We start from the raw sequence: 52,916 nt of genomic DNA on the forward strand, positions 1-52,916 counted from the left end.
GGTGGCACCGGCATATGCAAATTGGCGCGATGTGCTGATGTCGAACGCCACCGGCTATTACATCACCCAGGAGATTGCAGCGGATGAGTTGGCAGTACCAGCGAAACCCTATGGGTTTGTGGATGGTGGCTTGCACCGCAGGATGCACGAGCATAAATGGACACCCGAACAGGCGCATTGCCAGGATCTCTGGACAAAGACCTATGCAGGGGTAACGAACTGCAACCGGGTGATATACCAGATTGAATCGGGTGCTATTCCAACCGACGAGGCAACGAAGACGAGCATCCTCGCTGAACTAAAGGTATTAAGGGCATCTTACTACTTTGTCCTTTGCGACAATTTTGGGAACGTGCCCATTGTAGACCGGTTTGACGTGCCAGAAGGATTTCTTCCCGACCAGAACACACGCAAGGAGGTTTACGATTTTATTGTAGCGGAGATTACATCATCCATTCCTGCTTTATCTGAGAACAGCGATGTTAGCACTTACGCAAGGTTCAATAACAAATGGTCGGCTAATGCGCTGCTGGCCAAGGTCTATCTGAACGCAGAAGTGTACAGCGGTCAAGCTGAGTGGCAGAAGTGTATCCAGGCATGTGATGCGGTAATCAGTTCAGGGAAGTTCAGCCTGGAGGCTGTTCAGAAAGATGTATTTAAAGCGCAGAATCAAAATTCAAAGGAGATCATCTGGGCGGTGCCGCATGATGAGGTGTATGCCGGCGGGTTTTATCTGGCCGCCTGGACGATGTCGCCACAAAATCAATTCACTTATGGAGCGAAGTCAGGTGGGTATGGCGGGTTGAATGCTATTCCGCAGTTTATTGATACGTTCCATCCTGAAGATAAGAGGCTGACAGAGGGCTGGATGATGGGTCAGCAGTATGCAGCTAACGGGGAGCCTTTGAAGTGTGCTTATGGAGTACTCATTGGACAACCTTTGGTATATGTGAATGAGTGCCCGGGGATTGACTCCACACAGGAGATCCATAGCTACCGGATTAATAAGTTTGAGATTGCTCAGAACTCGTCTCCCAATAATATGAATAATGACTTTCCTCTCCTGCGTTATGCCGACATCCTGATGATGAAGGCAGAGAGTTTACTTCGGACGGGAGATGCGAACGGTGCCGCTGCGCTGGTTACTCAGGTACGTCAGCGAAGTTTCACGTCTAATCCGGCTTTAGCTACGGTTACCGGTGCACAGCTGCAGGGAACTACCTCTTACAAGTACGGATTGAAAAATCATTTTACAACCACGAATGAGCCGGTGGGTGATATTCGCTACGGCAGGTTCCTGGACGAGCTTGGGTGGGAATTTGCTGCAGAGGCGCATAGGAGACAGGACATGATCCGCTTTGGGGTCTTTACCAAAAAGTCCTGGCTTTCGCATTCGCCAAATGGAGACAACAGGAGCATCTTTCCCATTCCGTTGCAGGAGCTGAATAAAAACCCTAAGCTCAAGCAAAATCCTTAAACCTATTTCTGATCTTCCGGCGCTTTATTATATTGCGCCGGAGCCCTAAAAGAACACTATGAAATTTTCATTCGTATTTATATTCAGCCTTCTTTGTGCTTCTGTGTCTATGGCGCAAAGTACGAAAGGGCTTACCGGGAAGCCGGATACTTCTTATTCTACCTATTCAGCCTTTCGAAGCACAGCGAAGCAGTATCCTGACATCAGGATAGTTAGAGAAAAGAAATTTCCTTCTGTCAAAGAAAGCCGTGGGCTGGTTTATTGCCGTGTGGGGAAGCGAGACCTCCGAATCGACGCCTTCCAACCTGCAAAGAAGCGTTCATCCGGGTACCCGGCCGTGTTGATTGTTCACGGCGGTGGATGGCGGTCGGGAAACAGGACACAACACATACCACTCGCACAGCATCTTGCTGACGCCGGGTTTGCAAGCTTTACTGTAGAATACCGCCTTTCGACCGAAGCGCTCTATCCGGCAGCTGTTCATGACGTGAAGGCAGCATTGCGGTGGATGCGAGCGAATGCTAAAAAGTTCAATATAGACAGCTCGAAAATAGCTATAACGGGTTTTTCTGCAGGGGGGGAGTTGGCCGCTTTTGTGGGCACAACAAGTGGAATGGCCAGGTTTGAGGTTGGGGAGTGCAATCGGTCTCAATCTTCAGACGTTCAGGCTATTGTAGACATTGATGGCACCCTGTCGTTTGTGCACCCTGAGTCAGGCGAAGGAGATGACAGGAAGTCTACCTCTGCGGCAACGTACTGGTTTGGCTATGGGAAAGCTGAAAATCCGGATCTTTGGAAAGATGCCTCCCCTCTGACGCATGCTGCTAACAATAAGGCTCCTGTTCTGTTTCTAAACAGCTCAGTAGAGCGCATGCATGCTGGTCGGGATGATTTCAGAAAGGTGCTAAATGCAAACGGTGTTTACTCGGAGGTATTCACTTTTGAAAATTCTCCTCACTCATTCTGCTTGTTTGAACCTTGGTTTGATCCGACGGTTCAACACATCACCCGATTCCTGAACCAGGTATTTGCAAAGAAGTAAAAAAAGGCAGGTTTATTGAAACTGCCTTTTTTTATATCGCCGCCATATTTGATACCATTTCTTATTGTTCGGGTAGCTACGGTGCGAGGTCATGTTGTTGAAAAGGAGTGCTACCAGCAAGAGCACGAGAACTCCGGACAAGATCGGGCTCAACACATACCAGTATCCCAGCGCGAGGATCTTTTCTGAACCGATATTGGCGATCAGCGCGGTGGCTCCCCCCGGAGGATGAAGCGTCTTGGTTATTTGCATCAGCACAATGGATGATGAGACGGCGAGGGCAGAGGCGAGCCAGACATCATGAGGACAGATCTTGTGAACAGTTACGCCGACAAGTGCACACAAAACATGTCCCCCAATGAGATTCCGGGGTTGTGCAAGCGGGCTGTTGATAATTCCAAAGACCAGCACGGCTGAAGCGCCAAAGGAGCCTACCAGAAAGAGATTGTCGCTTGGACTAAAAGACTTATCGTGCAGGAGTCCGATAAGGGCAATCCCTGCAAAAGATCCGAGGAAGGTCCACAAGTGCTCTTTGTAGTTGACAAGGGTTTCTTTATAGAAGATGTACCGGGCTCTTCTTACATGTTTTCTAATGTGTTTCTTCATTAAAACAGTATGTCTGTGGCCTTAACGAACCGACCATAGCTATGCTCTACTGCATTTATGGAAATGCTGATAATCGTTCAGAAGGCGCATTGTTTGTTGATGTGGCAAAAATGCTTTTTTTTCTCTTAAAAAGTGAGGATCATATATTTATATTTACATAAAACCGATTATGAACAAGCACCTTAACCTCATCGGCATTTTGCTGGGATTATGTACGCTCACGTCTTTCCAACCGAAGGATGAATGGCGAACCTTATTTGATGGTACCCTGAATGGCTGGGAGACATACCAAAGTTACCGGCATACGACATCTTATAATGGACAGGTTCCCAAGGATCAGTCAGGAAAGCCTATAGCGCCAATCGGATACGGTCGGAATGAAGCAAATGTCTTTTCAGTAGTACGGCAGGAGGGGGTTCCGGTGCTCAGGATCAGCGGAGAGATCTATGGCTGCCTTTTCACGAAAGAGGAATTTCAAAACTATCATCTGAAGCTCAAGGTTAAGTGGGGAACTAAGAAGTGGGTGCCGCGTCTGCATGAGCCGATGGATTCAGGTATTTTGTATCATTCTCAGGGTGAATGTGGTGTGGACTACTTCCGTTCATGGATGCTCTCTCAGGAGTTTCAAGTGATAGAGAGGAGCCATGGCGATTTCTGGTGCATAGCCAATTCACAGGCCAGCATCCGCGCAGCCATGCCGCAAGGAAAAGACACGCTGGTGTACAATCGCCGGGCTCCGGAGCTTCGCATGGGTTCTGTTAAAGAAGGTAACCACCATTTTTGCCAGGCAAGCGGTAACTATGAGCGGTCGATGAACGAATGGAACGAGCTTGAACTCATCTGCTTTGGAGATAAAAGTCTGCATATTGTGAACGGTCAGGTGGTTATGGCACTTTCCAAGTCATCATACAGCGATGGTGAAATCAGCAAACCACTTGTAAAGGGAAAAATTCAGCTTCAGAGTGAGGCTGCGGAGGTATTCTATAAAGACATCATGATTAAGAATATCGATAAACTACCCGCAGCTTACGCGTCTTATTTCGAGTAGTCGTTGCGTATTCTGTTCCAGACGAGCACCTGCACATTCTCCGCATAGTGCATGATCCTCATGTCATTCTGGTTTAACTTGAGGGTTTCAAAGTTGCAGTGCAATTGTCCCTCGACAGTGATATTCTTTAGCGGCCATTCCCGGTGTTGAATAGGGTAGCTGTATGTTGTTGTGCGCTCTATGATAAATCTGATGTGTGGCTGCTTTGTTTGTGAATGTTCTGATCTGGTGCCCCGATGCCGCTTAAATGAGACTCACCCGCCTGGAAAATTGTGTTTGTGCAAACCTGCGCTTTATGATTTTGTTAGATAAGAAAACATTCATCTATGGAACGATTTGTGATAAATTTCAACATGGCGGGGACGGAAGAAAAGCTTTTTGTTGAGCAAATGGACGCCGACAATCATCGATTTTCTGTCGAACGCGATAATGAAGAGCGCAAGCTCTATGATAGTGATCCCATCATACTCGAAAAAACGGGGTCCGGAGGCTGGGCTCTGGCTACTGAAAACAGCTGGCCGTTGGACGATTCACAAATTCTTGAAATTGGTGCGCTGATTGAGCGGCATCGTCCAGGAAGTGAAGGATTTGAAACCGGCGTAAACGCGAAATAGAATAAAATACGTACTACCTATTTAATTTGAAAGCTATGAGTGACAATAAGAATATTCGAGATGGGCGCGATGCCAGTAAAGTTTCCAGAGAGGAAAGTTATGAACTTTCTTATCTGGAGGAGAAATTCGGAGTAAGCCGCGAAACCGTGAGAGAAGCGATCAGGCAAGCTGGTAACAGCCGTGAGGCTGTTGAAGCTTATCTAAAGCGCCAGAAAGGCTAGTGCTTCTATAAACACCAACAAGGCCCGGAGAGAGACATCTTCGGGCTTTATTGTTTGGGATGGTCTTCGGATTATGCGAAGACCGGCAATACATGTCTGCCAAACTCTTGGATGAAGAATTCCTGACTACGGTTTACATTGTGAAGAATAATCTTTTCGAAGCCTAGCGCCTGATACTGACGGATCCACTCGATATGCTTGTTCAGGTCAGAGGAAATGTTTACTTTATCGAAGAGTTGTTCAGGTTTCACCAGCTCTGCGGCAGCATCAAACTCTTCAACAGAGCGAAGGTTGGCAAGCACGCTTCCCTGAAAGACGTTGGTGCGCCATTGATCATATGCGCCAGCTAGTGCTTCTTCCTCGTTTTCAGCATAGGACAGCTGAACTTTCAGGTACATTGGCTTACCTTCTCCTCCGTCTTCACGGAATCTGTTCACCACCTCAGTAAGTTCATGGATTGGCCTGGAAACGGTTATCATTCCGTCAGCCCAACTACCTACCCAGCCGGCAGTTTCTTCTGACACTGCGGCTCCGAGTAAAAGGGGTTTAATTTCGGGTAAGGTGTAGAGCTTCGCATTTTCTACAGTGACGAGGCCCTTATGGAACACCGTCTCGCCGTCGAGCAGCGACCTGATGAGGAGTGCTGACTCCAGCAGTCGTGCATTTCTATCGGTTTTGGAAGGCCATTTTTCACCGGTGATGATCTCATTAAGCGCCTCGCCGCTACCCAGGGAAACCCAGAAGCGTCCGGGGAACATTTCAGAAAGGGTTGCTGCTGCCTGCGCAACAATGGCAGGATTGTAGCGCTGCCCGGGCGCGCATACGACGCCGAAGGGGAGAGATGTAGCCTGCATCGCTGCTCCGAGCCATGCAAATGCAAATCCGCTTTCGCCCTGCCGCTCGCTCAAGGGAAAGAAATGATCCGAGGAGTTTACAGCCTTGAAGCCCGCCTGTTCAGCCATTTGGACGTAACGGAGGAGCTCCCCCGGTTTGAACTGTTCATGTGAAGCGTGGTATCCGATCTCTGCCATGGTTTGGTTTTCGAGATTAAACAAACGGAGGTTTGCTTGGTTCTCGAAATCTGTCGAATGTACGTCTCACCGTAGCCTTCGGCTCTTTGCCTTTGTACCTGCTTTGTAGTCAGTCCGCCTGGGGGGGTAGACGGATTGCACCCAGCTGGTATTTAGGTGGTGCGACAAACCATTGTAGGGCTGATCTTGTTAGAAATATAGAATCTACTACTATGAGCCTGGAAAAATATGCCCAGAAGCGGGACTTTAACAAGACGGCTGAACCCAAAGCCGGAAAGAGTAAAGACAAGAATAAACTACGCTTTGTTATACAGAAACATGATGCATCGCGACTTCACTATGACTTCCGTCTGGAGATGGAAGGTGTTTTGAAAAGCTGGGCTGTTCCCAAGGGGCCTTCTACGGATCCTAAGGTAAAGCGCCTAGCGATGATGGTGGAAGACCATCCTTATGATTACCGGACTTTTGAAGGGATTATTCCGAAGGGCGAATATGGAGGAGGTACCGTTATAGTGTGGGATGAGGGAACGTATGAGCCTCTCGAAGAAATCTCGGGTAAAAAGGCGCAGGAGAAGCATTTACTGCAGCAGCTGAAGGAAGGCTCTTTGAAGGTTAAGTTGAACGGAGAGAAGCTGCAAGGGGAATTTGCGCTTGTCAAGACGCATGGGATGGGAGAAAATGCCTGGCTGCTGATTAAGCACAATGACGACTTCGCATCGAAGAAGGACATTACGAAGCTGGACAAATCGGTATTATCAGGAAAGACAATAGATAATATGGCTGAGACGAGCGATAAGGTCTGGAAAAATGGTCAGGAGGAGAAGTTTAGCACGGCAAAGAAAACAAAGAAGAAAAAGGAAGCCGCTCAACCAGCAGAAGAGGTTTCCATGCGGGGTGGCACTGATCTCAATACAGAGGAAGTAGACGCGCAGAAGATCTTGAAAAAGCTTCCGCAGGCGGATATGCCAAAGGACGTCAAGCCCATGCTGGCCTCGCTGGTAGATGAGCCTTTTGATGCGCCCGGCTGGCAGTATGAGGTGAAATGGGACGGGTACCGGGCTGTTGCCTATGTTGAAGATGGTGAAGTGGAGTTGCAGTCGCGAAATAACAAGTCTTTCAGTGAGCGCTTCTATCCCATATACCGGATATTAAAGGACTGGAAGATTAATGCGGTGCTCGATGGCGAAATTCTTGTATTGAATGAGAAGGGTGTTTCCAACTTCGGAGACTTGCAGAACTGGCGAAGCGAGGCGGATGGAGAACTCGCTTACTACGTCTTTGATCTGCTTTGGTATGATGGAAAGGATCTCAGGGGTTTACCGCTGAGCCACCGGCAGGCAATCCTTGCTGAGATCATGCCAACAGACGACGACCGGATTCGACTCAGTAAAGTGTTTAAAGCTAACGGTCTGGAGTTCTTCCAGGCGGCGGAGCGGATGGGACTGGAGGGCATCATTGCTAAGAAATCAGGCAGTACCTATGTGACAGATGTTCGGTCAAAAGAATGGCTGAAGGTGAAGGTGCATAAAAGACAGGAGGTGATTATCGCCGGATTTACGAAAAACGAGGGAACGGCCAAGCAATTTTCTTCGCTACTGCTTGGAGTCTACGAAGAAAGAGTATTGCAGTATGTAGGGAAGGTGGGGACAGGATTTTCAGACAAGTTACAGAAGGAAATGATGGATCAGATGAAGCCACTGATCACAGATGAATCGCCTTTTAAGGAGCTGCCTGACGTGAATAAACCTTCTCGGTTCCGTCCGAATCCACCGGGGGCAAAGGCCACATGGCTAAAGCCGGAGCTGGTTTGTGAAGTGGCCTTCAGCGAAGTAACAAGCGACGGCGTGTTCAGACATCCCTCATTTCAGGGAATGCGGATAGATAAAAAAGCTAAAGATGTGGTAAGGGAGACCACTATCCACACTCCCGAAATTGTTGAAGAGCTGGAGATAAAGGAAGATGATTTTAAGGCGCTTAAGCCTCCAAAGGAAAAAGAAAGGAAGACCCTGTTGAATCCGAAGGATGAAACGCAGGTGAGAAAGATCTGCGGACACGATCTGAAGTTCACGAACCTGAGTAAGATTTACTGGCCTGAGGATAAGGTGACGAAGCGGGATATGTTTAATTACTACTATCAGGTAGCTGAGTTTATCCTTCCGTATCTGAAAGATCGTCCCATGTCTTTGAACCGCTTCCCCGGGGGAATTCATGGGTCGAGCTTCTATCAGAAGGATGTTAAGGGAAAAGCGCCAGACTGGGCTAAGACCTTTCCTTATACCACTAGTGACGGTGAAGACAAGGAGTATCTGGTGGGAACAGACGAGGCGAGTTTGCTATGGATGGCCACCCTCGGCTGTATTGAGATGAATCCCTGGTTCAGCAGAGTGCAATCGCCAGACAATCCGGATTATTGCGTGATCGATCTGGATCCCGATAAGAATACCTTTGATCAGGTAATAGAAGCAGCTCAGGAGGTCAGGAAAGTGCTGGACGCAATCGGCGTGCCTTCTTACTGCAAGACCTCGGGATCAACAGGAATGCACATCTATATTCCGCTGGAAGCTAAATACAGCTATGATCAGTCGCAGATGTTTGCCCGTCTACTGGTGAATATGGTTCACAAGCAGATTCCGGACTACACCAGTCTGGAGCGTATGGTGGCGAACAGGAAGGGAAAGATGTATCTCGACTTTCTGCAGAACCGCCCGGGCGCAACCATTGCTGGTCCGTACTCTCTGAGGCCTAAAGTGGGTGCAACTGTGTCGATGCCTCTGCATTGGGATGAAGTGAAACCGGGTTTGAAGATGCGTGATTTTACAATCTTTAATGCTGTAGACCGGTTAAAGGTAGAAGGAGATCTGTTCAAAGGGGCTCTGGGAAAAGGTATAGACCTGGAGAAGACGCTGAAAAAGATGAAAAGTATTTTTGGTTAATGGAGGGAAACGATTTGACAGATTCGAGAGGTCGGTTCTATTCAGGAACGAGCAATGTTGTTCTTCCAGTGCCTAATAAGCTGCATTTTCCTCCGGCGTATCAGGATAAAAGCAGGCTTTGCTATTATGGCTCCTTGTTTACAAGCGTGGAGATTAACAGTTCTTTTTACAAGCTTCCGATGGCATCGACAGTTGGCAAATGGGCAGATATGGTACCGGAAGATTTCCGGTTTACCTTTAAGCTCTGGAAGGAGATTACGCACAACAAAGGATTGATATTTGAACCTGACAATGTTTTCAAGTTCTTTGATGTGATCAACCGGGCGGAAGGCAGGAGAGGATGCGTATTGATTCAATTCCCACCCAGCCTGGGCGTAGATCATATTAGGCAGTTCCAGTCTCTTCTTGTGAACCTGAAAGATGCGACTGCGCAACTGCCCTGGCGGGTAGCAGTCGAATTTAGAAATGCATCTTGGTATAAACAGGACGTGTATGACCTCTTGTACGATTGGGATGTGGGCATGGTAATGCATGATATGATCGGTTCGGCGGCTCCATTCAGGGAACCGGAGCAGGATTTTGTGTATTTGCGGTTTCATGGCCCGGAAAGAGGCTATCGAGGGAGCTATGCGGACGAATATCTAGAGGAATATGCCGAGTATATAAACGGGTGGCTTGACGACGGAAAAGATGTGTTCACCTATTTCAATAATACGATGGGTGATGCAGTGAGGAATTTAATTGGTCTAAATGAGCGAGTTGTGACATAGAATTGTGTAGTTGCTTCATATGTCAGGCCATCGGATTGGCATGCAATTTGAAACAGCATATCTAAACCTATGTTAAACTTAATACTATCGCAATGAAATTTATCACCAGAAAAACCCATGCTGTATTGGATTACATCATGGGTGTATTGTTAATTGCGTCGCCATGGATCTTAGGATTTGCAGATATTGAGGCAGCAAAATGGTCTGCGGTAGCTGTAGGTGCTTTGATGCTCCTTATGTCGCTAATGACCGATTATGAAGGTGGCGCCATGAAAACCATATCTATGGGTACGCACCTGACGACGGATCTACTCGCCGGTCTCTTCCTTGCGGCCTCTCCGTGGTTGCTCGGGTTCAATGATCAGGTTTACCTTCCACATCTCATCCTTGGGATTATGGAAATAGGAGCTGCGCTGTGCACCCAAAGAACTTCACAGCATGGGTTCGGACATGGAGAGATGCGACATGCTTAGTTAATACTTATTTTATTTAGTTTAAAGGGCCGAAAGGCCCTTTTTTGTTTCTTTTTATTTAGGTGGACTGCCCTCGTTATCAGTTATATGAATAATTCTTGTGAATAATTTACTCTCAGAATTATACAATTGCTACTCATTAGTTAGTCAACCGTGATTTCGATATGATCATGTTTGAATAATCAGCTATCTTCGTCTACCAATTAGTCAAACCTGAATCTTCTGTATGAGTCAATCTAAAGTTATCGTATTTGGAACAGGAAAGTTAGCGGAATACATTTGTTATGTTCTTAGGCATGACACCTCTTACGAGGTAGCAGCGCTTACCATTCAGAGGCAGTATAGGCCTGATAGGCAAACGCTTTGGAACTTGGATATTTTAGATTTCGAGACACTTGAAAAGCATTATCCTCCATCAGCTTGCAAACTTTTTATCGCGGTTGGAAATAATACTAACCGGGCGCGTATCTACCAGGAAGCTAGTGAACGCGGTTACCAGTTTGCCAGCTATATATCCAGTAAAGCGATTGTTTGGGAGGATCTTAAGTATGGTGACAACGTTATTGTATCTGAAGGGACGGTAATCGGCCCCTTTGTTGAGATTGGGGAAGGTTCGTTTCTTTTAGGACCGAGGGTCGCACATCATTGCAAAATCGGGCAGCATACGCTCCTCTCTGGATGCTACCTTGGAGGGGACTCGAAAGTCGGAGACAATTCCTTTTTGGGAATGAATTCAACTGTCAATCAAAATGTCACCGTCGGACGTGCGAACATTATTGGGGTAGGTTCGAACATTTGTGCGCATACTAATGATCATGAGGTGTTTACTAATAGCAGAACAGTTAAGAGAACGGTAACTGCTGAGTTGATCAAGAATAAATATCTAAGTTAATGGTTTTTTGTTAGAGCATCCATTTTATATCAACTTCTCATCTGTTGACTAAATCATCTCACTTGTTAAGTAAAATATCTCAGTCCGGGAATTAATTATGTAAAAAGGACAGATGACTATACAAATATGTAAACTTAGTCTTCATTATACAAGTAAAGCCTATCTTTAATTAATTGAATCACTCATAACATAACGGCAAGAATGAATAAACTCTACTCTATATCTGCTTTACTCTTACTGCTCCTTTCTTCTTGTGGTTCACGGCGGAATCTCGTTTATTTCAGTGACCTCTCTAATAAGGCGGAAATAAACGATCGTATTGTGAATCAGGTAGAACCACGCATTCAGGTGGCAGATATATTAGATATAGCCGTCAATACACCGAGTGCAGAATCAAATGCACTGTTTACAGCCAATCCGAACAGACAAGGGTCCATTACTAGTTTTCAGGACCGGGATGGTTATAAAGTTGACAATAGCGGATTTATTAATTTTCCGGTGACGGGATCAGTTAAACTAGCTGGACTGACCTTGGATGAAGCTCAGAAAGTACTTGCCAAGGAAATTAATAAGTATGTCAAGGATCCTATTGTGAATATCAGATATCTTAATTTCAGAATCACGGTTATCGGGGAAGTCAACCGACCGGAAACCTTTTCTATAACCAATGAACGTATTAATTTACTGGAAGCGCTGGGAAGGGCTGGTGATATGACGCCCTACGGGAAAAGAGAGAATGTGTTAGTCATACGCGAAAATGGTTCGGAGCGCACCATGGTCAGAATGAACCTCAATAAGAAGGATATATTGAATTCACCATATTTCTATTTAAAACAGAATGATGTTGTGTATGTGGAAGCCGATAAAGCCAAAGAAAAGGTATTTAGTAACAGCAACAGATTGATGCCCGTTTGGCTGACGGCGATATCGTCTATAACTGTTATTGTAACGGCGATGATCTTTAATAATTAAGCGGTGTTGGCTATACGTTGCAAGCCGGTTCATTTAACCTGATACAAATGAATATTTTAAAAGAAGCTATGAAGTACATCCGATATTGGTATGTATTTCTTATCACGGTCTCAGTGAGCCTTATTGCTGCCTTTATCTATATACAGTGCACAGTCCCCTCTTATAAAATCAGTAGTACATTACTCATCAAGGAGAGTATTGGAACGAACAACCGGGTCAAAGAATCTGCGTTCAGCGATCTGGATATGTTTCATAGTTTCAGTACAGTTCAGAATGAAATCGAGGTGCTGCGTTCGAGAGATCTGCTTTATAAGGTTCTTAAAGGCCTTTCTCTGGAAACCAGTTACAGTGTCGATGGGCTATTCGCCAAAAAGGAACTCTATGGCAAGTCTTTGCCTATCGTGATAACAACGTATAAGCTTGGTGATAAAGCTTATAGCAAGAAGGAGCTCTCGATTGATATCATCGATGCCGAAAGATTCTATCTGGTTGACAGTACCAGTAAGGCGAGCTACAGGTTTGGACAAACAATCAGTAAGCCGGAATATACAATCGCTGTAGGAAAGGGCCCAGCCTTTTCGATATCCCATAAGCCCGTATTAGTTGAGTTTAAGGATCTGAATGCCATGGCTGAGGCCTATAGCTTGGGGAGGTTAGTCATTTTTCCGGTAGTTAAAGATGCAAATACCATTGTATTGAATTTGGAAGATGCAGTTCCTCAACGGGGTGTAGACGTGATGTCTAAGCTGATCGAAACGTATAATCTGGATAATGTTCAGAATAAAGGCTTAATTGCAAGAAGTACAATTAGTTTCATTGATAACCGCTTAAAATATTTGTCAGAAGATTTAAGTGGTGTTGGGCAGGATGTAGAAAGCTACAAACGCCAGAATTTGGTTACGAACCTGAGCTCTGATGCTCAAATGAGTGTTCAGAATTCAGGAGCTTACAGTCAACAACTATCATCTCTGGAAGTACAGATAGCTGTAATTCGTTCAATCGAAAGATATCTCAAACAGACGGATGCTCAGGCCGGGTTGGTACCGAGTGTGTTAACTCTTCAGGATCAAACGTTGACAGCTTTGACCGGAAAATATAATGACCTCCAGATCGAGAAGCAAAGGCTGTTGAACACGGTGAGGCCCGACAATCCCCTTATCGTCGGGATCAATGAACAGCTCGCAGGGCTAAGGGCCAGTATGAATGAGGCTCTTGCGAATGTGAAGAAAGGATTAACTCTCCAGAGGAATAGCTTAATGGCAAACACCAATAAGTACACTGAAGAAATAAAGAAAATGCCTGCTTTGGAACGGGGTCTTTTGGAAAGAAGCCGTGCTCAGTCGGTTAAGGAGGGCTTGTTCCATTATTTGTTACAGAAGAGGGAAGAAACTGCCTTGTCGCTTTCTTCGACTGTTCCTAATTCAGAAGTTATTGACAAGCCCGCTTATAATTCCAACCCGGTAAGCCCTAAATCGTCCTTGATCTATCTGTGTTCATTCTTGGCAGGCTGCATCTTACCGGTTTGTTTTATTTATGGTAAGGATCTTTTAAATAGCAAGGTGCAGGACGTGTCTGATGTGAAGAGCATCGAAGGCGTCCGTATTCTGGGAGAGCTTTGCCATAGGAACAAGCAGGAGGCCCTGATTATGCAACAGGACAGCCGTACAACGATGTCTGAATTGTTCAGGTATATCAGGATGAACCTAAATTTTCTAAATACAGATGGTCGCAGCCAGGTCTTCATCATAACATCCAGCATGATGGGCGAGGGGAAGACGTTTTTCAGTATCAATCTCGGCATGTCTCTGTCCTTCATAAACAAGAAGGTGGTGCTGCTGGAGTTTGACTTGCGTAAACCGGATTTATTGGAATACCTGAGTTTGGGTAAAGAGGTCGGTTTAAGCGACTATCTGGAATCTGACACTCTCACTCTAGATGACATTCTGGTGCCTTCAGGGAAGTCACCTCATTTATCTGTAATCGGTTCAGGCAAGAACCCGGTGAATCCGGCGGAATTACTGATGAGTTACAAGATACCGGAACTGTTCAAAGAGCTTCGGAAGAGATTTGATTATATCATTGTCGATACTTCGCCCGTGGGGCAGGTCGCTGATGCTTTTAGTCTTGCTCCTTTTTCTGACGCAAGTATTTACCTGGTTCGATACAATTTTACTAATACATACCAGTTGGAGATCCTCCGGGACATTGTCAGCAATAGCAAACTGAAGAATGTACAGGTGGTATTCAACGATGCAAAGTTGGAGAACGGCAATTCATACGGATATGGACGATACGGGTATGAGGTAAACAAAAAGGGTAGAAAAGAGCTGGCAAGCTAGGCTTACAGATCCCCTCTACCCGGCTTGATCCCGGTATCTGGTTGATTTCATTACTGTTGTTCTCTGCATTTACTGTCCCTGAAAGCTCATGTAAGTGAGGTAGCGAAGCTGCGCTTGCCTGCATGAAACGTACTCCTTTCACATTTCCATTAGTGATAATGGATGCTCTTCAAAATCTATTTTCCAAACTCAGCGTGTAAGTGGAAGTAGCGAAGCTATGCCCAAAAAACTAAAATTCATTTTTAACCTGATTCCTATAACTGATTGCATAAAACCTTATGGACGCGCAGACATTAGAAAGTACTAAGATTGGTATTATTGGGCTAGGCTATGTAGGTCTGCCTCTCGCAGTTGAGTTTGCGAAAAAATATAAGGTCATTGGATTTGACATTAATCCGGATCGTGTAGACCAGCTAAAGTCGGGTCATGATCATACCAGAGAGGTTACCCGCCAGGGCTTACAAGGGGTGCTGACCTTTGATTGTTCTACAAAAAAAGGGCTCTATTGTACCTGTGAGCCAGAGCTTCTGAAAACATGTGGCATCTTCATTATAACGGTACCTACGCCGGTTGATAAAAATAAGCGCCCCGATCTTAGTCCTCTTCTGCAGGCTAGCGCTCTGGTAGGCAGCAATCTCAAAAAGGGTGACATCGTAGTCTATGAGTCGACCGTCTATCCAGGAGTAACCGAAGACGAGTGTGTGCCTGTCCTGGAGAAGTATTCCGGTTTGACTTTCAATGTGGATTTCTTCGCCGGATATTCTCCGGAACGGATCAATCCCGGAGACAAGGAGCACACAGTCGCTTTGATAAAGAAGATCACATCGGGATCGACCGAGCAGTCGGCGGTGATAATTGATAAGCTGTACAATTCCGTGATTACTGCGGGAACATACAAGGCAGCCTCCATCCGGGTTGCTGAAGCAGCGAAGGTGATTGAAAATTCCCAGCGGGACATCAATATTGCTTTCGTTAACGAGCTTGCGATGATTTTCAATAGGCTGGGTATAGACACCCAGCAGGTTCTAGATGCAGCTGGCACGAAATGGAACTTCCTGAATTTCAAACCGGGCTTAGTTGGTGGGCATTGCATAGGTGTTGATCCTTATTATCTGGCTCAGAAAGCGCAGGAGATAGGCTATCACCCGGAGATTATCTTAGCTGGTCGACGGGTTAATGACGGAATGGGCGCTTATGTGGCTGACCAGCTTGTCAAGAAAATGCTTGCCAAAGGAATAAGCATGGCTAACAGTCAGGTGCTGGTACTCGGCTTTACGTTCAAAGAAAACTGTCCCGATGTACGCAATACCAAGGTTATAGACATCGTCACGCGGCTTCGGGAATACCAGATACAGGTATGCATTCATGATCCGCTGGCAGACTCCAGACAGGTGATGCATGAGTATGGGGTTATCTGTGAGAATGGGGAGTCCAAGGAGCGTCAATACGACGCCGTTCTTCTTGCTGTGGCGCATAAAGAATTTGAATGCTTGAATATCAGAAGCTTGTGTAAGGACAATGCGGTTATTTACGATATCAAATCGATGCTTCCCGATAATCTGGTGGACGCCCGATTATAGTTGGGTCTTTCATCAAAATCTTAAATTATGGAATTACAAAACGGCGCCGACAAAGAGAGCCTGTCAGGCTCGAGCTTTCTGGTGACTGGTGGGGCAGGCTTCATAGGCTCCAGTCTTGTTGCTTACCTGCTAAATAATGGTGCCCGCAGGGTGCGTGTGCTGGATAACTTTTCGACAGGCTTCAGAAGTAACCTGGATGAGTTCTCATCTCATCCGGGCTTTGAACTTATCGAAGGAGATATCAGAGATCTGCAGACATGCAGAGATGCTGCCAAGGGAATGCGCTTTGTTTTTCATGAGGCTGCATTAGGATCTGTACCACGGTCTATCCATGATCCTGTTACAACCAATGAAGTTAATATAAGCGGCTTCCTGAATATGCTGGTTGCGGCGCGGGACGAAGGTGTGAAGCGGATGGTATATGCCGCTTCCTCATCAACTTATGGTGATAGCGTAGAGCTTCCTAAGGTTGAAGATCGAATAGGCCGCCCTCTTTCCCCTTATGCCGTGACAAAGTATGTGAATGAGCTGTATGCCGACGTATTTGCCCGTACCTACGGTATGGAACTAATTGGTTTGCGATACTTCAATGTTTTCGGACCTAAGCAGAATCCTGCGGGGGCTTATGCAGCAGTGATCCCAAAATTCATTGAAGCCCTGATGAATCATGAGAGCCCCGTAATTAATGGAGACGGAGAATATTCACGCGATTTTACCTATATCGATAACGTCATTCAGATGAATATGCGGGCAGTATTTACCGATTTTGCGCCGGCTGTTAATCAGACGTACAATGTCGCTTTTGGGCAACAAACCAGCCTGAATGAGTTGACCAGCTACTTGAAGAGGTATTTGTGTGACTATGATCCACTCATTGCGAACGTTCCGATTGAGTACGGCCAACAACGCCTGGGAGACATACCTCACTCACTGGCTTCTATTGACAAGGCACAACAAATGTTGGATTACAGTCCCCGCTTCAGTGTGGAAACCGGACTTCAGGAAACAGTAAGGTGGTTTGTCAAAAAGAAGGAATTGGCCACTATACAGCAAGCTGTTTAACGATAGCCTTAAGAACAGGAAATGGGCTTCAGGGAAAAAGTAGTAAGCGGGATTTTATGGTCTTTTGGTCAGCAGTTCGGAGCGAAGATCGTCAGCCTGTTGATCAGTATCGTTCTGGCGCGCATATTGGCCCCCGCCGAGTTTGGTCAGCTGGCGATGATATATGTCTTCATTTCCATTGGTAGTTCTTTGATGGATAGCGGTCTCACATCGTCTTTGATCAGGACAAATGATGCGGATCAGAAAGATTATTCAACCGTGTTTTTCTTTAATCTGGCGGGTAGTTTAGTGGTATACGCGATCTTGTTTGTTGCGGCCCCCTGGCTGGCTATATTCTACAAAGAGCCGGCACTGACAAATATCATCCGGGTGATCGGTGTGACGTTTATTATCAACGCCTTCTTTGGAGTGCAGAACGCCAGGTTTATTAAGGAGATGAATTTCAAAGTGCCGACAATGATCCAGATTCCGTCGGTACTGGGCGGAGGGATTCTGGGAATAGTACTTGCGAAGTCGGGTTATGGCGTGTGGAGCCTGGTTTGGATGAGCATTTGCAGTTCAACACTTCTGGCCGTTATGAACTGGATCTTCTCGGGTTGGCGTCCCTCGTTCGCTTTTGACAGAGAGCGGTTTAAAAAGCATTTCCACTTCGGCTATAAGATGACTCTATCGGGGCTGCTGGACACATTTTATCAAAATATCTATGTGATAATCATTGGTAAGTATTATTCAGCGACTCAGTTGGGCTACTATTCCAGGGCAGATTCAATGAGTCAGTTCCCGATAAACAACATATCAGTCGCGATGAGCAAGGTAACTTATCCGATGTTTGCCTCCATCTCAGATGATAACATCAAATTGAAAGTGATTTATCAGCGTGTTTTGAAACAGGTAGTCTTCTGGAACGCGCCTATACTGATCTTCCTGTGTATTATAGCCGATCCTTTGTTTCGGATGTTGCTCACAGAAAAGTGGCTGCCCGCAGTTCCTTATTTCCGGATACTGTGTATAGCAGGAATCATGTACCCGCTACATTCATATAACCTGAACATATTAAAGGTAAAAGGCAGAAGTGACCTGTTCCTCAAACTGGAAGTTATAAAGAAGCTCACGTGTGTGGTGGGGATCATGAGCGTAATTCCTTTCGGAATCTATGGCTTGCTTTATTTTCAGCTTGGATATAGCTTTTTCGGCTACTACGTGAATACTATTTATAGCGGGAAAATCATCGACTATTCGATCGTTGAGCAAATACAGGACTTGCTGCCCTCCGTTTGCTTATCGGTCATCGTTGGTGGTGTTTGCTATTTTATTGACAGTTTCCTGATCAGGCACTTCAATGTTACGGATCTGGAGCGAATTATTTTCACCGGGTTTTTCTATTCACTGTTCTATTTTATCAGCGCGAGTCTATTCAAGCTGACTGCAGTAAGCGACTTCAAACAACTAATCCTAAAAAGATGATACCAGTTACAAAACCCTACCTGCCTCAGGTAAAAGAGTACCATGACTACGTTAGCAGCATTTGGGAGCGGCAGTGGCTGACCAACAACGGTCCGTTAGTGAACGAATTGGAGATCAAACTAAAAAACTACCTTGATCTTCCTCATTTGTTGTATGTTTCAAATGGTACGATTGCCCTACAAATTGCGATCAGAGCGCTCGAACTAGAAGGAGAGATCATTACGACACCTTTTTCCTATGTGGCAACAACCAGTAGTATTGTCTGGGAGGGTTGTAAACCGGTGTTTGTGGATATAGAACCGGACACGTTCAACATAGATCCTTCAAAGATTGAAGATGCTATTACGCCGGAAACTTCGGCAATCCTTGCGACACATGTTTTTGGACGTCCCTGCGATATTGACGCCATTCAGGATATCGCGGAACGCTATAATTTGAAGGTGATTTATGACGCGGCGCACTGTTTTGGAGCTAAATACAAAAACAGGTCGGTCTTTGAATATGGAGATGTGAGTACTACGAGCTTTCATGCCACGAAACTTTTCCACACGATTGAAGGAGGAGCTGTTTTTACTCAAAACTCCGATCTATTGAAGAAAATGGCCTTTATGAGGAATTTCGGTCACAATGGAACGGAAGAGTTTGCAGAGCTAGGCATCAACGGTAAGAACAGTGAGTTTCATGCCGCTATGGGCCTGTGTAATATTAACCATATTGATGAGATCCTGGCCAAGAGAAAAGAGCTTTCCCTGCATTATAAGGAGATGCTTAGTAATTTGAACGTAAGCTTTCAGCAGATAGGTGATGAAGAGGGTTATAATTATGCGTATCTGCCGGTTCTGTTTGATTCAGAGGATCTCATGCTTGCATGTATGGAGGCTTTAAGTAATGAGAAAGTGTATTGCAGAAGATATTTTTATCCGTCGCTGGCTACTTTACCCTATGTTTCGAAAACCAGTTTACCGGTCTGCGAATCTATTGTAAAGCGCATTATTTGTTTGCCGCTTTATCATACTCTGACCTTTTCGGATTTGGATATGATCGCCAGGATTATGCTCAGGGTGCAACACTATGGCCTTCCTTCCACAGTTAGTCTCTCTCATGAAATAAAAGTTCTGGAAAAGGAAATCGAGACGATCCTTAGCACAACTAAAGTTGACGTATAACCATGGATCAACTGGATACAGAGGCATTGGTGAGCGTATGTTGTATCACGTATAACCAGGAGAAGTATATCGCTCAGGCGATGGAAGGATTTGTGATGCAGAAAACATCCTTCAAGTATGAGATCATTATAGGTGAGGACTGCTCAACGGACAGAACCCGGGAAATCGTGGAAGACTATGCAAGAAGACATCCGCAGCTAGTCATTCTAATTACTTCCCCCGAAAACGTTGGTCCGGTACATAACGTGGTCAGAATATTAAAGAAAGCAAGAGGGAAATACATAGCCTTCTGCGATGGTGATGATTACTGGACTGATCCGAACAAGCTTCAGAAGCAGGTTGACTTCCTTCAGAATAATTCGCAGTATGTCATGTGCGCCCACTATATGCGACAAATTGAGTTTGACGGGCAGATCTCTTATCTGGATCCAAAGCCGGTACGGCTGGAGTATAGCTATAACAAGCTGATCGTTAATAAACAGCAACAGACACCGACGGCGTCGATGTTGGTGGAGCGCAAGTATGTTGAAGAGCTATATAGTTCAGACTGGTACCCGATGTGTCATGCAGGAGACAAGTTTGTAAAGCTGTTTGCTACCTTCCGGTCCGGCAAAAAAATCTATGTGATACCCGAAGTAATGAGCTGTTACCGGCGTCACTCGGGAGGTATCTGGAGCATGACACATTCCAATGTGCTCAAAGAGCGGCAATTTAGTGACTTCAGTATCATCATCAGGAAGTTTAAACATAACTCTCTTCAGAAGATGATCTTGCTGAGGTTCTATATGAAACGGTACATGTCCTTCGAAATTAAAACATACAGTCTGAGCAGTGCGCTGCAAACGATCCGAACTATTCTTTAAATACAATACCATGGTTATTCCTTTTTCTCCGCCTTACATTGATCAGGAAACGATAGACGAGGTGACAGATACGCTCCGCTCTAACTGGATTACTTCAGGTCCAAAGGTGAAAGCTCTGGAAGAAGAGATTACGACGCTGACAGCTTCCCGGGCCGTAGTTTGTGTAAACTCATGGACATCAGGTGCAATCTTGATGCTGAAGTGGTTTGGTGTCAAAGAAGGAGACGAAGTTATCGTCCCCGCTTACACGTATTGTGCAACTGCACTCTGTGTTATGGAGTGTGGAGCGAGGCCTGTTATGGTAGACGTGGGTGAGGACATGACGATGGATTCTTTGCAGTTGAGGCAGGCTATCTCCTGCAGAACAAAGGCGATTATTCCGGTGGACTTTGCAGGATGGCCATGTGACTATGATGCAATCCTGAATATCATAAAGGATCCTGAGATCGTGAGAGATTTCATTCCCGAGACCTTGAATCAAGAGAAACTAGGCCGTATTCTATTGCTTTCAGATGCTGCGCACTCCATTGGGGCGATGTATAATGGGGAGCCGGCCGCCAAGAAGGCCGATGTTACGGTGCTGTCATTTCACGCGGTGAAAAATATTACCACTGCTGAGGGGGGCGGTATTTGTTTAAACCTGCCTGCGCCGTTTAATAATGATGAGGTTTATGCCTATCTCAAGATTTACTCCCTGAACGGACAGAATAAAGACTCGCTTGCAAAGTCTAAAAGCGCAAACTGGAAGTATGACGTTCTTTTCCACGGAAAGAAGGTGAATATGCCAGACATCTGCGCGGCTGTAGGTCTCTCTCAGATCAGAAAGTATAATTCAAATCTACTTCCTCGGAGGAAGGCCATAGCGCTTGAATATCTCGACGGGTTTAATCCGTATGCGTGGTTTGTCGCTCCTCCCTTAGATAATGGTTACAGAGAATCAAGCTATCACCTCTTTCCATTGCGGATAAAAGGTATCGCGGAGTGGGAGAGAGACGAGATCATCACTCGATTGAATGATTTGGGAGTTAGCGTAAATGTGCATTTTATTCCAATGCCCATGCTGACTTTGTTTTCAAACCTTGGTTACCGGATAGACGACTACCCGAATTCGTACAATCATTTTAAATGTGAGATCTCTTTGCCTATCTACCCGCAGCTGACTGACGTACAGACGGAGTATATTATAAAGTCTGTGGCGGAGCAGGTTGAACGATGTTTGGCCAATAGAATGAATCCTGTTCAGAGCGACAGTGTCAGCTTGAGCAGCATTTAGTTAAACCCAGCATCCCATGACCAAACGTATATTCGACGTTCTTTTCTCCTTTATCAGCATCCTTGCACTTTTGCCTCTGCTGATAGTTATCGCTCTTGTTGTGTCTTTTAGCTCAAAGGGGCCTTTACTATATATCCAGTCGCGGGTGGGCCGAGATAATAATGATTTCGGTTTATGGAAATTCAGGACCATGTATGTGAATGGACGGTCCGGAGGATTACTAACTCTTGGAGACCGCGATCCCAGAATCACTAAGGTGGGCTATTGGCTTCGAAAGTATAAGATAGACGAATTGCCGCAGTTATTCAACGTGCTGAAGGGAGACATGAGTGTGGTGGGGCCGCGACCTGAAGTCAGGAAGTACGTAGAAATGTATGATAGTACCCAGCAAAGGGTCTTAAGCGTGAAGCCGGGGATTACTGACTGGGCGTCAATTCAGTTTCGGGACGAGAGTGAGTTACTGGGTAGTGCAGAAGATCCGGAACACTTTTACATCACGGAGATTATACCCGTAAAGTTGCAGAGCAATCTTGAATATATCGATCATCATGACTTATTCGTAGATCTGCGGATTATTGTATTTACCATCAGAAAAGTATTGTTGGGCAGACATACGTCGAATTAGCAGCGATTTGTTATGGTTAGAAAGGTTTTGATGGCAATGTTCGTGTTGCTTTATCTTTACTCAGTGGCGTACGGGATATTTATGACAAGCCTGTTTAGGATTCCCGCACCGTTTATCTTTGGTATTCCCCTGTTGCTCTTTTTTAAAGAAGAGGTTCAGGGCTTTGCGTATAAGTCTGAAGTTCTTGTTCTTGTCACGGCTGTCCTCATATACTATGGGTTTGCTCAAAGCGATATTAAGAATGCGATAGCCAACAGCATAGTGATCACGTTTTGCGCCGCTTACTTTAATTACTTCGTGGGTTCTAACTACAGGAGGTACAGTATTTCGATCTTTATATTCTTCGGTCTGCTATTCTTTTCCTGCATGGTAATGGTGTTCAACCACTTCTTTTTGTATCCGGCTATACAGCTAAGGACGCTGCTTATGGGAGAACAGATACAGCAAACTCCTTCAGGGGTTTCGTTAACGATCTTTACGTTCGGCTATCAGCTGGCTGCTTTAGTATCATTTCTTCCGGTGTACACAGTTGTGTTTAAGAAAAGTTTGTTGCTGAAGGCAATTGCCTTATCGGCTTGTCTGGCATTTGTTTATTTGGGGATGAATCGCTCCGTGTTGGTCACTTTCGTTGTGTCGAACTTCTTGTTTCTGATGTGCTACTACAATTACAAAGCCATTCTGATTGTTGGAGTAGCGGCCCTTGCAGGCTTTTTCCTTTATTCTTATGTTATAACAAAAAGTGCTGAAAGCACAGATAATATCATCACCAAGAACGCTGGATCCGATACCAGATACAGCAGATCAGGTCTTGTCGCAGAAAACCTGAACATCTATGCTGATTATCCTTATGGATTGATCTTTTACGGAAAGAATTGGGACGATGTCATATATCGTAATCAGGTTTTTGGTTCGGGGATTACCTCACACAATGCTTACCTCATGTTTTTTACCTACTTGGGTCCGTTTATTGGCCTCGGTCTTCTATTTTTGATTTACCGCAAAATGGTCGGTCCATTGAAATATGCTATCCGTAACATCAGGTCGCCGGATCATGCTCTTCTTGTGTGCTTATTCTTTGCCTTTGTCGGCGTTTCGATGAATGCATTGTCTCATAACGGTTGGTTAGTGGGAGCAGATGGTCCGACTTTCTTTTTATACTTCAGCCTGCTTCACTTTAAACGACTGAACGTCCCGGATACAAGCAAAAAGCAAATGATCACCCACAAAGTTAAGCTCGAAACGTCTCCGGTATGAAAGACAGACTATTGTTACTGATGACGCCCAACATGAGCCTTCAAAAATGGCATGAGCTGGGTCAGCTATCGAGAGAATTGAACTATTATACTGCTTTGTGCAGGAGCTCCGGACTGAAGCTGCTCGTCTTTAGTTATGGCCGGGACGACGATGAATATCTGAAGGGACATGCCGATATGGAAGTATTGTGTATTCCCGGTTGGATTTCCAGGAAAATACCCTTCAAGCTTCAAAACCTGCTGTATCATATATGGGCATTGATGTTCTTTCGTGAACAATTTAGACGCGTTGTTCTTTCCAAGACTAATCAATATAGCGCGTCGGGCTTTGGCCTCATTTTAAAAGCCGTATTTGGTATACCACTGGTGGTCAGGATGGGCTATTACTATTCTCACTTTTTAGGGCTCGGTTTTGTAAAACGAATAAAAGAACGGATTGCTTTTCGTCTGTGTGACCTGATCATCGTGACGTCTAACGAAGCATCCGCCTTCATTAAAAAGAACTATGGCATCCGGCATGAAAAGATATTGAGTATGTATAATGCCATAGATCTTGACCTGTTCAAACCATCCGGCACGCAAAAGGAGTATGACTTCATATTTATCGGGCGGTTCGAAAAGCAAAAGAATATTGAGCTGCTCATCCAGGTGCTGTGTGGGCTGAATATGAAGTCTTTAATTATAGGAAGAGGATCATTATCACACGTGGTTCTTGAAGCAGTTCGTAGGACACCATCTATCGAATGGAAGGAGTCGGTAGACAATTCAGAGCTCCCCCTGTACTATAACAAAGCCAGAAGTGTGATTCTTTTGTCGGAATATGAGGGTAGTCCGAAGGTGCTCTTAGAAGGCATGGCCTGCGGCACACCTGGAATCGGGACCTCCGTTCCGGGTACGCGAGAGTGTATTGATCACGGTGTCAATGGCGTATTGGTAGGGAACGGCGAAGCTGATATCAGGAAGGATATCCTGAGCTGGTTTAACAATTTAAATGAGCTGGAAGAGATGGGTCGCAAGGCCTCCGACTGGGTACGTCTCCATTGCGACATGACAAAGAATATTAAAGGAGAGATTGAATTTTATGGCGCGCTTCCACTATTTCGGTCTTTTACAATGCAAATCAACCAAAAAGTTCCATCATGCTAGTTACCGTTTTAATGTCTGTCTACAACTCGGGACTATATGTCGAAAAGGCTATTCATTCCATTTTAGCCCAGACCTATACAGACTTCGAATTCATCATTATCGATGACGGGTCTACCGACAATTCAAAGCAGATATGCAGAGGCTTTATGAGTATAGACCCCCGAATTCTTTTCATTGAAAATGAAAAGAATTTGGGTTTGGCTGCCTCATTAAACAAGGGGATACTCCAGGCGAAGGGCAAGTATATAGCCAGGCAAGATGCCGACGATTTCTCTGCACCCGATAGACTGGAAAAGCAAGTCTTTTTTGCTTTAGAAAATGAACACATCGACCTGATCGGATCCAACTGCTATGTAGTGGATCTGTATGGCGAGATTGTCTGGAAAGACGATACTTTCTCGAAGAGAGACAGTTCTGAGAATGAAATTTTTGAGCAAAAAGCACTATTCCCGCATGGGAGTGCATTTTTGAAGAAAAGTAAATTGATTGAAGCAGGATTATACGATTCTCGCTTCTACTACGTGCAGGACGGCGAATTCTGGAAGAGACTGATCGCGAATGGTGCTCAGGTGGCTGTGCTGGATGATCCGCTTTACTACTATCGAGCTACGCCTGTCGCCTGTCCAAAGCGCGGGCAGGCAAAACGTCTCTACAATAATGTACTGAAATTAACCTATGTAGAACGAAAGTCAGCTGAGGTTATCGACAGGGAGCTCGATTCCATCCGTAATTACTTAGCGGAGGAAGTCAGTAAACCACAGGCGTATTATATGGCCAATTATTGGAAAAGCCTGGGAAATACCGCCTATATTAATAATCGGGGAACCAGGATCTGCTTCAACTATATCAAGAAAGCAATCAAGGAAACAAACCCTTTGACCAACTATATCCGGTATATGTTCCTCTTGATGGTGTATATGATACCTCCTGAACGCGTGCAATACCTGTTAAAATTTAAGCCGAAGACCTGAGATTTTCCAACGGATACTTTTATGAAGAAAAAGATATTTTTTGTGATTACTTCCCTTGGTGCCGGCGGGTCAGAGAAGGTTTTCTGGACTTTATCGCAAGGCTTTGACAAACTGTTCTACGACGTTACTGTGGTTCTTTTTGATTCCAGCGATAACTGTTTTTCCATGAACGTAGATGGTGTTCGCTTCCTTGACCTGAAGAGCCAGAGAGCATCGCGCTCTTTTTTCAAGCTCTGTAAACTGTTTAGGGAAGAAAAGCCTGACGCGGTGTTTTCGACGACTGATCATATCAACATACTTATATCGTTAGTATCGCGCTTTGTTCATGTCCCCGTATTAATTGCGAGGGCCTCTAATATTCCTGATCATATGCGCTTATTTTCCGATAGAAGAGACAAAGCGCTGAACATGCTTACAAAGAGCTCCTACAAACGATTTGATACCATAGTCTGCCAATCGGATGAAATGAAGCAATCACTATTAAGAGAGTTCAAGATTGATTCGCAAAAGCTGATAGTCATCCCGAATCCCGTCAATTATACATCTGTCATAAAACGGGAGCTGGTATCTGCAACTGAGAAGAAGCTGATCATTGTGGCACGACTCGCTAGAGAGAAGGGGTTCGACAGGCTGTTGGACATTATTGCAGGACTCCCTAAAGAGTATACATTAACGATTGTTGGAACCGGTGTATTGAAAGAGGAGATTGATCAGAAGGTGGAGTCTATGAATCTGAAAAGCCGGATTACTTTCTTGAGTCAGAGCACTCATATCACTCAAACAATTGCCAAGCATGACGTCTTCGTTCTGACATCATTTACAGAGGGATTTCCGAATGCCGTCTTGGATGCACTGTCAGTCGGTGTACCAGTAGTTAGCTTTCGTGTCGGTGGAATATCCAATCTCATAAGAGATGGTTTTAACGGTTATATTGTTGAGCAAGGAGATCTCAAAGGGTTCAAAAGTAAAGTAATTGTCGCTTGCGAAAATGAGTGGGATGCTGTGGCAATAAAAGAGCATGTATATCAGAGATGTGCCATCGACAAGGTCTCAGAACAATATCAATGCCTTGTTGGCTAGTTTCCTATCATCTTTTTGTACTTAATAATTTTAAAATTTTCGATATGTGTGGTATTTACGGATCGACTGTTCAGTATGGTGACGAGGTGATTGGCGCCAAGTTGAATACTATTAAATTCAGAGGACCCGATTACTCGGGAGTTCAGCGCTGTGAAGACGTGGTGTTAGGTCATAACCGTCTTGCGATCTTAGATCTAGACAATCGTTCGAATCAGCCATTTTCTTATCGGCATCTATGGATCGTGTTCAATGGAGAGATTTACAACTACCTTGATCTGAAAAAGGACCTGGAAGCTAAAGGATATGGGTTCCGTACCACCTCAGACACTGAGGTTATATGTGCATCTTATCTGGAGTACGGATCGGCCTGTGTCAATAAACTTAACGGGATGTTCGCTTTCGTGATCTACGATTCACGAAGCAGGACGCTGTTTGGGGCGAGAGACAGATTTGGAAAAAAGCCGTTTTACTATTTACACCGCGAAAAAGAATTTGAATTTGCCAGCCAACCCTCATCCATAGGTTTGTACCGCGATCTGACACTAAATCAAAGTGCTGTTCATGAATATCTGATCTGGGGCTATATTCCCGAGCCAGACTCCATTTGGGAAGAAGTGAAAAAAGTGCCTGCCGGGTACTACTTCGTTTTTCATTTGTCGAGCGGAAACCTGAAGCTTGAGAAATATTGGGATCTCGACTACTCAGCGGACGGCCGCTTTACAGGTAGCTACGAAGAAGCGAAATCTCATTTGGATGAACTAATCTCCGACGCTGTTAAAATCAGACTTCAGTCAGACGTTCCACTCGGAGTGTTCCTTTCAGGAGGGATTGATTCTTCTCTTGTAGCCGCTAAGGCATCGCAGCAGGCAGGGAGTATTAAAACCTTTTCCATTAAATTCAATGAGAAAGGTTTTGACGAGAGTATGTATGCTGCGATGGTAGCTGATCGTCTGGGTACAGAGCACCACACGATTGAATGCGACTATAGTCAGGGCATTGATCTGATCAGCAACTTTTCTTCTTACTATGATGAACCATTTGCGGATTCGAGTGCCATACCCTCTATGCTGCTGAGTAAATACACCCGCCAGCATGTAACAGTTGCCCTAAGTGGCGATGGTGGCGATGAAGGCTTTTTGGGTTATTCCAGATATAAATGGATGAAAAACGTCTCTTCCGTTTTTAAGATCCCTTTAGGTGCGCGTAAGACCTTAGCCTCATTACTGCATTATTCTCCGAAGTATACCCATAAGCTGATTGCGATGGGTATATCGATGAAAGACCTCGAGACACTTTACGTGAAAATGATCGGAGGAATGGAAAACTCCTGGCTGCTCAATCCTGATCAGGGATTAAAGACGCCGTTCATGAACGTATTAAAGTCAGACAATTCTTTCCTGGAAAACCTCTCGGATTTTGATATCAAGACCTATCTTAACGAAGATATAAATACGAAAGTGGATCGGGCATCTATGGCCTTTTCGCTGGAATCGCGGTCTCCATTGATGGACTATAGAGTGATTGAGTTTGGTCGGAGCTTGCCACTACATTTTAAATATGACCGCGGCAATCAGAAGAGGGTGCTTAAAGACATCCTTTATAATTACTTACCAGCTTCTATATTCGACAGGCCCAAGGCCGGCTTTACTATGCCTTTTAGGGATTGGTTCAGAGGCGAACTGAAAGAGTATGTACTGGACACACTCTCTGAAAATGAACTGAAAAACATCCCTGGGATCAATGTCAAAAGAACACTCGAAATCATTGATGAACACATGACTTCCCGTTGGAATCGTTATCCGCAGATTTGGAAGCTCCTGGTATTGAGTCAATGGTTGAAAAAATATAACACGCATGAAGTGGCTGAAGCTTCATTGATTAACATCTAGACTCTGTTATGCTATCCATTCAAATTGAATTAACGCCCTTCCTGAAGCGGCGGATCATCTGGTTTGGTTCTCAGCCCAGCATCTGGAATTGCTTTACTACGGTATATAAGCAGAGTGCGCAGTGCAAGCCTGCCGCAGGATATAAGAGAGAAGCCTTCTATACCAAGATCATAGACCTTACTCAGGATGAGAGTGTTATTCAGCGGGGATTTAAAAAGAATACACTATATGAAGTGAACAGAGCAATGAGAGATGGGATCATCACAACTGTTGAGAACAACCACAAGAATTTTCTGAGCTTTTATAATTTATTTGCGCCGACTAAGAACCTCCCGCCCATAAATAGCAGTAAAATTAGGTGCTATGGTGAGAATCTGATAGTTACCAAAGCTACATACGGGAATCTGGATGTTGTAATGCACTCCTATGTTGTCGATCCCACCCTTAAGCGGGTCAGGTTGCTTCATACTGCATCACTTTACCGGAATGAAGATAGTGTTGAGATGAAGGCGATTATCGGGCGCGCAAACAGGCTACTCCATTTTGCCGACATGTGCCACTTCAAACAGCTAGGCTTTACTCAATATGACCTCGGCGGATACGCCCTAAATACCGAAGACCAGGTTCTTGCAGGAATAAACCGCTTTAAAGAAGGCTTCGGCGGCACTCTGCGGGAGGAAAGCGACTTTCTACCTTACGCTCTGGTGCTGGTTTCCAGACTGCTGAAATAAAATCTAAGGATCTAAATCACGACACGATGAAAATAAAATCAATACTCCGTCTGAACAGGTACCGGATGATCGTGGTCTTTGAACGACTTCGGGGAATAGACTTCACTAAGCAGCTGGATAATGAGCAGACCCACGTCAGCAAGTCAGACGGCGTTTATTTTTCTTCTTCCGCGTATTTCCCTGAGTTGAGAAGAGTACTGGATGACCTTTGTATCACGCAGGAGGATTCAATTCTCGACTATGGATCAGGAAAGGGAGCCTTGCTTGTTCTGTTCAGAAAGTATGCTTTTAGAAAGATAGCAGGCGTAGAGTTATCAGAAAAGCTGCAGTCGATAGCTCAACGGAATTTCAAAAAGTTAAACATCAACAATCTACATCTTTTTCATTCTGATGCAAGAACGTTCACGGATATCGACGAATACAACCATTTCTACTTTTACAATCCCTTCCCCTGGGAGGTAATGGAAGTTGTTCTTCAGAATATCGTTGCATCCATACGAAAAGTACCGAGGGCAGTTAAGTTGATCTACTGTAACCCAAGCTGTCATGAACAGATTCTGAATGCCGGGGGTTTTCGCGAGTTAAGAAGGTATCCGGGGCAAGTGGCATGGAGTACAATAGTTATTTATCAGTCGAGCTTTTAAACCGCATAGATGATCAGCTATTTTTTTAAGAAAATATTTACCGCGGATAAGTGGAACATTGGCTTTGTCAATCAAACGAAGGAAAGCCTGATGGAGAACAAGAGATTAAACAGGGAAATTAAATGGATGAAAGAGGATACGGTTGAATATGCGGCAGACCCTTTTGTAAAAGAAGTAGGCGGAAAGCTCTATGTATTCTACGAAGAACTGAACTTTTGGAATGGTAAAGGAGAGCTGAAAGTGCTTGAAAATTTCGATTTTCAAACGAAGAGCAAGATCATCGGATTGGAACATCAGAATGTTCATGCATCCTACCCCTATGTTTTCAAAGGAAATAATGTTTTCTATTGCATCCCGGAGACATCAGCATCGTTGGAGGTTGAATTATATCAGCTTGATCCCTTAAATATAAAGGAGTTTAAAAAAGTCAGAACCCTACTCCGCGGCGAGCAGTATGTGGATACCTCGATGATCTTTTATAAAGAGAAATATTGGCTTTTTACCAGCATCTCTCAAAGAAGTAAAGAATTATATATCTATCACGCTAAATCCCTGGAAGACGAGTTTATACCTCATATTCTTAATCCTATAGTCGTAGATGATAACGCGAGCCGAAATGCCGGAGAGCTCTTTGTCGTGAACGACCAGCTTTACAGGCCCAGCCAGAATCCTTCTGATCGTTATGGTGGCTCCATTATTATCAGTAAGGTTGAAGCGATCTCCGAAAGCGAGTACAAGCAGGAGATCGAATTTGAAATATTCCCTGAATCACCATACGATAGGGGACTCCACAATATAAGTTTCACAGGAGACATAATTGTGTTTGATGGAAAAAGACGCCTTAGCTCTCCAATAATGCCGATAAAGAAATTGGTAAAAAAGTTAAGATCGAGAAGATGAGCAGATTGAAGGAATTTGATAATCAGCCTCCGCGCATGGTCTTCATCTCTATGACGAATGCAGTAGGCGGGGCTGAGAATGTTCTGCAGTTGCTGGCTGAGTCAGAGAGCAGTGCTATGATATTTCTCAAGCGGATGTTCTCCAACGTTTTGAAAGCCGGATCGGGAAAGAGAACGTATCTGACCGATGGGTCTTTACTGCTGGGATTTATTAAACTGGTGAAGGAAGTTCATGGATACTCAGACGGGTACATACTGTTTAGTAGCCATTCTTATTTGAACGCTTATCTGGGCTTTCTCAAACGAGTAGGGCTTATCAAAGTGCCTGTGATCGTCCGGGAGAGCTGTTGCCTGTTTTCAAGATATAGCGGACTAAAGAGACTAAGTTATAGTCTCGCATACCGCTTAGGATATCCTGCTGTTGATTTGGTGATATGTCAGACTGATTTGATGCGCGCCGAGTTGCTTCACCACAATAAGTTCCTTTCTGAAGATAAAGCCATTGTACTGAATAATCCCTTCAATCTGGAACAAGTACGATCCAAGGCACTCCATATGCCGGATGATCAGGATTCCGGGGGCAATTACATCTGTTCTGCAGGGCGTTTGATCCCGATCAAAGGCTTCGATCTTCTGATCAAAGCCTTTTCCGGGTTAGAAGACACAAACGAAGACTTGAAATTAGTGATCCTAGGTGATGGAAAGGAGAGGAATAAGCTTGAAAACCTGATAGAGGAGCTAAATCTGAAAGGGAGAGTTATCCTTAAAGGTCATGTCAGGAATCCGATTCCCTTTTTCAAAAATGCCAAAGTATGCGTCGTCTCCTCGATTCAGGAAGGCTTTCCGAATGTGCTGCTGGAGATGATGGCCGTAAACCCTTCCGTGGTGTCAACGCTCTGCGCCGGCGGAATAGAAAATATTCCAAATATCGGCAAGGTGCAGGTAAACAATGTTGAAGCGCTGACGCTGGCTATTCAGAACGCCCTCAAAGTTGAAAATGCAAGCTATCCTGAGATTTCAGCTGCCTATCTGAAGAACCGTACTCCCGATAACTTTATGAATTCTGTTTTGAGGGAAGTTTCCCTGCGGTATAAGAACCCTTGTACCCACAATGTTCAGGTATAGTTATAACCAATTTGAATTCAATAACATGAAAGTTTTAGTAACAGGTAGTGCCGGGTTCATCGGCTATCATCTGGTTACCCGTTTGTTGCAGCGCGGAGACCAGGTAATTGGCGTCGATAATCTTAATGATTATTACGATGTCAGTTTGAAGTATTGCCGTCTGCGGGAGTCGGGGATAGCTGAAGATCAAATCGAATATGGTAAGCCCGTCTTATCTGTTGATTTTCCCAATTATCAGTTCATCAAACTTGACCTCACTGATGCCGGGAGGCTAGATCAACTGTTTGCGGGCAATGGTTTTGATCTCGTTGTAAACTTAGCCGCTCAGGCTGGCGTCAGGTATAGTCTTGTTAACCCTGCAGCCTATATCGATTCTAATGTGACGGGCTTCCTGAACGTACTTGAAAGTTGCAGAAACAATGCTGTAACCCGCCTGGTGTATGCCAGCTCTTCCAGCGTTTATGGATTGAATAACAAGATCCCATTCAGCACTGCGGATAAAGCCGACAGACCTATTTCTGTGTACGCTGCATCTAAAAAGACCAACGAGCTTCTGGCCCATACCTACAGTCACCTGTTCGGGATACAAACAACGGGATTAAGATTCTTTACCGTGTACGGACCCTGGGGGCGGCCCGACATGGCGCTATACACCTTCACCAAGGCAATCAAAGACCGGCAGCCAATCTCGGTGTTCAATAATGGCGACATGCGGCGCGATTTTACCTTTATTGATGATATTATAGAAGGCCTGGTCAAAGTGATAGATGATGGAGATTGTCCCTCAGGCTCGTGTAATATCTATAACATCGGTCGCGGAGAGTCTGTCAACTTAATGGACTTCATTCATGAAATAGAGAAATGCCTCGGTACGGAGGCCATCAAGCACTATTATCCGATGCAGGACGGAGATGTCGCCGAAACCTGGGCAGATACCACAGAGATGGAGCGTAAACTGAACTATCGACCGAAAGTATCCATCGCTGAAGGTGTAGAGAAGTTCGTCAAGTGGTATGCCGACTTCTATTCTAATGAAGCTCCACTCAAGGATACAATGGAACATGTATCTGCAATATGACGATGATTCCAGATCAGGTTCAGCAACAGGGAATTGCCCGCGGCAAGTCCCTTAATCCACCCCATCAGCAAATCATGAAAAGGAAAATATTGATCATCGCTGATTCCTCCGGCTCATTGATAGACTTCAGAGGGAAGCTAATTGAGGCGCTAACGTTGAACAACGAGGTAAACATATTTACTCCCAAAATCCTGAAAGATCATATCCGGACAAAGTTGCTTGAATGGAAGGTCATCATTCATGAGAACTCATTAAACGGGAGCAATGTTTCGATTGCATCCGATATAAAGTATATCCTTGATCTGTATAAAACCATTAGAATCGTGAAACCCGATGTTGTGTTCCCCTACGCATTCAAGCCGGTTATCTATGGCGGCCTGGTTGCAGCAGCTTGCAGAGTAAAGCACATAACTCCTATGTTAACCGGTCTTGGAAACACATTTCAGGATAATAACGCCAAGCGAATAGTTAAGGCGCTAACTAAAAACCTCCTGAAGCTGACATTAACCTCCAGAAAGGGGCTGAAAATTATATTTCATAACGATGATGACCGGAAAACACTGATTCAAAACAAGATCATCAGTCAGAAAAGCCGAACATTTGTTGTCAGCGGATCTGGCGTAGATCTCGAACATTACAGTTACTCAAGTCCCCCTGATACAAAAACCCTGACGTTTCTTATGATTGCGCGTTTGATTAATGCGAAGGGTGTCAGAGAGTTTTACCAGGCAGCACTGATTTTGGGGGAGAAGTATCCAGCCGTCCGGTTCCAGCTGGCAGGCCCCTATGATGATAATGTGGATGCTATTGACCAAGATCTGTATGATAAAATAAGATCCGGCTCGGTGCTGAATTATCTCGGTGAAGTGGATGATATACGATCCTTGATTAGAGAATCATCCATTGTGGTGCTTCCTTCCTACAGAGAAGGTCTTCCGCGATGTATGTTGGAAGCAATGGCGATGGGAAGAGGTATCATTACCACAGACTCTGTTGGTTGTAAAGAAACCATCTCCACTTCCGAAAACTACCCTAACGGCTTTTTAGTGCCCGTTAAAGATGTTTGCGCGCTTGTCTCTAAAATGGAATACTTCATTAACAACAGGCCTGAAGTGCTGCGCTTTGGAGAAAACGGAAGACGCTACGCCGTCGAAAGATTCGATGTTCATAAAGTGAATCGCGACATGCTCCGCATTCTCGAAGCCTCTGACAGTAACTAAGCACCCGAAAATAACTAACCTATTATCTAAAATTGTAAAACCGAATATGCCCTACCAGATAGTGTCTATTGATGAAATAGATCGTTGGAATTTATATATCGAAAGGTCTCTTCATTCTGATTTTTATCATACAGGAGATTATCACTCGCTGCAAACCAAAGGCGAACCCCTTTTATTTGTTTTTGAACATGATGACGTACTGATCATGTTTCCTCTGCTAAAAAGGAAGATCGAAAATACGGAATTCGTAGACTTTACATCGGCATACGGATACTCCGGACCTCTTTCCAATCGCGAGTTTACGGAGCTAGATGCATCTGTGATGGATCGCTTCAAAATGGAATTTCTACAGTTTATTGCCGATCAGAAATGTGTTTCGGTATTTGCCCGTCTTAACCCCTTTATTGACCATTGTATGCTGCTCGAGAAGTTCGGCGGTGTCTATGAAAACGGTAAAACCGTATACATGGACCTGACTGTTCCGCTCGAAGAGCAAAGAGGGCACTATGAAAAGCGGCTGCGGAGGAGAATCAAGCAACTTAGAAGAAAGAACTTTCGCATAACCGAGGGTAAGGACACTCATGAAATACAACTTTTTATGGACTTATATCATGAGAACATGGATCGCTTAAACGCTTCACCTCATTATTATTTTGATGAAAAGTATTTTACAGGCCTGCTCAACACCGACAGATTCAAGAGTAAGTTGCTGCTGGCTTACGATGAGAATACACTGATTTGCGGAGCGATCGTAATCTACTCACACAGGATTATCCGAAATCACCTCTCTGCAACCCATCCTGGTTATCTTAATTGTTCACCAGGCAAACTATTAACAGATGAGATCAGCTTACTCGGGCGTGATTTGGGATTGGAGTACTTTCATCTTGGCGGCGGAGTAGCGGGACGAGAAGATTCCCTCTTCCAATACAAGTCTTCTTTCTCTAACCTGTTCCTGGAAGATAAAGTATGGTGTTATGTTGCAGACCCGCTGGCCTACGAATACCTCGTAGAGATGAGGACACCTGAAGAAGCAGTCGAAATACAACATTTTCCATTATACCGATGCTAGCCATGCATCACCAGACGTACCCAGATCTGTTCTCCTCCATTTTGAAATAAAACATTACCTATGAAAAACAAATTTGAGTACTCCGGAAAGAAGATCGAGGACTTTAGTGAAGCGCTTGACTTGTTTGGGTGGGTCATTTACGAAAACGTACTGACGCCCGAATTTGTCGATGTTGTCAATGAATCCCTCAAGGCCGCCTATCAGGTTAGAAGGGCTATTCAGATAGAAAATGGAATAGGCGAGAATACCGACGGTACACTGCACCATCTTATCGACCGGGACAATTTCGCTCTTGAATTTCTGGGCCGCGGATACTTCTCTGAGGAAATTGAACGATTTCTTAAAGGTAAGTTTATCGTGAACTCATTTGGTGCGGTAATAAATTCTAAAAACATCCAACAGTATGTCCAGAAAATACATCGCGATGTAAGATCATTCACCGGAGATATAAAGATGATGATTCAGATGCTCGTGGTACTAGATGACTTTACCGAAGAGAATGGTGCTACCTATTTTCTTTCCGGTTCTCATAAACGAGATGGCCTCCCTGATCATGACTACTTTTATAATAATGCAGTAAGAGCAATAGTCAAAAAGGGCGGTATTATTATGTTCGACTCTAATCTATGGCATGCTGCAGGGTCCAATACAACGGATAAAGTAAGGCGCGCACTCACCATTGGCTTCACCCCCCCATACATCAAACAGCAATTTGATTATCCGCGGAGCCTGGGTTACGAATACGGAGAAGGCTTATCTGATAATCTTAGACAAATAATTGGTTATAAGTCGCGTATACCAGCAACACTATACGAGTATTACCAGCCGCCGCATAAAAGAATGTATCAACCGGGGCAGGGCTAACCAGTGTTTTAACTGCCCGCCGCCCCGTATCGCTCAAACAAATAAATGATGCCCGAAACATTATCCGTCAAAGCCCTCGGAGGGTATATAGAACTGCAGCTTCCTGAGGTGCAGGAATACTATCCGAATTTTATAAAGCTGAATACCGCCCGAAACTGTCTCGAATATATACTCAGAGTGCAAGGCTATACATTAATCTACATACCCTACTACACCTGCAATGTGGTGCTCGACGCGGTTAAGAAGATAAATATTGCTTACCAGTTTTATCACGTCGATGTTCAATTAAATCCGGTGCTCGACTTCACTGTGGCTCCAAATGAGTGCCTTCTTTATACCAACTATTTCGGTCTGAAAGAAAATACAGTGAAGGCACTTAAAGAAAAGATCGACAATCTTATTGTCGACAACGCGCAGGCGTTTTTCTCCGTCGCTCTGCCAGGCGTCGACACCTTCTACTCCTGTAGGAAGTTCTTTGGCGTGCCGGACGGCGCTTATCTCCAGCTCAGTAGCGAAGATCGTTTGAGTCTCACCAGCGATGTATCGGTATCAAGGTTCTCACATCTGATAAAACGTATCGACTTAGGCGCAGAACATGGCTACGCAGATTTTATCGCCAATAACGTAGATCTGGAAGATAACGAAATAAAGAATATGTCTGCCTTGTCCCGGAGAATGATGAAAAGCATCGACTATGAAGCATGCCTGGAGGCGCGCAACGACAACTTCAATTATCTTCATCGTTCGCTGTCTTCTTATAATGAATTGGCTGTCGACCCTGATTCAGTAAACGGTCCGATGGCCTATCCTCTTCTGGTACCTCATCAGGGTTTAAAGACCCGACTGATCGCTCAAAAAATATTTGTTCCTACCTACTGGCCCAACGTGTTAAATTGGGTGAGTAGTGATTCAGATGAATTTTACCTCGCGGAGCATCTTCTTGCTCTGCCCATTGATCATCGTTACGATCGAGACGACATGAACCGCATTATTGATACCCTTAAAGAACTGTTATGAAACACGCTGTCTACCTGAGGCCGCTTGAGCTGGAAGATGCAAAAATATCTTATAAGTGGCGCAACGATCCCGATGTCTGGAAGTACACCGAAGCTAGACCAGACCGCCACATCACCTATCACATCGAAAAAGAGTGGTTGGAAGGTGTTCTAAAGCGCAGATCTGAGCGAAGATTTGCGATCTGTCTAAAAGGTACTGATCGGTATATCGGAAATATCCAGCTGCTCGGCATTCAAAGAAAAAATGCCCGTTTTCATCTGTTTATTGGAAATAAAACATACTGGGGAAAGGGGATAGCCAAAGAAGCATCATCACTGATTCTCCGGCATGCATTCACAGAGCTGGACTTGCGAAGGATAACCCTTGAAGTTCATAAAGATAATCTTCCCGCACGATCAGTCTACCAAAGGATGGGCTTCGTGCAGACAGAAGAGAAAGGCGACTTTATGGTGATGATGCTCACGCGGTCTAAATTCATTAACTATATCTGGTCCTGATTCTTAGCTTATTCCCATTTGTAATTTACTCAACTAAGGCGAATGCCTGCCGCCTGGCTTACTCTGGAGTCTACATCTCAAATCTATTTTAACTCTCCTATGAAAAAACTGATTTATAACGAAAAAGCATATTCCCGCTGGCTGATATTGATGATCGATCAAGTGATTGTCGCTTGGGCTCTCTTAACCTCTTGTCTGATCGTTAACAGGTTCGAGTATCTGGATTTTTTTACTTTCAGTACCCTCTGGTATGTGGGGCTTTACAGTGCGATTGCCTTGACGGTGTTCGTCACCATGCGCATCCACACCGGAATCATCCGTTACTCGAGCACGGAGGATATATTCCGGGTGTTTATGGCGGTGATGATTGCAAGCACGCTTTTTGCCGCGGTCAGCAAGTTCGTGATCATGCCGAAGCTCAACGGAGTCGACCAGTGGATCTATCTCGCTCTTCTGTTAAACTTTTTTGTCTCCACTTCTGTGTTGATCATCTTCCGCATCAGCATTAAGCATTTCTTCGCGTATTTGAAGCAAGATCTTCAAATAGAGAATTCAAGAGAGGTGGTGCTCATCTACGGTTCTGACAGCTCGTCTATCCTGATGAAAAGAGCACTTGAGTCAAGACGCGAAACAGGGCTCCGAGTCCTGGGCTTTATAGACGACAGGCAAGACAAGGTAAATAAATCTATAGAACAGAAAAAAGTTTATCCTTCTTCCTGCATCGCGTCTTTAAAGACGAAGCATGCAGTGCAAAAGCTTGTGGTAATGGACGATTATCATGATGTGAAAGGAAGGCACGAGGCCATCGAAAAATGTATAGAATCAGGAATAAAGGTGGTTTCTGTTCCTCCTTCGGGACAATGGCTGGATGGCAGGCTTATGTTAAAGCAGTTTCGCGAAATCAGGATCGAGGATCTTCTGCAGCGCGAGCCTATTATACTTAACAAAAGCAATATCTTCAAAGAAGTGCGCGGGAAACGTGTACTTGTTACAGGTGCCGCTGGCTCTATCGGGTCGGAAATAGTGCGCCAGGTACTCTCATACAATCCCAAGTTCGTGGTTCTGTTCGATCAGGCGGAAACACCCTTGCATGAATTACAACTTGAGCTGGAGGATAGATATCTGGGAGCTGCAACCCGAATCTTCATGGCCAACATCCAGAATGAAAGGCGCCTGCGAACCATGTTTGAGCTCTATCAGCCCGAAATTGTCTTTCATGCAGCAGCATGTAAACACGTGCCTATGATGGAGCATAATCCTTCAGAAGCGGTGTTGACCAATGTCTGTGGAACAAAGAATCTGGCTGACCTCGCCGTAGAATACCAGGTTAAGAAGTTCGTGATGATATCGACCGATAAGGCGGTGAATCCCACCAACGTAATGGGTGCTTCCAAACGTATAGCCGAGATGTACACGCAGTCATTGAGTAACTACCAATACACTACCCGCTTTATAACTACGCGCTTTGGTAATGTGCTTGGATCTAATGGTTCCGTAGTTCCCCGCTTTAAGAGTCAGATTGAAAAAGGAGGGCCAATTACCATTACCCATCCTGAAATTACCAGATTCTTCATGACCATCCCCGAGGCGGTACAGCTCGTGATGGAAGCATCAGCGATCGGGAATGGGGGAGAAATATTTATATTCGATATGGGAGAGCCAGTTAAGATCGTCGACCTTGCAGTAAATATGATCAAACTTGCAGGGTTATCTCCGGATACAGATATTCCCATCGTGTTTACGGGGCTCCGTCCTGGTGAAAAGCTATATGAGGAGCTTCTTAACAAGGAAGAACATAACATTCCTACCGATCATGCCAAAATCAAGATTTCAAAAGTGATTAATTATCAGTTTTCCTACGTGCAGGCTGAGATAGAAGCGTTGCTTTTACTGGCGAAGAATAGCAGCGACCAGATGCTTGTCAGGAAGATGATGGAGATCGTTCCCGAATTTAAGAGCACTAATGTCATCTACTCTCAACCCGAAATTGCAGAGCTTTTATGAACAGTGAGCAGCGATGAGAAATTTTTTCAAAAAATTGTTCATGTCCGTTTTGGCATAATATGTGAAATTTCCCGATTTTAGTGAGAATTATCACCCCGAAATTCCTCATTTATCGAGGAGCTTAGACCCCAAAAACGATTATTTTCAAAAAAAATAAAGTTTTTTGAAAATTTTTATAGGTTAATTTAGTTTCAATATCAGGCGTTGGATTTTGCGTTTTCGTCTAACGATTTTCGTACTGTTTAATGAATGTTACGTGCGATTAATTCTGATGAGGTTTTCTCGAAAGTGTTCTTGTAAGTTACTTTTTAATTGCTTTTAAATTAGTTGATTACATAAAAAAGTAATTCATATTTCCAAGTTTTTCTATGGTATCCTTTTGCGGTTGTTCCCGTTAAAAGGACAAAACCATATGAAAAATGAAAAATTTTAATTCACAGTCCACCTTGTTATTCTCCTCTCTACTTGCATCTGTACTGCTTTTTAGCAATTGTAAAAAAGACGTTGAGACTGAGTTTACACCTTCAGTTGAAGCAGTTTCTGCAACCTCTTCAAAGAAACTTGTATTAAATCCACTTGACTTGAGCTCAGCAAAATCTGATAATGGTTACGCTGTATTAATAAAACGCGCTATCCCTGAGTCTATCAAAGGAGATGACGCAAAGAATCCTAAAGCTTCCATTGTTAGGATATTTGAAAATGGTAAAGAGCTCGGAGCCGCACACGCCAGCCACGGTGATATCAGATCTATAGGAAAAGGCCAGTTCAGCCACTGGGGAACAAGCCTTATTTTTTCCGCATCAGATAATACAGATCCTCGTAAAAATGGCAGATCTTACACATATGCCGTGGGTGCCGGATCGATTCCCGTTGCCGAGGAGAAACTTCCTGTTGCTGACGAAAAACTTCCTGTTGCTGACTTGGAAGCTAAGCGTTCAGGAACACCAATCGGCTTCGCTAACGTTAACGGTAAAACAACCGGTGGCGAGGGTGGACAAACGGTTATCGTGACTACCTTGACTGAGCTTACAAAAGCTGTTGAATCTACTTCACCACTGATTATCAAAGTCAAAGGAACAATCACAGGTAGCGGAAGTGTATATGTGAAATCAAATAAATCTATTATAGGTACTAATGGCGGTACATTGAACGGTGTCGGCCTAAAAATATTCTCAGTCTCCAATGTGATTGTACAGAACCTGACTATCAAGAATGTTGTAGCTGGCTCAGACGATAACGACTGCATAAATATTAAATACTCTGACCATATCTGGGTCGACCATTGTGATTTGTTCGCAGATAGAAATAACGGTTGGGAATACTATGACGGTCTGATCGACATCACTAAGAAATCATCATACATCACAATCTCCTGGAGCAAACTTCACGATACTTATAAAGCGATGCTGCTGGGTGTAAGTGAGAATGATAAAGGCGGAATCAAAGTGACTCTTTACAACAACCACTTCTACAACTTAAACGAGCGCGTTCCATCTATGGTAGCAGGAGAAGCCCACGTATTCAACAACTACTTCTCTAACGTGAATGGTTATTGTGTAGGATCAAGAATCGATGGTATAGTTCGTACAGACAACAACTTCTTCTCAAACTGTTCAACACCTATCGATACGTACCTGGGCGGAGACGCAGTTGGTTACATCAGCGGTTCTAACACCAATTACTATGATAAGAGTGGTTCAAATGATATCCGTACAGTCGAAAAATCATGGACAGCTCCATATCAATATAAATCAGCTCTCCTAAATGCTAAAGATGTGCCTGCAGTAGTAACAGCAGGAGCAGGTCCGACACTATAGGGCCGGTTCTAACATCAAACGTCCAAAAGCTGCCAATTGGTAGCTTTTGGCGTTTTGATGTTTTTGGGCGCCGATAACAGGTAAGTTAGATCATTTCAAGTTTGCTCTAAACAATGATTATATGATAAAAACTATTTATGAAGAAACAGAATGGAAGGCCATCATTCAACGTTCTCACTGTTACGATTTTTACCATACCTGGTATTACCATAGCCTGGATAAAAGCGGCTGTCCGATCTTGCTCCTCTACCAATACAATGAAGACTTTATCGCATTTCCGCTGATTCGGAAATCGACTAATACGGGCAGTCAACATCTGGCTTCAGCTTATGGCTATGTAGGCCCCGTTTCAAACAAAAAGTTTCACGATATCAGTGAACAAATGCTTATGGGCTTTAGAGATGCCTTCTTCTTGTATCTTAAGCTGGAAGGATATCAGCAAGTGACAGCAAGACTAAGTCCCTTTCTGGACCAAAATTTTTTGATTAATACTTTAGGAGGGAACCTTGCTGAAGGAAAAGCCGTCGTGCTCGATCTTTCCGTTCCTATAGAATATCAGCGGAAGAACTATAGAAGGAACCTGATGGGGAAAATTCGAAAATTAGAGCGAAAAGGCTACTACGTAGGAGAGGGAAATGGCGAAGCCGATCTTCGCACCTTCATCTCCATCTATCTGGAGAATATGAACCGTATTGGCGCTACAGATGTCTACCTGTTCAATGAGCAGTACTTTTTCGATTTTTTAAAGGCTGATGATTTCGAAGCTAAATTGTATTTCGTATTTGCCGGAAACGAAGTCATTTGCGCCACCATAGTCACCTTAACCAACGGGTTCATTAACGGCCACCTGATCGGGACCCGTAACGAGTATCTTTCAGAGTCCCCCGCCAAATTGCTTGTCGATCAGCTAAGTATAATCGGCCGGCAACTCGGTATGAAATATTTCAATCTTGGCGGAGGCCTGAACTTCAGGGAAGATCAGCTGTTTAGCTGGAAATCGGGTTTTTCCAGGTTGTTTTTTAGTAGTGAAAAGTGGACATTCATTCAGGATGATGCCGGAAATTCTGTTAGCCAAACTAAAACCGGCCCGTCCGAGCAAGAAGCATTAGTAAACTAGTCGCTCAGGAAAGCTCATCTTTCCGAGGTTAGGCTTCAATATTACCCATCTGAAGGCTCCTGAAGGCGCATTGTTCGTCGAAATATGCTCCTGATATTCCGAGTGGACCACAAAAATCCAGAAAAATGAAAATTATACCTAAAAAACTTTAGAATATTGCTTAATATTAGGATTAAAACCTGGCATTTTAATAAATGTGATCAGAACTACTAGAATCCCGTTTATAAACTCTATGAATTAATCCATTATGAGAAAATCTTTTCTACTTTTATTTAACCTCCTGCTATGCGTGGCGGCTTTTTCCCAAACCCCGATCAGGGTGTCTGGTAAGGTTACCTCTGCATCTGATGGCTCATCCGTAATGACCAGTGTGGTCATTAAAGGTACTAAAACCGGTATTTCCACCGACATTGAGGGGAACTACGTCTTTCCGAATGTTCCTTCGAACGCGGTGCTCGTATTTACAGCCATTGGCTATACAAAGCGGGAAGTTCCCGTAAATGGCCGGACTGTCGTTAATGCCGTCCTTCAGGAAAGCATGCAGGAACTCGACGCCGTCATGGTGGTGGCTTACGGAACGGCTAAAAAAGGTACCTATACCGGTTCGGCTGCTAGCATCAGCCAGGACAAGATCAAGGAAACGCCCACCACCTCGTTTCAAAGTGCATTAACCGGCCGCCTGGCTGGGGTGCAGATCAATCAGCAATCGGGACAAGCTGGTTCTACCTCAAGCATCCGCATCCGGGGTATTGGGTCAATGAACGCGTCCAATGAACCCCTTTACGTTATCGACGGCGTACCTGCGGTCTCCGGAAACGCGGGTCAGCTCAGCGATTATACCAATGCCACCAATGACATCATGAGTTCAATCAATCCATCTGATATTGAATCAATCACCGTTCTGAAAGACGCAGCGGCATCATCCCTCTATGGCTCCCGTGCTGCAAATGGTGTGGTCGTGATCACAACTAAACGCGGCAAGCAAGGCAGGCCTGTAATCAACTTCAAGTCTTCGTTAGGCCTGACGCCTTCCTGGGCTACAGACAACTACGAAGCAGCCGGCGTACAGGAACAAACGAATATGCTGTACCGGGTTTTTCATGATCTGAACACCTCAGCCGGCAGAACAGACCAGTTTGCCAATACAAACGCCCTAACCCGTCTCAACCAGCGCTTCAACAGGCACGGGTACTACTTCGAGACGGCGGGTACCGGATTATCCGAAAACGTGATCATCAAAGGGATGACTGATGGTATTGTCAACAGGGAAGGAACTTACTTTGACTGGGAAGACGCGCTGTTCAGGACCGGAACTTTTCAAACCAATGATCTATCCCTTAGTGGCGGAGATCCGAATACAACCTATTATTCTTCTTTATCTTACACCAAAGATCAAAGCAGAATAAAGGTCAACGATTTCGACAGGGTCACCGGACGGATTAATCTTGCCCAGAAAGTTGGTAAGTACGTAGAATTCATTACAAACGTGAACGTTGCCAGAAGTGAGCAGTCGGGCTACAACGATACCCGTGCCCTTGGCACGAACTACTTCCTGCAGTCCCGTAACCTGCTGTTCCCTTTCTATTGGCCTACTGACTATAAAACCGGCCAACCCTACACGCTCAGGTACGGGAGCTTTGCCTATAACGCCGAGTATTACGATAAAGAGTGGGAGAACAGCTCCGTTACCCGACGTATTACAGCTAACGAAACGCTTAACATCAAATTACTTCCGGAGCTGACATTCAGATCGGTTTTCTCCTATGACAACTCGCAGATCGCCGACAATATCTACTACAGTCCTGTTCATTTCAACGGCTCGGCCACTAACGGGACTGCCTCAGCCCTCACGACCAATATGAACAAGCTGGTATCTTCGTCGACATTGAATTTCAACAAAGAGTTTGGTTCTCACTCCCTTGGATTGCTTGCGGGTTTTGAGGTTGAAAAGAACGAAACCGATTTTCAAAGGGCTACCGGAACAGACATGCCTTCGAGCGCCTTGCACACTGTCGCAACATCAGGTGCGCAGACGGCGAGCGCCTATACATGGGGTAACTCTATCGTTTCTGTGTTATCACGCGCTGAATACAACTATGCCCAGAAATATTATGCGTCCGCGTCGTTCCGCCGGGACGGTTCATCACGACTGGGACCGGATTCCCGCTGGGGCAACTTCTGGTCGGTCGCAGGATCATGGAGGATCAGCCAGGAAGAGTTCCTGAATAACTCTGAAACAATCAGCAACCTCAGAATCCGGGCATCGTTCGGAACAAACGGAACCACACCATCAGCCAACTACGGCTGGAGATCTCTTACCAGCTATACGTCCAGGTACATGGGCCAGGCAGGCGGTGGGATCAGTACCATTGCAGATCCCTCGATCACGTGGGAAACCAACTACTCCACGAATGCAGCCCTGGAATTCGGTCTCTTCGGCGACCGCTTGTCGGGTACCATCGAATATTTTAATCGCGACTCCAAGGAGTTGCTTCAGGATGTACCCATCTCCCTGGTTACCGGATTTAGTAGTACGCTAAAGAACGTAGGGGAGCTTAATAACAGGGGCTTTGAAATGGAGCTCGGTGGTGATATCATCAGAAAAGAGGGGCTTAGATGGAGTGCCAGCATCAATGCTGCATTCATCAAGTCGAAGGTGACAAAACTGTATTCAAATGGCACCCAGCCACAAGGGCAGGACATTATCTGGTATGATCCTACGGGCGGCGATACAAGAGCTCAGTTCATCTACCGTGAAGGTCAGCCCACACTCAGCTTCTATGGCTATGAATGGGGCGGCGTCAATGCTGAAAATGGCCGTAACGTATGGTATGTTAATGGCGAAAATCCGCAGGATGGTGACTTTCAATACAACGGAAGGGGAGCTACATACGACTTTACAACGGCGAATTTCAAAATCCTTGGCGATGGTACCCCTGATGTCTATGGTGGTTTAAACACTGACCTGGATTATAAAGGATTCAACTTAGCCCTTAACTTCAACTACAAGATAGGCGGTAAGCTTTACGATGGCGCCTACAAAGACATGGCTGACGACGGCTATTATTGGGAAAGGATGAGATCTCAGGATTACTACGATAACATGTGGACTCCTGAAAATACCAGCGGTACGCTGCCTAAACTGGATGGTAACGACCTGACCGATCCGCAGCAATACAGCAGTCGTCAGATGCATGACGCAAGTTTTCTGCGACTTAAGAACGTTACGCTTTCTTATAATTTGCCTAAGGCTCTGGTTAACAAGATCCGTGTCTCCAATGCCAGGATTTACGCTAACGGAATGAACTTATTAACGTTCTCCAAGTACAAAATAGCAGATCCGGAAGTCAATCAGTACGCCACAAGAGGATGGGAAACCCCGTTTGGTAAGACCTATACTTTCGGTGTTGAGTTTAGCTTTTAATTTTAAAGGACAATAAGATGAAAAGAATACATATACTTCTTGCGGGATTGATCTCAATCAGTTTTTTCTCCTGCAAAGATTTTCTCGATGAAAAACCTACTAATTCCGGTGATGCGGAAGTTGCCGTTCAAACTCCCGCCGACGCAAAGGTGATCGTTAACGGCCTTATGCGTAACATGACCAGTGCCAACTATTACGGGCGAAACTTCATTATGTATGGTGACGCTAAAGGTGGCGATCTGACCATCTCTTCGCAGGGACGCGGTCTTGACGCCTTTTACACGTTCAACCACGGCGTAAGCACGAACAGTTATTCCACTTTCTGGTCGCAAATCTATTTCTGCATTATGCAGGCTAACAGTTTGCTGGAAAGTATTGGGAAGATTGAGGCAAACGGGCCGGTTGCAGGGTTTGACACGTATAAAGGACAGGCACTAACGGCCAGAGCTCTGATGTATTTTGATCTTGTAAGACTTTATGGAAAAGCCTATGATGACGATAAAACGTCTTACGGCGTGCCTAACGTGACAGGAAGGCTGGGTACAGATGCTCAACCCCTACGGGCCTCGGTAGAGGAGAACTACAAGCAGATCCTGGCAGATCTTACCGCCGCGGCACCTCTGCTTCCTAAAACAAGGGCTAACGGTTATATCAACTACTATGCGAATCTAGCCCTGCAAAGCCGGGTCTATCTTTACATGAAAGACTACGCCAATGCTTTGAGAACAGCGGAAGAACTCATCGCCAGCAATGCTTATGTGCCATACACCAACGCAGCATGGGTAGACTCTTGGAAAAGTCAGTTTGGTTCTGAGTCTATCTTTGAGCTTGGTATCTTTCCGAGCGAAGGAGATCTGGAAAACGGATCACTTGGATTCTATCTGAGACGCCGGTCACACGGAAGTACAAACGCATTGGGGTGGTTTATGGCCAGCGACAGTTTCCTTCAAAGGTTGAATCAGGACCCGAGGGACGTTCGCTGGGGAGTGATGAGCAACGACGAAACCTCGACAACACGCCTTGGCTCTTTGTATAAATACAGCGGAAGCACATCATTGGCGGGCGATGGAAAAGCTACCGGTTCAGCAGTTAATATCAAGGTCTTCCGCCTGTCTGAAATATACCTGATTGCAGCAGAAGCTGCTCTCACTTCAGATCCCGCAAAGGCAGCGACCTACCTGAATGTGGTGCGCCGCAGATCTCCTTCGCTGGCTCCTGCTACTGCAGGAACGGTTTCCCTTGACATGATTGTCGATGAAAGGAGCAAAGAGCTGTTTGGTGAAGGGCACCGTTTCTTCGACATGATCCGTCTGAACAGGAACATTACCTTCAACGACGAGTTTGGCGACCTGACGATACCGCACCGTGAAAAAACAATCAACCGGTCGTTCTACAAGACTCGTCTACCTATCGGCCAAGCCGAAATCAACGCTAATCCGGGCCTGAAAGCCCAGCAAAACGAGGGATATTAAATAAAAACATCATAAAGCAGAAAAGGACCGGCGTTGCCGGTCCTTTTCTGCTTTATTTAACTCCCGGGAACCAGCCCGGAGTTGTCTTGATCACCTGCCACAGGTATTGCGGAATGACCAGATCCAGCCGCTGCTGATCATTGTCAACATCCAGCCTGTTTTGAATCGTAGACTCTTCTTCGTTTTCAATTTTCTTAATAAAATCCGGGTCCATGATCAAACCTCGTCCCAGTGCTATAAAGGCGATGCCGCTCTTTAAAGCATCAAGGGCCTCATCGGCAGAATAGACCGCACCCACACCAATCAGTGGCGCGCGACCAGCCAGCTTTTCATTGATAATTTCAAGCCTTGAACGGGTGTCGTTAGTTCCTCGTCTGGACTTTGAACGGTAGTCGGTCAGCGATACGTGCAGATAATCGAGTTCTTGGTCTGCCAGGGTCTCTACTAACTCCAGAGTTTCGGCCATCGTAATTCCCGGAGTCTCCGGTTCCTCCGGAGAAAAGCGGTAACCTACGATAAAAGGCGACTTCGCATGTTCGGCAACTGTTTGCTTCACTTCGCGGATCACTCCTAGTGGAAAGGTCAGACGCTTTTGAAGGTCACCTCCAAAGCGGTCAAAGCGCCTGTTACTATAAGGAGAGAAAAATTGCTGGATCAGGTAGCCGTTGGCTCCATGTATTTCTACTCCGTCAAATCCTGCTTCTATCGCCCTGCGCGTCGCTTCGCCAAAGTCGCGGATAATAGACTCGATCTCGTATTCTTCCAAAGCACGTGGAACGGCTCTTTCTGCCGTATTATTCTGCGCTTCCGGAGCAACCGCACTGGCACTTACAAGGTCTCCACCCGGAATAAGTTCAGGAGGGCATAGCTTGCCGCCGTGAAAGATCTGAAGGATGGCCTTTGCTCCGCCGCTTTTCATGGTTTCAGCCAGTCGGCGGAGTCCTGGAATCTGGGCGTCGTTATCCGCGCCGATCTGTCCGTGGAAGCCTTTTCCTCCGGCAGTCACGTAAGCGACGGCTGAAACGATCACGCCCGGTCCGTTCGCGCGTCTTTTATAGTATGCTAATTCTTCTTCTGTAATAGTGCCGTCTTCGTTATCGGAGGCAAAGTTGGTCATCGGTGCCATCACCAGCCGGTTGGAGATTTCAACGCCGTTTGCGAGTTTGAAAGGTTCAAACAGAGCTTGATATTTTGGATTCATTTGATTGGAAGTAAACGTTTGCCTGATTCTATCTGACGCTGAGCTGCACGTCAATATTCCCACGGGTGGCGTTTGAATACGGACAAACCTGATGCGCTTTGTGTACGAGGTCTTCCGCCTGCGCTTTCTCTATCCCCGGGATTTCAACATCAAGTACCACCGACAGTCCGAAGCCTCCCTGGTCAAGTTTTCCGATACTCACTTCTGCTGTCACGGAAGTGGTTCCAGTCTGTACCTTCTCGTTTCTGATAATGAGATTAAGGGCACTGTCGAAGCAGGCAGCATATCCTGCTGCGAACATCGTTTCCGGATTTAAATAGCTGCCCTCCGGACCGCCCATGCTTTTTGGGGGACGAACATCGGCATCAAGGGCGCCATCTGCAGATTGAACATGACCATTTCGGCCTCCTGTCGCTGTAGCTTTCGCTGTATACAATTTATCCATTTTGAATATTTCTATAGTCTTAATTGTGAACTATAGATGATATAACATTTAGGGCAAAATTGTTTTACCTCTTTTTCTCTGCCGCATGTCTGCTTAGGATGAGACTGTAAGGTGATGAAGTACGGTACGGTAGAGTTCATCTGGCAGGAAGGGTTTTACAACCATGTCGTTCATTCCTATCGCCAGGATTCTTTCATTCACTTCATTCGGAAGATTCGCAGTCAACGCAATGATCGGGAGCTGTATTCCCTGGGCACGGAGTCGGATGCTGGCCTCATATCCGTCCATCACCGGCATGTGAAGATCCATCAGGATGAGATGATGCTTGTTGACATCCAGCTTCTCAATCGCTTCCTGCCCGTTGGTGGCCACTTCGATGGTTGCACCCCAGCGCTTTAGAAAGGATTGTGCGACCAGGACGTTCATCGGAGTATCTTCTACCAGTAGAATGTGAACGCCTGTCAGCGGCTTATCGTGCTCCTCCGGAAGAATACTCACTTTTACCGCATCGCCTTTGACGGAACTTTTGTCGAAAACCTGTGTGAAATAGAATTCAGAACCTCCACCTTCTTCGCTGTTGAGCTCAAGTATGGAGTTCTGTAATTCCAAAATACGTTTGGTAATAGCAAGCCCTAATCCCGTTCCGCCAAAGCCCCGGGAAGTGGACGAATCTGCCTGCGTAAAACGTTCGAAGATCAGCTTTTGCTTCTCCTGCGAAATCCCGATTCCGCTATCTTTTACCTGGAACTTTAATGTGATCCGCTCATCATCCTGGTGCAATACAAAGACGTTTAACTGCACATAGCCCACCGGGGTGAACTTAATGGCATTATGGACCAGATTCGTAAGGACCTGCGAAAGACGCGTAGGGTCTCCGAGCACCTTGTGGCGAAGCGAAGGATCAATGTCGACCGTCAGGCTTATGTCCTTATCCTTGGCAGACCCCTGCAGACTGGTTACGATATTCCGCGCGATGGAAGATACGTCCATCTCTATTTTCTCAAATGAAATCTTGCCGGCCTCAATCTTGCTGTAATCGAGAATGTCGTTTACGATGGCAAGAAGATTGTTCGCAGAGAAAAGCATGACCTCCAGATGCTCTACCTGATCCGTTCGGGGCTTGTTCTGCAGGAGAAGGTGACTCATCCCAATAACCGAATTCAGAGGAGTGCGGATCTCATGACTCATGGTACTTAGGAATTCGGTTTTTGATATCAATCCCTGCTCCGCTTCAACACGTGCTTTCTTCAGCTCAAACGATACCCGGTGTGCTAAGACGAGCGACTGCAGGAAGAAGAAAATAATATAGCAGAAGAAATTAAGCAGCTGAAGCTTGGGGGTCAAGCCCCAGTAGTACAACAGGGAGATGGCAAATACGGCCACGATTGCAAACGTACTCAGCAAGGCAAAAGCAGATCCGGGTAATTTCTGCACGTAGGCTTTTGCATATATATACGGTACATAGATCAGGCAAAATGCCATCAGCAGGAGGAAAGGATTGATCAGCTGGGTAAATAAGATAGGAGGGAAGAAGAGGGAAAAGAGTGCGAACCCAAAGCAGAGGGTGTAGATCAGGCGTACCAGGTTTCGATTTGATGTATCCGGATACAGGTAGCAGGTATACATCGCAAAGATGCCGATACCTGCAAACAGCGTCATGTATTCAAGTCGTGCTGTAATATACCAGTTGATTCCGGGAAGAATAGAATGGAGCGTGTAGTCTCCGATCCCAAAGATTCGGTAACTGAACACCAAGGAATACAGCGCGAACATCAGGATCGCTTTATCGCGGTTTCCCATAATGAACAATCCCAGAAAGTAAAGCCCGCTCATCAGCAGACAGCCCGTCAGCAGCAGATCTATTGCCATGTACTGCAGCTTGCGTAATCTGAGTGGGCCGGTCTGGCCTATCTCCATATCTTTGCTGATGCCGCCCTTGCTATGCACAAAGTTCGCAATCTGAAGGGTAATGTTCAGCGTATCGATATCAGGAGGGATGTTGATGATCCGTGTTTGCCAGTAAGGAACGAAGTCCTCTTTATTAGTAGCCACTTTCCCGTTCTGCGAAACCAGTTTATCGTTGAAGTATAGCCGGTAAGCAGAATACACGTCGGGAACAGCCACACTTAAAGGAAGATCGGTTTTTGGCATGATTATGCGAAGTGTATAGGTGGCGTATCCGAAGGACGGCAGTTTCTCGCCCTTCCACATAGATCCATGCCACAGAAAAGGGAACTCCACCAGCTGCGGCCGTTCAGCATTTATCTCCGCACCGGGTTGAACCAACTGCTTCCAATAGAATTTCCACTGTCCTTTCAGTTTGAGTATCGATTCAAAGCTTTCGTTTCTTAAGTCGAGATGAGCACCAGTCGCACGTGCGGATCGCTCAGCAAATGCTGATGTCCATATGAGGAGAATGACGAGGGTAACGACGAAGCGTAAAGGGACTAGGAAAGGACGTATCATTATTCTAGTGCAAAAATACTATTGTGGGAAACGGTATGCAAATTTTCTTCTCATTATACAGGTGCGTAAATGTTTGATTTACAGATTAGGATGTTAATGATGCTGTCGGTGTTGCTGCAGCTGTTTTCTACAGCATGTATTCTTTTATCCTATTATACGCTCTGTAGCGCGATAAGAGTGATATAATAATAAGCATACAGGATTATGTCAGTGCGGCTTTGTCGCTCTCGTCTGTAGAACATCCTTAGTTCATCGCTATATCTGCCAGCTACCAGCCTCGGATCAACTTCGGATCAGCTTCGAGAAAACGCGATGTTTATCCGGAGCAGATGCGACTCTGGACCACGGCTAATCAGTGACAGATATAGGCTTGGTCACCAGCGGGTATATTGGAGGTATTTAGCTATGCTGTTTGTAATATATAGCTAGGCCGATGTGAGCTATGATGAAGGTGGTCCTGGTGTGTAATGAGGCCGGAAGTGATATGTGCGGATATGACACCCTGATATTCTATATATATGTGCGGTGTAGCATAGTGGCAAGTTATATACATTGTGTTGGATAGGGCAGGAGACACTCGATATTTCGATCTTAAAACGATTCTTGTAAAAGAAAAATGCCGGCATTCAAGGCTTAACTCACATTTATCTACCCTCTTTGACCTCATTTCTGCCCGGTCACCACTTCTGCATACAGACACCCTTTCACCCAAAACACCCCTTTGCAACCGATATTTCCCCCATCAGCATCACTAATGCCTGCCTTTACACGCAAAGCTCAAAAAATGTTTGACTTTTCTGCACTTTTTAATTCCCTGATTTAAAAGGCGCTGAGTGGCTCAGGACGTTTAGAAAGCACCTTTTGTTAAAATAAAAGCACGAAAGACTTGCAGGGAATAGGAAAAGTTCCCATCTTTGCAGTCCCAAAACGAACGAGGGATTACGAAGCGCAAGGCAGAGTGAGAGTGATTGAAGAGAAGAAAAAGAAGGAAGAAAAAAAGTTCAACTTTTTTTTGGAAATATCAAAAACCTTC

Annotated in this window: 43 protein-coding genes (1 of these 43 only partly in view); 38 read left to right on the top strand and 5 right to left on the bottom strand. The window is 45.1% G+C overall.

The genetic code is table 11. The features are described 5' to 3' along the window. Both ACO1NU_RS15115 and ACO1NU_RS15120 read left to right on the top strand, forming a co-directional pair. On the top strand, nucleotides 1-1,477 hold the 3' portion of the coding sequence (locus tag ACO1NU_RS15115) for a RagB/SusD family nutrient uptake outer membrane protein (protein WP_448819326.1). It extends 146 nt beyond the left edge of the window; 1,477 of the gene's 1,623 nt are visible here — the last part of the coding sequence; its start codon lies off the left edge, out of view; the stop codon is at nucleotides 1,475-1,477. A 58-nt stretch (nucleotides 1,478-1,535) separates the two neighbouring features. Further along, on the top strand, nucleotides 1,536-2,519 hold the full coding sequence (locus ACO1NU_RS15120; protein ID WP_448819327.1) for an alpha/beta hydrolase fold domain-containing protein: 984 nt from the start codon (nucleotides 1,536-1,538) through the stop codon (nucleotides 2,517-2,519). Between the two features lie 12 nt (nucleotides 2,520-2,531). Here ACO1NU_RS15120 and ACO1NU_RS15125 read toward each other — a convergent pair whose 3' ends face one another. Beyond that, on the bottom strand, nucleotides 2,532-3,125 hold the full coding sequence (locus ACO1NU_RS15125; RefSeq protein WP_448819328.1) for an HPP family protein: 594 nt from the start codon (nucleotides 3,123-3,125) through the stop codon (nucleotides 2,532-2,534). A 169-nt stretch (nucleotides 3,126-3,294) separates the two neighbouring features. On the opposite strand from ACO1NU_RS15125, the gene ACO1NU_RS15130 reads away from it, so the two are divergent. The 3 genes from ACO1NU_RS15130 to ACO1NU_RS15140 all read left to right on the top strand — a co-directional run bounded on the left by ACO1NU_RS15130 (nucleotide 3,295) and on the right by ACO1NU_RS15140 (nucleotide 5,008). Continuing rightward, the gene (locus ACO1NU_RS15130; protein WP_448819329.1) at nucleotides 3,295-4,173 is read left to right on the top strand and encodes a 3-keto-disaccharide hydrolase; all 879 of its coding nucleotides are present in this window, start codon (nucleotides 3,295-3,297) and stop codon (nucleotides 4,171-4,173) included. A 326-nt stretch (nucleotides 4,174-4,499) separates the two neighbouring features. After that, nucleotides 4,500-4,787 (top strand): hypothetical protein, encoded by a 288-nt coding sequence (locus tag ACO1NU_RS15135; protein ID WP_448819330.1) that lies wholly within the window; start codon nucleotides 4,500-4,502, stop codon nucleotides 4,785-4,787. Between the two features lie 35 nt (nucleotides 4,788-4,822). Further along, nucleotides 4,823-5,008, top strand: a complete 186-nt coding sequence (locus ACO1NU_RS15140; RefSeq protein WP_448819331.1) for a DUF3606 domain-containing protein — start codon at nucleotides 4,823-4,825, stop codon at nucleotides 5,006-5,008. 71 nt (nucleotides 5,009-5,079) lie between these two features. On the opposite strand, the gene ACO1NU_RS15145 is transcribed toward ACO1NU_RS15140, so the two are convergent. Then, complete coding sequence (locus ACO1NU_RS15145; protein WP_448819332.1) at nucleotides 5,080-6,039, bottom strand: TIGR03885 family FMN-dependent LLM class oxidoreductase; 960 nt, start codon at nucleotides 6,037-6,039, stop codon at nucleotides 5,080-5,082. A gap of 212 nt (nucleotides 6,040-6,251) precedes the next feature. On the opposite strand from ACO1NU_RS15145, the gene ligD reads away from it, so the two are divergent. The 33 genes from ligD (at nucleotide 6,252) to ACO1NU_RS15310 (ending at nucleotide 47,771) form a co-directional block, all read left to right on the top strand. Then, a complete protein-coding gene (gene ligD, locus ACO1NU_RS15150; RefSeq protein WP_448819333.1) occupies nucleotides 6,252-8,972 on the top strand; it encodes a DNA ligase D in 2,721 nt (906 codons plus the stop codon). After that, nucleotides 8,972-9,742 (top strand): DUF72 domain-containing protein, encoded by a 771-nt coding sequence (locus tag ACO1NU_RS15155; protein WP_448819334.1) that lies wholly within the window; start codon nucleotides 8,972-8,974, stop codon nucleotides 9,740-9,742. Before ligD ends, ACO1NU_RS15155 begins: the two co-directional genes overlap by 1 nt. Before the next feature lie 92 nt (nucleotides 9,743-9,834). Further along, the gene (locus ACO1NU_RS15160) at nucleotides 9,835-10,215 is read left to right on the top strand and encodes an SPW repeat protein (protein WP_448819335.1); all 381 of its coding nucleotides are present in this window, start codon (nucleotides 9,835-9,837) and stop codon (nucleotides 10,213-10,215) included. Between the two features lie 226 nt (nucleotides 10,216-10,441). Beyond that, a complete protein-coding gene (locus ACO1NU_RS15165; protein ID WP_448819336.1) occupies nucleotides 10,442-11,107 on the top strand; it encodes an acetyltransferase in 666 nt (221 codons plus the stop codon). Between the two features lie 201 nt (nucleotides 11,108-11,308). Then, nucleotides 11,309-12,079: a polysaccharide biosynthesis/export family protein gene (locus ACO1NU_RS15170; protein ID WP_448819337.1), complete on the top strand. Its 771-nt coding sequence runs from the start codon at nucleotides 11,309-11,311 to the stop codon at nucleotides 12,077-12,079. Between the two features lie 47 nt (nucleotides 12,080-12,126). Next, nucleotides 12,127-14,418, top strand: coding sequence for a GumC family protein (locus tag ACO1NU_RS15175; RefSeq protein ID WP_448819338.1), 2,292 nt, complete (start codon nucleotides 12,127-12,129; stop codon nucleotides 14,416-14,418). 278 nt (nucleotides 14,419-14,696) lie between these two features. Further along, a complete protein-coding gene (locus ACO1NU_RS15180) occupies nucleotides 14,697-15,998 on the top strand; it encodes a nucleotide sugar dehydrogenase (protein ID WP_448819339.1) in 1,302 nt (433 codons plus the stop codon). A gap of 27 nt (nucleotides 15,999-16,025) precedes the next feature. Further along, nucleotides 16,026-17,060: an SDR family oxidoreductase gene (locus ACO1NU_RS15185; protein WP_448819340.1), complete on the top strand. Its 1,035-nt coding sequence runs from the start codon at nucleotides 16,026-16,028 to the stop codon at nucleotides 17,058-17,060. A gap of 21 nt (nucleotides 17,061-17,081) precedes the next feature. Next, nucleotides 17,082-18,524, top strand: a complete 1,443-nt coding sequence (locus tag ACO1NU_RS15190; RefSeq protein ID WP_448819341.1) for a lipopolysaccharide biosynthesis protein — start codon at nucleotides 17,082-17,084, stop codon at nucleotides 18,522-18,524. Continuing rightward, on the top strand, nucleotides 18,521-19,690 hold the full coding sequence (locus ACO1NU_RS15195) for a DegT/DnrJ/EryC1/StrS family aminotransferase (RefSeq protein WP_448819342.1): 1,170 nt from the start codon (nucleotides 18,521-18,523) through the stop codon (nucleotides 19,688-19,690). Before ACO1NU_RS15190 ends, ACO1NU_RS15195 begins: the two co-directional genes overlap by 4 nt. A gap of 2 nt (nucleotides 19,691-19,692) precedes the next feature. Further along, the gene (locus ACO1NU_RS15200; protein WP_448819343.1) at nucleotides 19,693-20,553 is read left to right on the top strand and encodes a glycosyltransferase family 2 protein; all 861 of its coding nucleotides are present in this window, start codon (nucleotides 19,693-19,695) and stop codon (nucleotides 20,551-20,553) included. A gap of 10 nt (nucleotides 20,554-20,563) precedes the next feature. Continuing rightward, nucleotides 20,564-21,826, top strand: coding sequence for a DegT/DnrJ/EryC1/StrS family aminotransferase (locus ACO1NU_RS15205; protein ID WP_448819344.1), 1,263 nt, complete (start codon nucleotides 20,564-20,566; stop codon nucleotides 21,824-21,826). A gap of 16 nt (nucleotides 21,827-21,842) precedes the next feature. Further along, nucleotides 21,843-22,451, top strand: a complete 609-nt coding sequence (locus ACO1NU_RS15210) for a sugar transferase (protein ID WP_448819345.1) — start codon at nucleotides 21,843-21,845, stop codon at nucleotides 22,449-22,451. A gap of 12 nt (nucleotides 22,452-22,463) precedes the next feature. Beyond that, nucleotides 22,464-23,705: a hypothetical protein gene (locus tag ACO1NU_RS15215; protein ID WP_448819346.1), complete on the top strand. Its 1,242-nt coding sequence runs from the start codon at nucleotides 22,464-22,466 to the stop codon at nucleotides 23,703-23,705. Then, nucleotides 23,702-24,850, top strand: a complete 1,149-nt coding sequence (locus tag ACO1NU_RS15220; RefSeq protein ID WP_448819347.1) for a glycosyltransferase family 4 protein — start codon at nucleotides 23,702-23,704, stop codon at nucleotides 24,848-24,850. Before ACO1NU_RS15215 ends, ACO1NU_RS15220 begins: the two co-directional genes overlap by 4 nt. Next, on the top strand, nucleotides 24,844-25,821 hold the full coding sequence (locus ACO1NU_RS15225) for a glycosyltransferase family 2 protein (RefSeq protein WP_448819348.1): 978 nt from the start codon (nucleotides 24,844-24,846) through the stop codon (nucleotides 25,819-25,821). Before ACO1NU_RS15220 ends, ACO1NU_RS15225 begins: the two co-directional genes overlap by 7 nt. A gap of 21 nt (nucleotides 25,822-25,842) precedes the next feature. Further along, entirely contained in the window at nucleotides 25,843-26,901 is a 1,059-nt protein-coding gene (locus tag ACO1NU_RS15230; RefSeq protein ID WP_448819349.1) for a glycosyltransferase, read from the top strand. A gap of 44 nt (nucleotides 26,902-26,945) precedes the next feature. Further along, on the top strand, nucleotides 26,946-28,790 hold the full coding sequence (asnB, locus tag ACO1NU_RS15235) for an asparagine synthase (glutamine-hydrolyzing) (protein ID WP_448819350.1): 1,845 nt from the start codon (nucleotides 26,946-26,948) through the stop codon (nucleotides 28,788-28,790). Between the two features lie 8 nt (nucleotides 28,791-28,798). Beyond that, on the top strand, nucleotides 28,799-29,521 hold the full coding sequence (locus ACO1NU_RS15240) for a hypothetical protein (RefSeq protein WP_448819351.1): 723 nt from the start codon (nucleotides 28,799-28,801) through the stop codon (nucleotides 29,519-29,521). Nucleotides 29,522-29,547: 26 nt separating this feature from the next. After that, nucleotides 29,548-30,165, top strand: coding sequence for a class I SAM-dependent methyltransferase (locus ACO1NU_RS15245; RefSeq protein WP_448819352.1), 618 nt, complete (start codon nucleotides 29,548-29,550; stop codon nucleotides 30,163-30,165). 9 nt (nucleotides 30,166-30,174) lie between these two features. Then, nucleotides 30,175-31,065 (top strand): glucosamine inositolphosphorylceramide transferase family protein, encoded by an 891-nt coding sequence (locus ACO1NU_RS15250; RefSeq protein WP_448819353.1) that lies wholly within the window; start codon nucleotides 30,175-30,177, stop codon nucleotides 31,063-31,065. Next, complete coding sequence (locus ACO1NU_RS15255) at nucleotides 31,062-32,189, top strand: glycosyltransferase (protein ID WP_448819354.1); 1,128 nt, start codon at nucleotides 31,062-31,064, stop codon at nucleotides 32,187-32,189. Before ACO1NU_RS15250 ends, ACO1NU_RS15255 begins: the two co-directional genes overlap by 4 nt. 25 nt (nucleotides 32,190-32,214) lie before the next feature. Further along, nucleotides 32,215-33,267: an NAD-dependent epimerase/dehydratase family protein gene (locus ACO1NU_RS15260; protein ID WP_448819355.1), complete on the top strand. Its 1,053-nt coding sequence runs from the start codon at nucleotides 32,215-32,217 to the stop codon at nucleotides 33,265-33,267. Next, entirely contained in the window at nucleotides 33,264-34,487 is a 1,224-nt protein-coding gene (locus ACO1NU_RS15265; protein ID WP_448819356.1) for a glycosyltransferase family 4 protein, read from the top strand. The genes ACO1NU_RS15260 and ACO1NU_RS15265 overlap by 4 nt, the downstream gene beginning before the upstream one ends. Nucleotides 34,488-34,533: 46 nt before the next feature. Then, nucleotides 34,534-35,559, top strand: coding sequence for a GNAT family N-acetyltransferase (locus tag ACO1NU_RS15270; RefSeq protein ID WP_448819357.1), 1,026 nt, complete (start codon nucleotides 34,534-34,536; stop codon nucleotides 35,557-35,559). A gap of 60 nt (nucleotides 35,560-35,619) precedes the next feature. Then, nucleotides 35,620-36,423 carry a phytanoyl-CoA dioxygenase family protein gene (locus ACO1NU_RS15275; RefSeq protein ID WP_448819358.1) on the top strand — a complete coding sequence of 268 codons (804 nt, stop codon included), beginning with the start codon at nucleotides 35,620-35,622 and terminating at the stop codon, nucleotides 36,421-36,423. Between the two features lie 45 nt (nucleotides 36,424-36,468). Further along, nucleotides 36,469-37,440, top strand: a complete 972-nt coding sequence (locus tag ACO1NU_RS15280; protein ID WP_448819359.1) for a hypothetical protein — start codon at nucleotides 36,469-36,471, stop codon at nucleotides 37,438-37,440. Next, entirely contained in the window at nucleotides 37,437-37,937 is a 501-nt protein-coding gene (locus ACO1NU_RS15285) for a GNAT family N-acetyltransferase (RefSeq protein ID WP_448819360.1), read from the top strand. Before ACO1NU_RS15280 ends, ACO1NU_RS15285 begins: the two co-directional genes overlap by 4 nt. Before the next feature lie 99 nt (nucleotides 37,938-38,036). After that, entirely contained in the window at nucleotides 38,037-39,941 is a 1,905-nt protein-coding gene (locus tag ACO1NU_RS15290; protein ID WP_448819361.1) for a polysaccharide biosynthesis protein, read from the top strand. A 419-nt stretch (nucleotides 39,942-40,360) separates the two neighbouring features. After that, entirely contained in the window at nucleotides 40,361-41,758 is a 1,398-nt protein-coding gene (locus ACO1NU_RS15295) for a pectate lyase family protein (RefSeq protein WP_448819362.1), read from the top strand. A gap of 121 nt (nucleotides 41,759-41,879) precedes the next feature. Next, nucleotides 41,880-42,875: a GNAT family N-acetyltransferase gene (locus ACO1NU_RS15300; protein WP_448819363.1), complete on the top strand. Its 996-nt coding sequence runs from the start codon at nucleotides 41,880-41,882 to the stop codon at nucleotides 42,873-42,875. Nucleotides 42,876-43,122: 247 nt separating this feature from the next. Continuing rightward, the gene (locus tag ACO1NU_RS15305) at nucleotides 43,123-46,299 is read left to right on the top strand and encodes a SusC/RagA family TonB-linked outer membrane protein (RefSeq protein ID WP_448819364.1); all 3,177 of its coding nucleotides are present in this window, start codon (nucleotides 43,123-43,125) and stop codon (nucleotides 46,297-46,299) included. 17 nt (nucleotides 46,300-46,316) lie between these two features. Beyond that, nucleotides 46,317-47,771 (top strand): RagB/SusD family nutrient uptake outer membrane protein, encoded by a 1,455-nt coding sequence (locus tag ACO1NU_RS15310; protein ID WP_448819365.1) that lies wholly within the window; start codon nucleotides 46,317-46,319, stop codon nucleotides 47,769-47,771. 52 nt (nucleotides 47,772-47,823) lie between these two features. Here ACO1NU_RS15310 and ACO1NU_RS15315 read toward each other — a convergent pair whose 3' ends face one another. From ACO1NU_RS15315 to ACO1NU_RS15325, 3 genes are all read right to left on the bottom strand, one after another. Further along, entirely contained in the window at nucleotides 47,824-48,972 is a 1,149-nt protein-coding gene (locus tag ACO1NU_RS15315; RefSeq protein WP_448819366.1) for an NADH-dependent flavin oxidoreductase, read from the bottom strand. A gap of 28 nt (nucleotides 48,973-49,000) precedes the next feature. Next, a complete protein-coding gene (locus ACO1NU_RS15320) occupies nucleotides 49,001-49,417 on the bottom strand; it encodes an organic hydroperoxide resistance protein (RefSeq protein WP_448819367.1) in 417 nt (138 codons plus the stop codon). A gap of 93 nt (nucleotides 49,418-49,510) precedes the next feature. Continuing rightward, nucleotides 49,511-51,883: an ATP-binding protein gene (locus ACO1NU_RS15325; RefSeq protein ID WP_448819368.1), complete on the bottom strand. Its 2,373-nt coding sequence runs from the start codon at nucleotides 51,881-51,883 to the stop codon at nucleotides 49,511-49,513. Nucleotides 51,884-52,916: the final 1,033 nt, after the last annotated feature.

Source organism: Arcticibacter sp., from assembly GCF_053551015.1.

What these genes read in the sequence shown, in the direction of transcription:
- ACO1NU_RS15140 (WP_448819331.1), top strand. Translation starts at nt 4,823, where the DNA reads ATGAGTGACAATAAGAATATTCGAGATGGGCGCGATGCCAGTAAAGTT.
- ACO1NU_RS15205 (WP_448819344.1), top strand. Translation starts at nt 20,564, where the DNA reads ATGGTTATTCCTTTTTCTCCGCCTTACATTGATCAGGAAACGATAGAC.
- ACO1NU_RS15120 (WP_448819327.1), top strand. Translation starts at nt 1,536, where the DNA reads ATGAAATTTTCATTCGTATTTATATTCAGCCTTCTTTGTGCTTCTGTG.
- ACO1NU_RS15225 (WP_448819348.1), top strand. Translation starts at nt 24,844, where the DNA reads ATGCTAGTTACCGTTTTAATGTCTGTCTACAACTCGGGACTATATGTC.
- ACO1NU_RS15175 (WP_448819338.1), top strand. Translation starts at nt 12,127, where the DNA reads ATGAATATTTTAAAAGAAGCTATGAAGTACATCCGATATTGGTATGTA.
- ACO1NU_RS15135 (WP_448819330.1), top strand. Translation starts at nt 4,500, where the DNA reads ATGGAACGATTTGTGATAAATTTCAACATGGCGGGGACGGAAGAAAAG.
- ACO1NU_RS15230 (WP_448819349.1), top strand. Translation starts at nt 25,843, where the DNA reads ATGAAGAAAAAGATATTTTTTGTGATTACTTCCCTTGGTGCCGGCGGG.
- ACO1NU_RS15300 (WP_448819363.1), top strand. Translation starts at nt 41,880, where the DNA reads ATGATAAAAACTATTTATGAAGAAACAGAATGGAAGGCCATCATTCAA.
- ACO1NU_RS15245 (WP_448819352.1), top strand. Translation starts at nt 29,548, where the DNA reads ATGAAAATAAAATCAATACTCCGTCTGAACAGGTACCGGATGATCGTG.
- ACO1NU_RS15215 (WP_448819346.1), top strand. Translation starts at nt 22,464, where the DNA reads ATGGTTAGAAAGGTTTTGATGGCAATGTTCGTGTTGCTTTATCTTTAC.
- ACO1NU_RS15310 (WP_448819365.1), top strand. Translation starts at nt 46,317, where the DNA reads ATGAAAAGAATACATATACTTCTTGCGGGATTGATCTCAATCAGTTTT.
- ACO1NU_RS15255 (WP_448819354.1), top strand. Translation starts at nt 31,062, where the DNA reads ATGAGCAGATTGAAGGAATTTGATAATCAGCCTCCGCGCATGGTCTTC.
- ACO1NU_RS15155 (WP_448819334.1), top strand. Translation starts at nt 8,972, where the DNA reads ATGGAGGGAAACGATTTGACAGATTCGAGAGGTCGGTTCTATTCAGGA.
- asnB (WP_448819350.1), top strand. Translation starts at nt 26,946, where the DNA reads ATGTGTGGTATTTACGGATCGACTGTTCAGTATGGTGACGAGGTGATT.
- ACO1NU_RS15325 (WP_448819368.1), bottom strand. Translation starts at nt 51,883, where the DNA reads ATGATACGTCCTTTCCTAGTCCCTTTACGCTTCGTCGTTACCCTCGTC.
- ACO1NU_RS15285 (WP_448819360.1), top strand. Translation starts at nt 37,437, where the DNA reads ATGAAACACGCTGTCTACCTGAGGCCGCTTGAGCTGGAAGATGCAAAA.
- ACO1NU_RS15160 (WP_448819335.1), top strand. Translation starts at nt 9,835, where the DNA reads ATGAAATTTATCACCAGAAAAACCCATGCTGTATTGGATTACATCATG.
- ACO1NU_RS15165 (WP_448819336.1), top strand. Translation starts at nt 10,442, where the DNA reads ATGAGTCAATCTAAAGTTATCGTATTTGGAACAGGAAAGTTAGCGGAA.
- ACO1NU_RS15210 (WP_448819345.1), top strand. Translation starts at nt 21,843, where the DNA reads ATGACCAAACGTATATTCGACGTTCTTTTCTCCTTTATCAGCATCCTT.
- ACO1NU_RS15315 (WP_448819366.1), bottom strand. Translation starts at nt 48,972, where the DNA reads ATGAATCCAAAATATCAAGCTCTGTTTGAACCTTTCAAACTCGCAAAC.
- ACO1NU_RS15145 (WP_448819332.1), bottom strand. Translation starts at nt 6,039, where the DNA reads ATGGCAGAGATCGGATACCACGCTTCACATGAACAGTTCAAACCGGGG.
- ACO1NU_RS15270 (WP_448819357.1), top strand. Translation starts at nt 34,534, where the DNA reads ATGCCCTACCAGATAGTGTCTATTGATGAAATAGATCGTTGGAATTTA.
- ACO1NU_RS15200 (WP_448819343.1), top strand. Translation starts at nt 19,693, where the DNA reads ATGGATCAACTGGATACAGAGGCATTGGTGAGCGTATGTTGTATCACG.
- ACO1NU_RS15240 (WP_448819351.1), top strand. Translation starts at nt 28,799, where the DNA reads ATGCTATCCATTCAAATTGAATTAACGCCCTTCCTGAAGCGGCGGATC.
- ligD (WP_448819333.1), top strand. Translation starts at nt 6,252, where the DNA reads ATGAGCCTGGAAAAATATGCCCAGAAGCGGGACTTTAACAAGACGGCT.
- ACO1NU_RS15320 (WP_448819367.1), bottom strand. Translation starts at nt 49,417, where the DNA reads ATGGATAAATTGTATACAGCGAAAGCTACAGCGACAGGAGGCCGAAAT.
- ACO1NU_RS15170 (WP_448819337.1), top strand. Translation starts at nt 11,309, where the DNA reads ATGAATAAACTCTACTCTATATCTGCTTTACTCTTACTGCTCCTTTCT.
- ACO1NU_RS15190 (WP_448819341.1), top strand. Translation starts at nt 17,082, where the DNA reads ATGGGCTTCAGGGAAAAAGTAGTAAGCGGGATTTTATGGTCTTTTGGT.
- ACO1NU_RS15130 (WP_448819329.1), top strand. Translation starts at nt 3,295, where the DNA reads ATGAACAAGCACCTTAACCTCATCGGCATTTTGCTGGGATTATGTACG.
- ACO1NU_RS15195 (WP_448819342.1), top strand. Translation starts at nt 18,521, where the DNA reads ATGATACCAGTTACAAAACCCTACCTGCCTCAGGTAAAAGAGTACCAT.
- ACO1NU_RS15290 (WP_448819361.1), top strand. Translation starts at nt 38,037, where the DNA reads ATGAAAAAACTGATTTATAACGAAAAAGCATATTCCCGCTGGCTGATA.
- ACO1NU_RS15275 (WP_448819358.1), top strand. Translation starts at nt 35,620, where the DNA reads ATGAAAAACAAATTTGAGTACTCCGGAAAGAAGATCGAGGACTTTAGT.
- ACO1NU_RS15265 (WP_448819356.1), top strand. Translation starts at nt 33,264, where the DNA reads ATGACGATGATTCCAGATCAGGTTCAGCAACAGGGAATTGCCCGCGGC.
- ACO1NU_RS15125 (WP_448819328.1), bottom strand. Translation starts at nt 3,125, where the DNA reads ATGAAGAAACACATTAGAAAACATGTAAGAAGAGCCCGGTACATCTTC.
- ACO1NU_RS15260 (WP_448819355.1), top strand. Translation starts at nt 32,215, where the DNA reads ATGAAAGTTTTAGTAACAGGTAGTGCCGGGTTCATCGGCTATCATCTG.
- ACO1NU_RS15180 (WP_448819339.1), top strand. Translation starts at nt 14,697, where the DNA reads ATGGACGCGCAGACATTAGAAAGTACTAAGATTGGTATTATTGGGCTA.
- ACO1NU_RS15305 (WP_448819364.1), top strand. Translation starts at nt 43,123, where the DNA reads ATGAGAAAATCTTTTCTACTTTTATTTAACCTCCTGCTATGCGTGGCG.
- ACO1NU_RS15280 (WP_448819359.1), top strand. Translation starts at nt 36,469, where the DNA reads ATGATGCCCGAAACATTATCCGTCAAAGCCCTCGGAGGGTATATAGAA.
- ACO1NU_RS15185 (WP_448819340.1), top strand. Translation starts at nt 16,026, where the DNA reads ATGGAATTACAAAACGGCGCCGACAAAGAGAGCCTGTCAGGCTCGAGC.
- ACO1NU_RS15295 (WP_448819362.1), top strand. Translation starts at nt 40,361, where the DNA reads ATGAAAAATTTTAATTCACAGTCCACCTTGTTATTCTCCTCTCTACTT.
- ACO1NU_RS15220 (WP_448819347.1), top strand. Translation starts at nt 23,702, where the DNA reads ATGAAAGACAGACTATTGTTACTGATGACGCCCAACATGAGCCTTCAA.
- ACO1NU_RS15250 (WP_448819353.1), top strand. Translation starts at nt 30,175, where the DNA reads ATGATCAGCTATTTTTTTAAGAAAATATTTACCGCGGATAAGTGGAAC.